Annotated in this window: 45 protein-coding genes and 2 pseudogenes (2 of these 47 only partly in view); 19 read left to right on the top strand and 28 right to left on the bottom strand. The window is 42.3% G+C overall.

What is annotated here, in order from left to right:
- From AC787_RS06110 to AC787_RS06100, 3 genes are all read right to left on the bottom strand, one after another.
- Window positions 1-426, bottom strand: the beginning of a protein-coding gene (locus tag AC787_RS06110; RefSeq protein ID WP_054023964.1) for an extracellular solute-binding protein. 2,547 nt of this gene lie to the left of the window's left edge; the window shows 426 of its 2,973 coding nt (coding positions 1-426); it begins with the start codon at window positions 424-426; its stop codon lies beyond the left edge, outside the window.
- An 81-nt stretch (window positions 427-507) separates the two neighbouring features.
- Window positions 508-1,926 (bottom strand): ABC transporter substrate-binding protein, encoded by a 1,419-nt coding sequence (locus tag AC787_RS06105; protein WP_054023963.1) that lies wholly within the window; start codon window positions 1,924-1,926, stop codon window positions 508-510.
- A gap of 186 nt (window positions 1,927-2,112) precedes the next feature.
- A complete protein-coding gene (locus AC787_RS06100) occupies window positions 2,113-3,267 on the bottom strand; it encodes a LacI family DNA-binding transcriptional regulator (RefSeq protein ID WP_321166103.1) in 1,155 nt (384 codons plus the stop codon).
- Between the two features lie 197 nt (window positions 3,268-3,464).
- Here AC787_RS06100 and AC787_RS06095 point away from each other — a divergent pair, with 197 nt between their 5' ends.
- On the top strand, window positions 3,465-4,091 hold the full coding sequence (locus tag AC787_RS06095) for a pyridoxamine 5'-phosphate oxidase family protein (RefSeq protein ID WP_414730972.1): 627 nt from the start codon (window positions 3,465-3,467) through the stop codon (window positions 4,089-4,091).
- A gap of 22 nt (window positions 4,092-4,113) precedes the next feature.
- Here AC787_RS06095 and AC787_RS06090 read toward each other — a convergent pair whose 3' ends face one another.
- The 6 genes from AC787_RS06090 to AC787_RS06065 form a co-directional block, all read right to left on the bottom strand.
- Window positions 4,114-4,956 carry a DNA alkylation repair protein gene (locus tag AC787_RS06090; protein ID WP_054023961.1) on the bottom strand — a complete coding sequence of 281 codons (843 nt, stop codon included), beginning with the start codon at window positions 4,954-4,956 and terminating at the stop codon, window positions 4,114-4,116.
- A 113-nt stretch (window positions 4,957-5,069) separates the two neighbouring features.
- Entirely contained in the window at window positions 5,070-5,744 is a 675-nt protein-coding gene (locus tag AC787_RS06085; RefSeq protein ID WP_054023960.1) for a Crp/Fnr family transcriptional regulator, read from the bottom strand.
- A 306-nt stretch (window positions 5,745-6,050) separates the two neighbouring features.
- Window positions 6,051-6,722 (bottom strand): hypothetical protein, encoded by a 672-nt coding sequence (locus tag AC787_RS06080; protein WP_054023959.1) that lies wholly within the window; start codon window positions 6,720-6,722, stop codon window positions 6,051-6,053.
- Window positions 6,715-7,416, bottom strand: a complete 702-nt coding sequence (locus AC787_RS06075) for a hypothetical protein (protein ID WP_054023958.1) — start codon at window positions 7,414-7,416, stop codon at window positions 6,715-6,717. The genes AC787_RS06080 and AC787_RS06075 overlap by 8 nt, the downstream gene beginning before the upstream one ends.
- Window positions 7,416-8,045: a YhbD family protein gene (locus tag AC787_RS06070; protein WP_054023957.1), complete on the bottom strand. Its 630-nt coding sequence runs from the start codon at window positions 8,043-8,045 to the stop codon at window positions 7,416-7,418. The genes AC787_RS06075 and AC787_RS06070 overlap by 1 nt, the downstream gene beginning before the upstream one ends.
- Window positions 8,046-8,183: 138 nt before the next feature.
- Complete coding sequence (locus AC787_RS06065; RefSeq protein WP_054023956.1) at window positions 8,184-8,696, bottom strand: ankyrin repeat domain-containing protein; 513 nt, start codon at window positions 8,694-8,696, stop codon at window positions 8,184-8,186.
- A 529-nt stretch (window positions 8,697-9,225) separates the two neighbouring features.
- Here AC787_RS06065 and AC787_RS06060 point away from each other — a divergent pair.
- Complete coding sequence (locus tag AC787_RS06060) at window positions 9,226-9,591, top strand: DUF3221 domain-containing protein (protein ID WP_054023955.1); 366 nt, start codon at window positions 9,226-9,228, stop codon at window positions 9,589-9,591.
- Window positions 9,592-9,915: 324 nt separating this feature from the next.
- Window positions 9,916-10,335: a GNAT family N-acetyltransferase gene (locus AC787_RS06055; protein WP_054023954.1), complete on the top strand. Its 420-nt coding sequence runs from the start codon at window positions 9,916-9,918 to the stop codon at window positions 10,333-10,335.
- Between the two features lie 106 nt (window positions 10,336-10,441).
- On the opposite strand, the gene AC787_RS06050 is transcribed toward AC787_RS06055, so the two are convergent.
- The 7 genes from AC787_RS06050 to AC787_RS06020 all read right to left on the bottom strand — a co-directional run bounded on the left by AC787_RS06050 (window position 10,442) and on the right by AC787_RS06020 (window position 24,270).
- Entirely contained in the window at window positions 10,442-12,904 is a 2,463-nt protein-coding gene (locus AC787_RS06050) for a glycoside hydrolase (protein ID WP_054023953.1), read from the bottom strand.
- Window positions 12,905-13,017: 113 nt separating this feature from the next.
- Window positions 13,018-14,724, bottom strand: a complete 1,707-nt coding sequence (locus AC787_RS06045) for a sensor histidine kinase (RefSeq protein WP_054023952.1) — start codon at window positions 14,722-14,724, stop codon at window positions 13,018-13,020.
- Between the two features lie 180 nt (window positions 14,725-14,904).
- Complete coding sequence (locus tag AC787_RS06040; protein ID WP_054023951.1) at window positions 14,905-15,783, bottom strand: carbohydrate ABC transporter permease; 879 nt, start codon at window positions 15,781-15,783, stop codon at window positions 14,905-14,907.
- A 17-nt stretch (window positions 15,784-15,800) separates the two neighbouring features.
- Window positions 15,801-16,691, bottom strand: a complete 891-nt coding sequence (locus AC787_RS06035) for an ABC transporter permease (RefSeq protein WP_054023950.1) — start codon at window positions 16,689-16,691, stop codon at window positions 15,801-15,803.
- A gap of 97 nt (window positions 16,692-16,788) precedes the next feature.
- Window positions 16,789-18,447, bottom strand: a complete 1,659-nt coding sequence (locus tag AC787_RS06030; RefSeq protein ID WP_054023949.1) for an extracellular solute-binding protein — start codon at window positions 18,445-18,447, stop codon at window positions 16,789-16,791.
- 151 nt (window positions 18,448-18,598) lie between these two features.
- Window positions 18,599-22,558 carry a glycosyl hydrolase-related protein gene (locus AC787_RS06025; RefSeq protein WP_054023948.1) on the bottom strand — a complete coding sequence of 1,320 codons (3,960 nt, stop codon included), beginning with the start codon at window positions 22,556-22,558 and terminating at the stop codon, window positions 18,599-18,601.
- Between the two features lie 170 nt (window positions 22,559-22,728).
- Window positions 22,729-24,270: a response regulator transcription factor gene (locus AC787_RS06020; protein WP_054023947.1), complete on the bottom strand. Its 1,542-nt coding sequence runs from the start codon at window positions 24,268-24,270 to the stop codon at window positions 22,729-22,731.
- Window positions 24,271-24,478: 208 nt separating this feature from the next.
- Between AC787_RS06020 and AC787_RS06015 the strand changes: the two genes are divergently transcribed.
- The 3 genes from AC787_RS06015 (at window position 24,479) to AC787_RS06005 (ending at window position 28,285) form a co-directional block, all read left to right on the top strand.
- Window positions 24,479-25,387 carry an AraC family transcriptional regulator gene (locus AC787_RS06015; RefSeq protein ID WP_054023946.1) on the top strand — a complete coding sequence of 303 codons (909 nt, stop codon included), beginning with the start codon at window positions 24,479-24,481 and terminating at the stop codon, window positions 25,385-25,387.
- Window positions 25,388-25,521: 134 nt separating this feature from the next.
- A complete protein-coding gene (locus AC787_RS06010) occupies window positions 25,522-27,354 on the top strand; it encodes a class I mannose-6-phosphate isomerase (protein ID WP_054023945.1) in 1,833 nt (610 codons plus the stop codon).
- Entirely contained in the window at window positions 27,344-28,285 is a 942-nt protein-coding gene (locus tag AC787_RS06005; protein ID WP_054023944.1) for an ROK family protein, read from the top strand. Before AC787_RS06010 ends, AC787_RS06005 begins: the two co-directional genes overlap by 11 nt.
- A 53-nt stretch (window positions 28,286-28,338) precedes the next feature.
- On the opposite strand, the gene AC787_RS06000 is transcribed toward AC787_RS06005, so the two are convergent.
- The 3 genes from AC787_RS06000 to AC787_RS05990 form a co-directional block, all read right to left on the bottom strand.
- The gene (locus AC787_RS06000; protein ID WP_054023943.1) at window positions 28,339-29,502 is read right to left on the bottom strand and encodes an MFS transporter; all 1,164 of its coding nucleotides are present in this window, start codon (window positions 29,500-29,502) and stop codon (window positions 28,339-28,341) included.
- Between the two features lie 179 nt (window positions 29,503-29,681).
- A complete protein-coding gene (gene uvrA, locus AC787_RS05995) occupies window positions 29,682-32,576 on the bottom strand; it encodes an excinuclease ABC subunit UvrA (RefSeq protein WP_054023942.1) in 2,895 nt (964 codons plus the stop codon).
- A gap of 6 nt (window positions 32,577-32,582) precedes the next feature.
- Window positions 32,583-33,539: a nucleotidyltransferase domain-containing protein gene (locus tag AC787_RS05990; RefSeq protein ID WP_054023941.1), complete on the bottom strand. Its 957-nt coding sequence runs from the start codon at window positions 33,537-33,539 to the stop codon at window positions 32,583-32,585.
- Window positions 33,540-33,777: 238 nt separating this feature from the next.
- Between AC787_RS05990 and AC787_RS05985 the strand changes: the two genes are divergently transcribed.
- A complete protein-coding gene (locus AC787_RS05985; RefSeq protein WP_054023940.1) occupies window positions 33,778-35,289 on the top strand; it encodes an S-layer homology domain-containing protein in 1,512 nt (503 codons plus the stop codon).
- 29 nt (window positions 35,290-35,318) lie between these two features.
- Complete coding sequence (locus tag AC787_RS05980; protein WP_082360644.1) at window positions 35,319-36,038, top strand: ankyrin repeat domain-containing protein; 720 nt, start codon at window positions 35,319-35,321, stop codon at window positions 36,036-36,038.
- 116 nt (window positions 36,039-36,154) lie between these two features.
- Here the strand turns inward: AC787_RS05980 and AC787_RS34350 are convergent, their stop codons facing one another.
- The 3 genes from AC787_RS34350 to AC787_RS05965 form a co-directional block, all read right to left on the bottom strand.
- Window positions 36,155-36,514 carry a hypothetical protein gene (locus AC787_RS34350; RefSeq protein WP_054023939.1) on the bottom strand — a complete coding sequence of 120 codons (360 nt, stop codon included), beginning with the start codon at window positions 36,512-36,514 and terminating at the stop codon, window positions 36,155-36,157.
- A gap of 245 nt (window positions 36,515-36,759) precedes the next feature.
- Window positions 36,760-37,800 carry an NAD(P)-dependent alcohol dehydrogenase gene (locus tag AC787_RS05970; RefSeq protein WP_054023938.1) on the bottom strand — a complete coding sequence of 347 codons (1,041 nt, stop codon included), beginning with the start codon at window positions 37,798-37,800 and terminating at the stop codon, window positions 36,760-36,762.
- A 379-nt stretch (window positions 37,801-38,179) separates the two neighbouring features.
- On the bottom strand, window positions 38,180-38,575 hold the full coding sequence (locus AC787_RS05965; protein WP_054026924.1) for a MerR family transcriptional regulator: 396 nt from the start codon (window positions 38,573-38,575) through the stop codon (window positions 38,180-38,182).
- A 562-nt stretch (window positions 38,576-39,137) separates the two neighbouring features.
- On the opposite strand from AC787_RS05965, the gene AC787_RS05960 reads away from it, so the two are divergent.
- Together AC787_RS05960 and AC787_RS05955 are read left to right on the top strand one after the other, a co-directional pair.
- On the top strand, window positions 39,138-39,482 hold the full coding sequence (locus AC787_RS05960; RefSeq protein WP_054023937.1) for an ArsR/SmtB family transcription factor: 345 nt from the start codon (window positions 39,138-39,140) through the stop codon (window positions 39,480-39,482).
- Window positions 39,483-39,512: 30 nt separating this feature from the next.
- Entirely contained in the window at window positions 39,513-40,028 is a 516-nt protein-coding gene (locus AC787_RS05955) for an SRPBCC domain-containing protein (RefSeq protein ID WP_054023936.1), read from the top strand.
- Between the two features lie 261 nt (window positions 40,029-40,289).
- Here AC787_RS05955 and AC787_RS05950 read toward each other — a convergent pair whose 3' ends face one another.
- Together AC787_RS05950 and AC787_RS05945 are read right to left on the bottom strand one after the other, a co-directional pair.
- Window positions 40,290-40,823 (bottom strand): histidine phosphatase family protein, encoded by a 534-nt coding sequence (locus tag AC787_RS05950; RefSeq protein WP_054023935.1) that lies wholly within the window; start codon window positions 40,821-40,823, stop codon window positions 40,290-40,292.
- 167 nt (window positions 40,824-40,990) lie between these two features.
- Window positions 40,991-41,339, bottom strand: a pseudogene (locus AC787_RS05945) (DinB family protein).
- Between the two features lie 179 nt (window positions 41,340-41,518).
- Between AC787_RS05945 and AC787_RS05940 the strand changes: the two are divergent.
- Window positions 41,519-42,361 (top strand): copper amine oxidase N-terminal domain-containing protein, encoded by an 843-nt coding sequence (locus AC787_RS05940; protein WP_054023934.1) that lies wholly within the window; start codon window positions 41,519-41,521, stop codon window positions 42,359-42,361.
- A gap of 157 nt (window positions 42,362-42,518) precedes the next feature.
- Here the strand turns inward: AC787_RS05940 and AC787_RS05935 are convergent, their stop codons facing one another.
- Window positions 42,519-43,340 (bottom strand): ankyrin repeat domain-containing protein, encoded by an 822-nt coding sequence (locus AC787_RS05935; protein ID WP_235560912.1) that lies wholly within the window; start codon window positions 43,338-43,340, stop codon window positions 42,519-42,521.
- A gap of 145 nt (window positions 43,341-43,485) precedes the next feature.
- Here AC787_RS05935 and AC787_RS05930 point away from each other — a divergent pair, with 145 nt between their 5' ends.
- Both AC787_RS05930 and AC787_RS05925 read left to right on the top strand, forming a co-directional pair.
- A complete protein-coding gene (locus tag AC787_RS05930; protein ID WP_054023932.1) occupies window positions 43,486-44,142 on the top strand; it encodes a hypothetical protein in 657 nt (218 codons plus the stop codon).
- A gap of 129 nt (window positions 44,143-44,271) precedes the next feature.
- Window positions 44,272-45,171, top strand: coding sequence for an SDR family oxidoreductase (locus AC787_RS05925; protein WP_054023931.1), 900 nt, complete (start codon window positions 44,272-44,274; stop codon window positions 45,169-45,171).
- Between the two features lie 102 nt (window positions 45,172-45,273).
- Here the strand turns inward: AC787_RS05925 and AC787_RS05920 are convergent, their stop codons facing one another.
- From AC787_RS05920 to AC787_RS05910, 3 genes are all read right to left on the bottom strand, one after another.
- On the bottom strand, window positions 45,274-46,968 hold the full coding sequence (locus AC787_RS05920) for a response regulator transcription factor (RefSeq protein WP_054023930.1): 1,695 nt from the start codon (window positions 46,966-46,968) through the stop codon (window positions 45,274-45,276).
- Between the two features lie 28 nt (window positions 46,969-46,996).
- Complete coding sequence (locus tag AC787_RS05915) at window positions 46,997-48,322, bottom strand: ABC transporter substrate-binding protein (RefSeq protein WP_054023929.1); 1,326 nt, start codon at window positions 48,320-48,322, stop codon at window positions 46,997-46,999.
- Window positions 48,323-48,439: 117 nt separating this feature from the next.
- Window positions 48,440-50,221 carry a sensor histidine kinase gene (locus tag AC787_RS05910; RefSeq protein ID WP_054023928.1) on the bottom strand — a complete coding sequence of 594 codons (1,782 nt, stop codon included), beginning with the start codon at window positions 50,219-50,221 and terminating at the stop codon, window positions 48,440-48,442.
- Window positions 50,222-50,484: 263 nt separating this feature from the next.
- Between AC787_RS05910 and AC787_RS05905 the strand changes: the two genes are divergently transcribed.
- The 6 genes and pseudogenes from AC787_RS05905 to AC787_RS34675 form a co-directional block, all read left to right on the top strand.
- Window positions 50,485-51,879, top strand: a complete 1,395-nt coding sequence (locus AC787_RS05905) for an ABC transporter substrate-binding protein (RefSeq protein ID WP_054023927.1) — start codon at window positions 50,485-50,487, stop codon at window positions 51,877-51,879.
- Between the two features lie 98 nt (window positions 51,880-51,977).
- Window positions 51,978-52,892 carry a carbohydrate ABC transporter permease gene (locus AC787_RS05900; RefSeq protein ID WP_054023926.1) on the top strand — a complete coding sequence of 305 codons (915 nt, stop codon included), beginning with the start codon at window positions 51,978-51,980 and terminating at the stop codon, window positions 52,890-52,892.
- A gap of 15 nt (window positions 52,893-52,907) precedes the next feature.
- Complete coding sequence (locus AC787_RS05895) at window positions 52,908-53,723, top strand: carbohydrate ABC transporter permease (protein WP_054023925.1); 816 nt, start codon at window positions 52,908-52,910, stop codon at window positions 53,721-53,723.
- Between the two features lie 17 nt (window positions 53,724-53,740).
- On the top strand, window positions 53,741-55,774 hold the full coding sequence (locus tag AC787_RS05890; protein WP_054023924.1) for a DUF5107 domain-containing protein: 2,034 nt from the start codon (window positions 53,741-53,743) through the stop codon (window positions 55,772-55,774).
- A gap of 429 nt (window positions 55,775-56,203) precedes the next feature.
- A pseudogene (locus AC787_RS34680) lies at window positions 56,204-57,445 on the top strand (glycosyl hydrolase family 8); the annotation flags it as partial.
- Window positions 57,422-57,671 carry the beginning of a discoidin domain-containing protein gene (locus AC787_RS34675; protein WP_414730971.1) on the top strand. 467 nt of this gene lie beyond the right edge of the window, so only the first 250 of its 717 coding nucleotides appear in the window; its start codon is at window positions 57,422-57,424; its stop codon lies off the right edge, out of view. The pseudogene AC787_RS34680 and the gene AC787_RS34675, both read left to right, overlap by 24 nt.

Genomic DNA, 57,671 nt, shown 5'->3' with positions numbered 1-57,671 from the left:
ATTGATTTGCAAATAGCCTTCCGTAGGCAATATGCTGTCATCCAGCATGTAATAATCAAACGCAAGCTGATATAATCCCGTTTTTTCAACATTAATGTCAAACGTAATCTTCGCGTCTTTATTCCAACGCAGCGTCTCTTCGTCGTAATCGAAGCTATCCTGCTGTGGAACAATTAGTCCTTCGTTTTCCTTATTCTTAGCAGGTGAAACGATCATGTTTGTGTTTGAAATGATAGGAACCTCAGACCACTCTAATAGTTTTTCTGAATAGGTCTTCTCTAATAGATTAAGCGCATCCGTTGAGGGTTCTGGCCTTTGCACCTCCGCTTGCTCCGATTCAGCTTGTACTTGCGGCCCCGGAAGTCCGCTAACAAGAAGAGCTGCAATCATCAAGCATATCAATAAGGTTTGATAAGTTTTTTTCATGGTCTCTTCCCTGCCTATGCTTCATTAATGCCGCAGATGCGAAAGATCATGAAGCTTCTTCCGCATCTACGGTCAATCGTATTATTGATTTAGTCTTTGCAGCGCTTGACCTACGAACTCGTTCGCTTTGTCTTCCATTTCTTGTGCTTTATCTGCAGGCTTCAATTCACCCGAAGTAAACTTCTCGTATATTTTCTGTTCATCCGTCGCCCAAGCACTGAACTCTCTCCAGCCCGGAAGTACTTTGTTATAATCTGGAACAGCATCGCCGAGCAGAGCAACCGCTGCTTTCGCTCCGTCTAGTTTCAGCTCACCCGTCAGCTTCTCCCAAACTTCTGGGAAGTCAGCAACCGGGAATTTATCGATATTTATATTCAATTCCTTATTCAGCTCTAGACGCTTCAGCCAACCATCTTTGCTCCATGACATAAACTTCATTAACTCATAAGCAGCTTCTGGATATTTAGTTGTAGAAGATACACCGATATAGTCAAGGACTACAGGCATCTTCTGGCCGGCATTACCAGCTGGATATGGATAGAAATCAACTGTGCCTGCACCCGATTTCTCCATTTCCGGCGGCAAGGAGTTCATATTCCAAGAACCGTCAATTCCGAGTGCAACATGACCTTTCTGCAATGGCCATGCTCCTTCTTCGCCAAATACTTTTGTCTTTTCTTCACCAGTCATTTTTTCTTCCACTTTCAACCTGCGAAGCTCCAGCTGTTGGTTGTACCCATCAATCCATTGTTGATTGGTGAAATGGAATTTCTCACCGTCAAATGTGTTGTATCCCAAGGCACCATCATTCGCCATTGGCCAGTGCTCATTGAAGGAAAGATTGCCCCAAGGACCGGAAATACCATAGATATGTTCCGATGGCTTGGAAACTTTCTTTGCGATGTCGATCATCTCCGTAATCGTCCAATCGTAACCTGGCAACGGAATGTTGTTTTTCTCTAGCAGCGTTTTATTCACATAGACACCCATAATGAACTGGAAGGTAGGCGATGCTAGGCGCTTGCCGCCATAAACTGCTTGCTTCGCAATATTGGGATAGATGGCCTGCGTTTCCTCATCTTGATCCCAATAAGGAGTCAGATCGAGCAGCCATTCGTTCTCTACGCCTACAGGAACATTTTCTAGCCAGAATACGTCAGGCAATTTGCTCGCGCTTGCGGCTGCAGTCAAAGCATCCGTCCACGGCCAGTTGATTGTTTCGTCTTTCTCTACCGTAATATTTGGATATTTCGCCATGAAGGCTTTCATCATTTCGCCTTCCATTTTTGGGTCTTCCCAGCTTGCAAACTTTAGTGTGAATTTCTCTGTTTGCCAGGAAGGCGTTTCTTCTACTTTGGACGTATCCTCTGTCGGCTTATTCGTAGCAGCCTTAGAATTTGATCCTTCATTCGTTTTGTTGTTTCCACCCGAACAGGCGGCTAATACGGATACGAATAACGACATCACCAGTAATAATGAAAATATTTTCCTACTGTTCATTTCACTATCCCCTTTTTTTCAAATGATATATGGATACACTTGCATGTACCTTTAGTTGGATATTGCTTTTGAAAACGATTTCATAAATGGTTGCTATCGCATACAAAAACGTATATGTCGTGTCTTATGTGCGAGTAAGCGTTTACATTTAAAATGGAATCGATTTCATTTTATGAAAAAGAGCTTTCATAATCCGAAATTATGAGGGTACTTTTTATAATTAGAAGAAGCACGAATGCACAACTGGGAATCAATAACGATCATACGCTCATCATCATCCGTCATTTCGCCCTTAATTTTTTTGATAAGCATTTCCGCAGCAGCATAGCCCATTTCAATCTTTAATTGATTAACCGTACTAAGCTGAGGCACCAAATATCTGGAAACCCGTTCATTATCTACTCCAAAAACAGCTAAATCCTGAGGGATTTGAACACTAGCTTCCCTGCAAGCGGCATAAATGCCTAAAGCCATCTCGTCATTTGCTGAAAACACAGCTGTGAACTCCTGTCCTGCTTCCCAAAGGCGCTTTAAAGCGGAATACCCACCTCTTTTGTTGAAATCGCCATTCTCCACAAGCTCTGGACGATATGGAATACCGTGTTTTTCCAACCCTTTGATGTAGCCTTCCAGACGATCCTGGCTGTCGATAGCATCGTTATAACCGCTTATAAATGCAATATCTTTGTGTCCCTGCTCAATGAGATGCAGAACGACCTGCATGGCAACCTCTGCGGTATTCGTTTGGACGTTATAAATTCTGGTATCCAAGATACTGCGTCCGATAGCTCCGATAACATAACCCCGTTCAACGAGATCCATAACGGTTTCTTTAGGCAATAAAGACTCAATTAGAATCATCCCGTCTACCGTTCTGTTCGTTAACATTTGAAGGTATCCGAGTTCGATTTCCCTGCTGTTTTGGGTATCACAAATAATGACTTTGAATTTCTCAGCGTGTGCTTTGTTTTGAATTCCCTTAACCAGATTGGAGTAATAAGAAACCATAATATCAGGCACTATGATTCCAATAGTAAATGTTTTTTGCTGACGTAGATTTTTAGCTGCAGCATTGGGAACGTAGTTCATTTGTTCAATAACCATGAGAACCTTTTCTCTCGTTTTACTCTTAACCAATGGATTATTGTTTAACACCCGTGAGACGGTAGTCGGTGACACCTTTGCAGCTTTAGCTACATCTACGATATTTACATCCATATGAATCGACCTTTGCAATAAATTTTGTACGATATAAACAAATAAAGCGTTATCAAGCTGATATTTAATAATATAGCAAATAATGAAATCGATTTCAATACTTAATTTGAGCAAATTTTCCATTGATTCCAGCTCATTCATAACTGCATATTCGTGCTATTCGGTAAAAAAGGAAAAGGCGATCCACCGCTTTATACGAATAAAATCACCTTGTACAACCTATCATCCAGATCCCTTATCAAAAATGTTGGATGGACGGCTTTCGATATGGGATAATAGGCACAATTCATCATTCATTGGGAGGAATGATTTTGACATTCATTAATAAAGAGGCGTTCATTTCAACAGAAGCGGAGCTAAGATCGCTTATTGGCTACCCTAGCGAGCTCGTTGAGCATAAGGATATTTCTTACTTGGATGAACATTGCAGAGATTTTATAGCGAAGTCGCCTTTCGTTTTTATTTCGACCTCTAACTCAAATGGAGAGTGTGACGGATCACCTAGAGGTGACTCAGCTGGTTTTGTCCATGTTGTCGATGATAAGCATCTCGTAATCCCAGAGCGGCCTGGAAATAAAAGAATAGATTCCTTGCGCAATATACTTTCAAATCCAGAAATCGGGCTGGTTTTCCTCATTCCCGGACTTGGTGAAACACTACGAATTAATGGGCGTGCCTTTATTACAAAAGATAACGAATTGTTAGAAACAATGGCTGCGAACGGAAAGATTCCTTTATTAGGTATTGTGGTCGCCGTAGACGAATGTTTCCTGCACTGTGCAAAAGCATTTAGAAGGTCAAAATTGTGGGAATCTGATTCTTGGCTGCATAAGAATGAATTGCCTTCCCCTTCAAAGATCATAGCATCTCATGTGAATCTTGAAGGAGTAACCTCGGAAATGGTTGCAGCTAGATTAGAAGAAGGTTACACCAAGCGACTGTATTAGTTCTTTTACATACCCGCCATTACTATATAGTTAAGCTTCTTTTAGCTTTTGTCACGATTCGTTTCGTTTCCTTTGTATTCGATTTCTCCAACCAGTCATCACAAATTGCTCTAACCCACTCAGGATTCGTTTTGCTAGCGTCATTCATCCAATTGCCTACAGAATCCTGAACATATTTGGCTTCATCGCTTTTCACTGCTTCTAAAAGGAAAAGAGCCATAGCCGGATTTTCTTTTAGCTCGGTAATATGTTTGGCCCATACGCCTCGCGGACGAGTGGATTCGATGGCAAATCTCCTAATATTCACATCTTTATCATGCACCCAATCATTCAATAAACCAAATGTCGTCTCTAACACCTTAGAGATCGATTCCCTTAAAGCCATCCAAGCAATCTCCCGTACGCCAAAATGGTGATCAGCTGCAAAAGGACGTATGAATCTGAGCTTCTCCTCTATACTTAATCGATCATCCATCCCAATGATATACGCAGCCCAGCAGCGAACACTGTCTGAAAGATGAGCAGCTAATGCATCATAAATTCGAGACTGCTCATTTTCTGATTTCTGAGCAAATAGACTAATCCATTCCCTTGCGATAGCGGGTATGATTTTCATAATCTTTTTCTCGTTCAAATGATTCAGCCTATCCAGAATGGGATCGGACTCTGGTTTCAAACCAAGCTCGTTAAGAACATTTTGCAGCAGTACGATATGATCGACAGCGAGCCATTCCGTCAGATTAGCCGACTCCAGTTTCCCCTTCTGAATCAGTTCTACCACTTCAATTGGAATGTCACTTAACTTACGTGCGGCTTTGCGCTGTAAAACGGAGTCGGAAATCACAATCGTATTTTCGTTATTCATAGCACTTTTCCCTCGCTTGTACGATAATTCATATTTAAATTGGGAGCATCCCTATCCTACTTCTTTTTTTATAAGCGAAGATGTAATCTAGTTTACAACTCTTCCTAAATAACTTAACTTTGCAAAAGCTTTTGTTTATGAATGTAGATTGTTTTAAAACCTGTCTTAATGAGTTTTTGTTCTGCAAGCTCATGTAAAGCTACCGTAACCGCTTCTCTGGTTGCTCCAACTAGATTTGCGATTTCTTGATGTGAGATGGGAAGATCAATTCTGGAATACTCATCCATACTCGTAAGTCCAAACTGATCAGAAAGCTTTATAAGAACATGCAAAATTTTATCGTGGAGACCCCCAAGAGCTAGATTTTGTGTTAAACGACTCATCGCGCTAATGCGATCACTCAATACTTGTAATAAATTCATCATGAAGCGAGGCCGTTGCATTAAAAAGTTCTCAAACCTACCTTTACTCATCAAACAAATATGACTTTCCTCAATCGTTTCAATATAATGATCTCGTGTACCAAATGAAATGATATCCATCTCACCAAATACATTGCCTTCACCCAATATGTCTGAAGTAAATTGCTTACCTTCGTCATTCAGTTTATACAAGCGAACCTTTCCTTTTTTCACAAAATAAAGCCCTTCTGAAAAAGATTCCGGTGTTTGAATAAACGTATTTTTCGGGATAACGGTTATAGAGGTCATTTCATCCATCTCTATCAAGTCTTCTAAGGATAGCGAATTAAGCAAATTGAATTGCGATAAATATTGAATGTTATCCATTTCTCCTCCTAAGCTAGCGATAGGCGTTCAATCAGTCATCGTTTATTATGAAACATACTCTACTATTTCTCGGGAAATGAATTTCCCAAAACTTCCTTATATCTATTCGGTTTATAGCCGTAGGTCTCCGACATCAATAAAGGTCCGCTTTAATTCTGCCCTTATGAACAATAACAGCGCGGTCAATAACATGTTCAATTTCTTCAATTTTTGCCCTAAAAATATCGATAACGAAAAAAAAGAACTGATCCTATGGTCGGTGTCCGTCCAGATTGCAGCCCTTCTCGTCATTCAGCATATCAAATATCATAGTTTTACTTGATTTTTCACGCTTGCACTCTTATGAATCTTTAGTACATCGCGGTACTCAACCGTCTGAATTTCACAATCTGGGCCAATGATCACACTCTCTCCTCTAACCATATCAGCTTTCGTATAATGGAGCTCAATGTTATCCCCTTCTATCAGTCCAGCTTTGAATATGACCCCCTCCTTCGATTTCATCAGCTTCAGAAGTGTTCCGACTTTGCTTCTTTTAATACTAATCTTGCTACCTCCAACCTCTTTCGCCCAGCTAGGTCCAAACATGCTTATGTTTAATCGGTCTGAGCTTAATAATCCATCAATACTTACTGCGCCAGTCATCTGCAGCTCATCCGCTTCACAATCACCAACTACGTCCAAATGTCCTGTTAAATTAATTTTATCTACTCTAAGCCCTCCACTTGTCCTCATCTCCCCTCGTCCTTGCAAGGAAAGTCCATTTAAGCTGCCATCAACGGCACAAACGCCCGTTATCTTCATATCTTTCGCTTTTAGATTTCCGGCGATTTTAACTTCTCCCGTCAATCTGAGCTTCTCACAATCCACATCCCCGTTAAATTTACATTCCCCTGTTATATTCACGTTTTGATAAAACCCGCCCGCTGACGTTGTTTCACCTAGAACTTTCAAATGATTCCGTAAAGGCTCAGTCATTAACCTTCTCCTCCTTCATAATTGTAGCACCGGGATGAACAGACAACTTTGAGCGATACTCTACACGCCCTATCGAACAGCCCTGACCGATGATTACAACATTTCCCCTAACGATATCCGCATTCGTATACTCTATATCAATATAATCGCCTTCAATTACTCCAACACGCAGCTCAGGTTTTAACTTCGGAATGATTCCGCTTAATAATTTATTCCACATCCCATTATCTGCTTGCCTAATGACAAGGCTTTCCACGCCGATCTCACTTGCTTTCCCCTGTCCCTGCAGGCAAAAGTCCAATTGACCCGCACTGAGCAATCCGCCAACCGTGAAGCCGCCCTTACCTGTAAAATGTTCGAGCTCACAATCACCCTTTATGCTCATCATTCCATTAAGTTCACAGCTTTCACCGCTAACTCCGCCCCCGATAGTAAGCAATCCGTCCGCCTTCATATTTCCAAACTTCATGTTGCCTTTTACATTCATCGTACCATTGCATTCGAGTTCGTCTGCAGTAATATCAGCCTTCAACCGTATATGTCCGTTACCATTAAAACGACGCGCGACAATTGTTCCGCTGACTTTGCCAACACCTTCTATTCTTACGTTTTCGTAGGTTCCACCAGCAGCTCCACTAACTCCGTTAATAACTAAATCTGACAACGGGTATTCTTCCATCATTTTTCCCTCCATTAAGAAAGCTTCCCTTTTAATTGTTCAATCAGATCCCCTAAACTTAGCTTGGCAACAAGTCGGACACCTTCGTCAAATACTAATTCAGTTGGCGAGTGCGCCAGTATAAAGGAAGTGACCCCCATTTTCCGTACGAAAAAAAGATCCCAGCTCTTCCCCTCAAACTTCTTCACCTTCTCATTTAAGGTTTGAAAAAGCAGCTCTGCCTCCTCCAAGCTCAGCTCCCCCCGACCAAGCAGGTAGTCAATTGCAAATAAATGCACAAGCTGATCAAACGAATATTGTCCGTCTTTAGCAAATAGCTCTCCGAACTTTTTTAAGGTCAATGATGAAACAATGTTACGCTCCCCAACTTCCTCAGCTGTCAATATCGTAAGGTTAATCGCGGACATATCGGATAACTTACCCGCCAGGTCATCTAAAGAAAGATCATCCTTCATATTTAGAATGTTATGGATGCGTGCAAGCATTGTTTGTTTTGGAAAAAAGGTTTCCTGCCCTGTAAACGTTGATTTCCGGATAAACCACTCCTCAGGAATAAGCTTTTTTCGCTTCCAACGGTACAATTGCCCATACGAAATACCGGTTAAATCCAGTAGCTCCTTCTTCGAAATTAAATCCTTATCCACTACAATCACCTCTTAAAACGATCGTAACATAACACTGTTACGTTGTAAATGCGAAAGAGTAAACCATTAAAAAAAGAAGAAAAAAAACGCTTGGAAGTCCAAGCGTTACATAGTTGTTTAAGTATGTAAAATTATTCCTTACTGAAGCTCTCGAAGAAGCTCCGCGACATTATGATTCCCTTGCTTAACTGCTATAGACAAAGCTGTTTCACCTTCTCTATTTACAGCGTTAATATCCGCTCCATGCTCGGTCAATAAGCGAATGATTTCAATATTATCATCATGAAAAGCTGCCGTATGTAAGCTAGTATGGCCATTACTATCGATTAGATTTGTATGGGCATTATGAGTCATAAACAGCTTGATGACATCCATATTTCTCTCCCCCGCAATGGCTGCATGCAAAGGCGTATTAGAAGGAATGAAAGAAATTTTGGAATGGGATAATGCGTTAATGTCAGCGCCATGATCCAACAATAGCTGTGCTGCTTCTTTATTTCCAAAATGTGCTGCGAAACCGAGTGGTGTTAGCCCGTCGTTATTTTCCGTATTTGCAAGGCTCGGTTGCGATTCTAAAATGTTGTTTAGGCTTGAAATATCCCCTGACTGGATCGCTTGAAACAAATCGCTGATTAATTGATTAATATCCATTCATTTCCTCTCCATTTCAACTGGTTTAATCATTTAACATTACCAAACTTTGTACAGTTGCGTCGACTTTTTCTACACTTTAGTTAAAAATTTGAACATTTAATACAACTATTCAAAACGCTTGAAAGAAGTGGTCTGCTTTGATATGCCTAGAAAAACTAACTGTAGATGAAGGTACAAAGCTAACCCATGTGTCATATGAAGGAGATCATACAGATGTCACGGATTCAGGTATATCACTAAAATAAAATTGGAATATTAATGTATATTTAAAACATTTCCCATTTCAATTGCGTTAGTTTAATATATCGAGATTGTATGCAGAATTTCGACTAAATTTAGTATCGCGTTTCGACTCTGTGCATAGCACGTGCCCCCACTCCTTTTATTTTGGCCACTCGTCTATAAACCGATCGTTTTTCAAATGACCATTAGCTTCATAAAGCTTACAGAACGTTTTACCTGTTCTATTGGTTAAAGTGAATTAAAGAATTCGGAGATCAAAATAATTTCACTGGGAGGTATTAAAATGAAAAACCTTTTTTTTCTGGTAATAATGTTGACATTTTTTTCAGGATGTTCTGTAAATAGTGTAAATGAGGATGATTCAAAAAAAAATTGGGACTATAAAGAAGGATTTGTAGTCTCAAAGGAGGATTCGAAAATATTAGTTGTTCAGAATTCAAATATTACTGAACTTAAACAGAAATCAATCGAAGAAATCTTAGACATAGTCCAGCCTAATGCAATTTGGGTTACAGCGGAAAAAGAAGCTGATTTAGATGTTATTGAAGTAGGTGATCAGGTTAGTATCAAAATTGATGGTGGGGTGGATCAATCATATCCTGCACAAACTTCAGCAAGAAAGATAACAAAGATTAATAAAGACAAATAGTAGCCGCTTTAATTATTGATAGGATAGCTACCTCTTTAATGAGTAGCTTTTTATTTGGACCAGTATCAGCGTAGCTGATATTGGTCCTTTTTGAGGAAGTTGCTAAGTAATTAAACACCATATATCTTGTATTTTTATTGGGATTAATGAGTTCCCAGACTATTCTTTAAGCACCTGCAGGGTAATTTCACCCCTCGCTATTTCGTCACGGATTCAGGATCTATTTTTTACTGCCCTTTTATCAGAAGGATATGGTAGATTAAAATCGTTGAGTGTCTTTTAAGTTTCGTGGTAACTGTAAGTTAATAGAAGGGTGAGAGACGTATGGAATTATATATATCAAATGAATTGAATAGCGAAGATAAAGCTTATATTAGCAACAATATGTTTGCCTTTAATTTAAAGCACTTCCCTGATGACTTAAAAGGCAGGTATCAGGAGGTTAATCTGTTTCTAAAAAACGCTGATGGTCAAATATTCGGCGGGATTCTTAGCGAAATATGCTGGAACTGGATGCAGGTCGAATACTTATTTGTTGCTGACGAAATTCGCAAATCAGGATATGGCAAGCAGCTTTTGGCCGAGGCAGAAAAAATAGCTAAAGCGAAAAACTGTGATTTCATAAAACTGGATACACTAAGCTTTCAAGCACTCGATTTTTATAAGAAGCAAGGTTTCGAGGTATTTGGAACGATTCAAAATGCTGGCGGATTTACGCACTATTATTTAAAAAAAGACATTTAACCTTCAAACCGACCAAAACAACCAGAGTTATGATCATTATACTGACCTTCCATGAAAACCCCTACTCAATGAGCGGGGGTTTCACTATAGATATGAAGGAAAATCACTACTCTTTTACACGTATACAAAGTATCCCTGCATTATTTGAATGGCTGAGCTGTACCGCTTGTTCAGCAGAACTAATCTCTTTCCCCCACTGAACCCTATACCTAAACTCATAGTACCCGCCAAGCGTCGCTTTAAAATTCGTTTCCCAGTAATTCGTTAACACCCATGCGTATAATTGATCATATTCACCTTCAAGCTGCTGACCGTTTACTTTTCTTTGCCCATAAGCAAGCGGCCCGACTTGAACTAGCGGCGTATCTGGAGTAGCAATGGACAACCCTGCATCATCAGCGATGTAGGCAAGCCCTTCTTGGATGCTGTAATAATCAATCAGGGTGCCTGGAATTTGATCGATCCCTGGACGAATAAGCGCACCGGATTTTTCCATCCAAAGCTGTTCTTTGTCTGCACCTGTTCGAAGCGGCAAGGCGATGTACACATTTTCTGGTTCCCATACGCTGTCTTTATGCATACGCACAGAGACATCGACGCGCGGGCTGTCTATATATACTTTTAAGAATAATGAAAAATAGCTCATACCCTTTATTTCATAAATAAGCTCAACTACACCGTACAATTTGCCGTTCGTTATTTCTTTGATGCCAGACAACCGACCACTTGAACGTTTGACATCGATGCCTTTACGGTTGCGCCCCATTTTGCGGCGTACTTCCGCCATCTGACTTACTCCGGAAACCGGGGTAACTTCATATACAGGTGTAAATGCACCATGTTTACTGCCTTCACTAATCATTTCTCGATTCATCTGCTTGTCGTACCAGGAAATGATCCCTTTGCCTTCTTTCCACGCGATCCGAACAAATGGCGATTCGATATAGTTCTCCGTGATAAGCAAGCCCTGCTTCTGCTCTGGTACGAGATCAATCAAATCCTCCATATCGTATACGCCGTCATTCCCTTTCAATCGGTTACTTCTTGTTGTAGCGCCTTCTTTATGTTCCGCATGGCGGAGAATGAAAACCTTCTCCTCCTTCGGCGCAAGATTAATCGGCAATGCAATTTGAAATCCTCGGCTTACCCAATCCTCTTGGTGCGCGTACACTTCTGATGTCTGTTCATCAACAACCTCAATGCCGCTCTTAAACATCGGCGGCTCCCAGCCGTCTAGATACATATACGCCAAGTCTTCTACCGCATGATCGAATGAATTGATTACCTTAAAGCGAAATGGACGTCCCGGCGAGAGCAGCATTTCCCCTTGTTCGTGTAATACTTGATCAAGCGCCGTGAATACGAGTCGACTTGCTACAGCAGCGTATGATTCTTTGCGTACCGCCAGTGACTGCACCATTGGATGCCAAGGCTCATAGACCGAGGAATGATAGCCCCATGTGTGTTCCGCATACATCGTCAACTGATGCTCTGCTTCATCGATAACGTCTTGTTTGACAATGTTGCTGTTTGGATCAAGCTGTTTGACTAGACGAAGTGTTCTTTGGGCGTCACGGAAAATTTGAGTATGCATCGCGGTCGAAGCAACGCCGTCCGTCCACCAATCCGGCCAATCGCCTTTATATACTGGAATCGAATGTTCTTGTTGTTTAACTTGTTCGAAGAAATGGCTCAATGTTGTCATTTCTATTTCTACGAATTCACCAAACTTCTCATTCCATTCATTCATGAAATCCATTATAGAGCCGTTCGGAGCAGCATTATCGCGCAATAGCCCCATCACGTTCACCAAGGCAAAATCGTAAGGATACTCTTCCTTCTCTAATTGACGGAAATAGCGCATGATCCGATTTTCTGCCATTTCCCAATGGTTTTCCGCTAAAGCACTTCCATTAAACTCATCCCGAATCGTATAGGATAAAACAGCTCCAGGGGACAAGCCGAGGTCGTTTCCAAGCATATAATGCTCCCCGTTCCATACGAGCAAACGATCGCCTTTTGGTGTTTCCCAATAAAACGGATATTGTTTGCGACCAGCTGCATACATGCCATGATGCGTATGAATACACGAAAGCAAATGTTCGACGCCGGCATCAATAAGCGACTGTGCATAACCCCAGCTATAACCGTTAATATCCGCAGTCATTGCCGAGTTCATGATGACGCCATGCTCTTTCGCAAACGTTGAAGCTTTCAAATGATTTTTACTCAAAATATCGAAATCTAATAATTCCGTCATGTTTAAGTACGTGCCGGAAAGCTCAATGTCCCCTCGCTTCAAAGCAGCAATGAATTTCCCCTTTAGTTCATCCGTTGCACGTGCCCAGAACTGTTCAACTGCCCAAAACGTTTCGCACGTCCATTTAAAACCTTGCCAAGGTTCTTTTTCCCCTGCATCTATGGCATTTACCGTTTCAATCGCTTGACGGATAAAATCAACATGAAATTGCTCGATCTTTTCCTGTCTTTCCGTATATCCAATGTCAGTATGAGAATGATGAATCACATACATCTTCCACTTCTTCGCTGGTCTTGCTACTTTATTCATTTCGTTCTCCCTTTCTATAAATGAAATATGTACTCAATCGTAGGCATACTTTCATTGTAGAGGATCGGAGAAATGGGAGAAATGATAAACTTTTTAGATTCATATCGTATTTTTTATTTTAGATACTTGGGTATTCGCACTTCTACTATCGTTCCTTTACCCATTTCACTTTGAATCGTTATCCCGTATTCTTCTCCGAAATAAATTCTGATTCGCTCTTGGGCATTGAACAAGCCATATGATTTCGACTGCTTGCCAAGCACCGTGTGAATGACAGCTTCGGATACCCCAGGACCATTGTCTTCAACCATAAATACGATAACATCATCGATTAGATCAGCCTTTATTCGCAGCATTCCGCGTCCTTCGCGTTTGTTGTCAATACCATGTTCAATCGCGTTCTCGACGATTGGCTGCAAAATCAATTTAATCATATCGAACTGCAGCACATTCTGATCCACTTCATAGATGAAATCAAAGTTATTGTCGTGCATAATAAGCTGCAGCTCCACATAAGATTTCGTATTTTCCAGTTCGTCATATACGCTAATCACATCTTGCCCTCTATTCAACGTTGTTCGGTAAAACTTGGATAATGTCGTTGTGATTCGGCTGATATCATAGGCTTCAATATTAATAGCTTTCCAATTGATTAAGGACAATGAATTATATAAAAAGTGGGGATTAATTTGTGCTTGCAGCGCTTTAAGCTCCGCATCTTTCTGAACAACCTTACTGCGGTACACTTCATTAATGAGCTCATTAATGCTCTGGAGCATGTCTTTAAACTTTCCTGTCAATTCACCGATTTCATCATTTGAATCTACAACGATCTCAACATTTAAATCCCCACGCGTGACCTGCTTCATCTTCTGATTCAAACGGTAAATCCGTTTAACGAATGTGGCTGATAATATCCATATCGTCAGCAATAAAACGACTAAACATATGCTGACAGTTAATATAGTGGCTTGCACAATTTTTTTTGCATCAATGCCTACCGCATTTTTGGGTACATAAAAAATCATCGTCCATCCGGTGACGGCGATTTCATTTCGAATCACAATGAAATCGCTATCATTAAACGTTAAACGATAGTCTACCTTTTTGTTGTCACCTGCTGAATAAATCGATTCTGAAGGCTGCAATCCGGATTGATGAGTAAAAATAGCATTTCCATCCTGATCATATATTACAATTCCGTAATCACCAGAAGATGCATTAACCAAACCATCAAATATTTTTTGACTATCGAGTTCAAAATAAACCATATTTTTGAGACTCGACATTTGATCTCCTATGATGCTGCGAACCCCAAACAATGTATCTCCTTCTTTTAGCCAATTCGTTTGTCCATTCGTCATCACCTCGTTAAACCAAGGCTTATCCACTACATGTTTTATGGATAGAATCGTATTTCTTCGTTCGGTCATGTCGTTCTCTGTGTATACCGTCAGCTGTTTAATTTCATCATTCAAGAAAAGAATCGTATTAAATAACGGATCGGCAATCGTATGCAAATCGTTATACATATAATAATAGTTAGAATAATCGTTGTTGAAAATTGCCTTTATGCTCGGGTTAAACGTTATGGATTCAATAGAGGCGTTATACTTTTTAAATTTATAGTCCAAATTGTCCGTTAGTTCCGCTACATTATCCGTTAAGGCTAGTTGTGCCTGTTGAACCAATAGGCTTTTGGATTGAACATAGGAATACCAACCAAGTACAGTGAGCGGTATAATAATGACAAACAAATAGGAAATAAACAATTTATGCTTAAATCTTAAATTTCTAAAAACCCGAGCCAATTTCCCCATCCTTGATCCACAATCCTTCCTTATGCAACCCCTACTCCCATCCAATCTAAAAGTACCATTGGCATTCTCTAATGACAACCTCAAATGCATATTGCTCGCTTTGCCAATAAAAAAGCCCGAGATTTCCGACTAGCGGAAATTCGAGCTTACAACCTTACCGCGAACATGCGGTTTGTACACTTATTCCTTGACCGCACCCAGTACAATGCCACTGACAAAATACCGTTGCAGAAACGGGTAAATAAGTAGAATAGGAATCATAGATACGATAACCTTTGAAGCATTCAATGTACGATTGGAGATAGCCGATAAACGCCGCAGCTCATCCGGATCGGTCGTGTTCATGATCGAGTTCAAAGAGACGACAAGCTGTTGGATGTACGTTTGCAAAGGCCAATTTTCTTTGTGATTCATTAATATCATTCCATCAAAAAATGAATTCCAATGTCCGACAATCGAGAACAGCGTTACTGTAGCAAGAGATGGCAGAGCTGCCGGCATATAAACGGAAAACAAAGTTCTCCACGGGCCTGCTCCGTCCATATTTGCCGCTTCATCCAGCTCCTTAGGAACGGCGCGAAAGAAATTCATTAATAAGATAACATTAAAGACCGGTACTGCAGAAGGCAATACGAGTGCCCAAATCGAATCGAGCATACCATAGTTGTTGATTGTCATATACCATGGAATGAGCCCGCCGCTAAACAGCATCGTAAATACAATGAACCACATATAGACGTTTCTACCAGGGAACACGGAACTCGTTTTCGATAAAGGATAAGCCATTACCATGGTCAAAATAAAATTGATAGCTCCGCCAAGGATTACTCTCTTGATCGAGATTCCAAAAGAATTAAAGAAAGCTTGGTCCTCCAAAACCTTCTGGTACGAAGCCAAATTAAAATCTACAGGCCAGAAAAACACTTCCCCCGCATTCGCAGCTGAACTGCCGCTGAATGAAATCGCAATCGTGTTAATGATCGGAACAAGACATGCGAAGGCCGTCAAGGCAAGAATACAATATATTATAACGTCGGAAATATGCGTTTTTCTTACCATATGGATTCACTCTCACTTTAGAAGATTCGGTAATTCGCGTACTTGTACGCTAGTTTATAAGAGAACACGATTAAGACGAAGCTGATTACCGACTTTAACAAGCCTACGGCCGTCGCTAAACCATATTGCATTTCTTGTAAACCGATTCGGTACACATAAGTATCGATAATATCTGACGATGAATAAACCATAGGGTTATACATGTTCAATATTTGCTCGAATCCAGCATTCAGGACATTACCCAAACTTAAGGTAGTCAGTAATATAACAATCGGCGTCATGCTTGGAATCGTAATATGCATTAGTTGCTTAAATCGATTCGCTCCGTCAATCGCAGCTGCTTCATACAATGTCGTGCTGATCGACGTTATCGCTGCCAAATAAACGATCGTGCTGAAACCGAATTCTTTCCAAACGTCACTTACAACTAATATCGGTCGAAACCAAAAATTGCTAGTTAAAAACATAATCGGATCGATACCAAACCATTGTAATAACCCATTAATAAAACCGTTCAAAGTAAAGAAATTAAGAAAAATACCGGACAATATGACCCAGGACAGGAAATGTGGTAAATAGACAATCGTCTGTATGCTGCGTTTAAACAGTATATGTCTGACCTCATTTAACAATAAGGAGAATATAAAAGGTACGATTAACCCAAGCAAAATTTTACTGATGGCGATCACAATCGTATTTTTCAAAATCTGCATACTGTCAGGCAATAAAAACATATACTTGAAGTTATCAAAGCCAACCCAAGGTGAATGCCAAACGCCTTTGGTCGGAATAAAGTTCTGAAACGCAATGACAATGCCGAACATCGGAACGATACTGAACATAATCAACAGAATAATTCCCGGAATGAGCATGAGGTGATAATTAATAATGAATCTTGTGTTTTTCAATTGCTCCACCCACCTAAGAAATATTGAATAAGGTATTCCAAGATCCGGAAAACTTGCAATACCTTATTCGACTTGCCTCGTTTAATCGATCATCTGATTAGTTGCCAACTTCAGCTGTAACTTCCTTCGTAATGTCGTCTCCGCCAAGTTGTTTCCAGCTTTTAACAAATTTATCGAAGCTGTCCACGGACTCCACGCCCGTAATAATTTTCAAGAACATTTCGCTCTCCATTTTCGTTAAGTTGGTACCTTTCGTAAACATAGAAGGCGTCTGTCCGTAGAACACGGATTCGATTTTTTGTAATTTGTCCGTTCCCACTTCATGCGCGCCGGTAAAGAACGCCAGTTTATTCGCATAATTAGCAATATCCTGTTTTGGAGCTTTCTCATCGATAATAAGCGAATCGTATTTCGGCATTTGATCCGGTGATAGATTGGATGAGTCATGCTTAGCCAATGCATCGCTCAATGCTTCAGCATCTCGATATACGGCATCTTCATAGTTCAATTGAAGGTTAAACGGCCAGTTGAGCCAGCTGACACCCAAGCCTTCGTAAAGCGATTTTGCAGATTCATCCTTCAAACGAAGCCCTTCATATTGAACACTTAGTGCCTTAACCATAGCTTCTGGATGCTCAAAACCTTTATGCACGACCAAATATTGACCCGATGGTTTGGACAAAAGCAAGTTTCGTTTTCCGTTTTCACCCAGCGGTGCTGATAACGGGATCCATTCCGCATTTTTATCGTTTTTCACAGAATCGGATAACATCCAGCCCGCAAACCAAGGAGCAAATACCATGCCCGCCTTGCCGCTAGCGACCAAAGCCGCGTTGTCGTTCCATTTCCGCGTAACAAATTCCTTGTCGATCAAACCGTCAGCATACATTTCACGAAGCTTTTCAAGTGCTTTTTTTGTCTCTGGCATAATTGAACCGTTTGTAATGTTGCCCGAAGCGTCTTTAACCCATTGCTGAGGAAACGATCCATATGCTGCAAAAATAGGATCAAAAGTAAAGAACGCACCATCTGTATACATAATCGGATCACCGGTCAATCCAATCGTTCCATCTCCGCCAGTTTTTTGATCAACGAAAGCTTTGGATACAGCTGTAACTTCATCCATCGTAGAAGGCGGCTGCATGCCGACTTTGTCCAGCCAATCTTTGCGAACCCACAGCAATTGATGGTTGCCAGCCAAATTCGTATCCGGAAGCGCCAGAAGCTTTCCATCTATTGTTACCGAATCTAATACTCGACCCTTAAACGAATCATAGTATTCTTTAATTAAAGGCGAGGCGCTTTTGTCATAAGCCTCTTTCAAATCCGCTAGCATACCGGCTTCTGCTAATTTTTTGAATTGCGTTTCGTCTACAATCATCACATCTGGGACATTCGTGCTCGTAATGGCTAGATTCACCTTTTGTTTATACGCTTCTCCATCATCAACAGAAAACTCATAATTGATTTTCACGTTCAACTTATCTTCCACATACTTCAAGAACTGATTATTTTCCAGTGTATCTCCCTTAGGCAAATTATTGCCTGAAACTCCTTGCCTACCGATTGTCATCGTCACCTTATCTTTGTACGGTGTAAAAGTGTCCCAATTCGTATCTGCTCCAGCTGTCTCTGAATCAGGAGAATTGGCCGCACCCGATGGCTCAACCTCGTTAGCTTGGTTGCTGCTGCAGGCTGATAAAATACTCGACAACATAAATACGAACATCAATACCATTAAAAAATTGCGTTTCATACGTGACCTCCTAGATGATTTTTATATAAAATCGCTTACAGTTAAATTGTAAAAAATAGACGGTTTCTTCGAAATAATAAATTCTTTTGAATCACATGAATTTTTTTGGAGAGTGTATGAGTTATGTGAATATCCTACTTTTTCAAACAAATCAACGCGTATCTATGGGCAAGCTAGGCGCCTCAAATACTTGAAATTCAGATAAGCCAACATTCGCCCCTGCACCTTTTGTTACTTCAAATTTCACCCATTTCACTTTTTTTCGATCGAATGCCACTATTTTATCCATCCCGTCATTTGGAATGTCGCTCACACCTATGAATGTGCCATCACTGAATAGAAGCTTTCCTTCCATCGCATGATCTGCTAGATTCACCCGGTCATAAAGAACAATCTTATTGATTTCCACTTCACTCGGCCATTCTAATTGAATCCACGGATTTAGCTCACCACTCGATGCCCATTCTCCGCTGCCGTGTATGCCATACACATCATCAATTACTTTTGCAGCGCCATATTCATCATTAAACTGCGATGAAGCTGAAACCGCGGCCATACTTGCAATATTTCCATTAAAGGCTTGCGGCGGCGGTGTTGTTACGGCAAACTCGTTGTTTGATCGCGATAGATTGCCTGCGAAGTCATAAGCTTTTACCGTGTATGCATAATGCTCGCCACCCTTGGCTTCCGTATCCAAATAACTATTGTAAGAAGCCGATACATCACGAATTTCGTCGCCATTTCGATAAATCTTGTATCCCTTCACATCAACATTGTCTATCGATTTATTCCAAGCAAGCGAGATACGCGTATCGCTCTGTACATAGCCGCTAACATTTTTCGGCTCGCTTGGCGCAGTTTTATCCGTAATTTGTGCTTTCTCTGTTAATGCTGAAATGCTGAAATCCCCCTTCAAGCCGCCCTTTACTGCCCTAACCTTGTAATAGTACGGCTGTTTGCGATCCGATTTCACTTGCTGGTCATAGAAATGACTCGAACTCATTGCAGTTAAATAGCTTCCCGCACCCGGCTCAAAATCAGCAGTTGTTCCGCGAAATAGCTCATAATGTAATCCGTTGTCATCTTTATCAGCCTTCCAGTCGACTAGAGTTCCAGCAGTGTCCGTTTTAGCAGACAAACTTTTTACTTGATTCGGTTTTTTCCCTTTTAGCTCCACACGAATCGTTTTCCAGCCGTGTCCCTCTATCCGGAACGTAACTTTACCGCGTGTAAGTTTAAGAGGTTGCTTATCGTTTTCCACCAGGTCTGTCTCCGCTACTAACCTCGGATTAAACATGGACAAATCGACGGTAACGTCTGTGTCCATGCCAAGTGTCTCATTAAACCGCAAAATGATGCCTTCTCCATTCGATTCAGCAGACTTCGCCGCAGTTAGCACGACATGATCCTGATCGATGGATAGAAACTGGCCTTTATTTGCTTGTAAGCTTCGATTTTTCTGTTTCTCGGAAATAACCGATGCCCTGAGCGCATTATTGACCTCCATTCCAAACTGATCCGCCCTTCCTTGCTTCCAATCGCTTCCCTCATGAGAAGTGAGTGAATATTTAAACGTTACTGGCCCCGGTTGCGTTTTTTGAAAATTAACATGCCATTTGTTGTTGAACACATAATTATATATCCATGGCTTAGCCGTATTGTAATCCCACGGTCCAATTGCCGATCTTCGCTCGCCATACTGCACAATCGGATTAGAAAGAAGTGACATTGTAATACCATAATCGGTCTGATTCGATGCATCAATCCAGCGGTTCACTGTATAATAGGCTGTGGAAGATGAGTAAAACTGCTCATTATCAGGATTATTAATATCCGCATTCACATACGGTCTCACATCTCCGCTTGGCATTTCATGCCTGAGCATAAATTGCGGTACGTTCAATGGAAAGACAAAGAACGCTTCCTCATCCTGCGTCTGATAAGACGGTGCATCAGACTTCTCTACTTGATTAACGATGTCAATACGTGGAATTTCGTCGTATAACACCACGTTTCTTTTCATGTCATTCACTCCAACAGCCTTACCTAAAGCCGTCATCGTACCTGAAACGGGTCCAATCGCTTTCGTCAATTCAGATGACTCTACTTCATGTGTAGTTAGCACATCATGACTCATTTTTTTCGTCGTAAAATAAACGTAATCGTTCATCTGATAGGGTGCTTGCTGATCTACCATTTCTTTGTTCCCATGCGATTTGTCCAAAATACTTTGAATCGCTCCCGTTTCGTTGAACGTCACTTTAAAGTAATCGTTTTCAATTGTGTTGGACGTTGTTTTTATGTTGGAGTGAAATAGGGGATCATCCTTCCGCTGCACAATGCTGAACATTTTGTATCCAAGTCCCTTTATGTTCGAAGCAACAAAAGCAACCGTTCCATTCTCTCGTTTCTCATATTTTACGGGTTTCCCTGTTTCTTTATCGACAATATCAAAATGCTTTGGCAGCTTTCCCGCATCCACCTCAACAACGTCAGAACGCACCCAGGAAAGTGCATTATAGACAGCTATCTCCGGCCCATTTGTTGATATCTCCTTACTTAACGCCGTTAGTGAATTTTCCATCACTTGATCTGATAGTTGATTGGCTGTTATGGCATTATTTCTCTTCCAGCGCCATTGATCATCTGGTTTTGGAAATTCGCTGCCCCATGAATGCTCGTCGTAAATAATCATATTTTTATACGCAGTTGCAATATCTTCATACGGGTATGGTGAATGATCTGTGAAGAGGTTCGCCATCGTCGCATATAACTCCGCTGCTGGCAGCTTATCATGATTTTCCTTGTTGATAGCCGTCTCAGCTGATGTAGAAGATACGCCGTAATTCCACCAATCTTCCATATTTCCTTTGAATGCCGGGACTTCATCCTTATAGTTGTCTTCGATGTAGCTGAAATAATCACTGACTGTCGAGCTGATGAATTGCGGGTATACATAATCGCGGCCTTGACTGTCTTTTTTCGCATTTAATGATTTGATGTTGTCTTTCACTGCTGCTGTAATTCCTTGATTATCATAAGGCGTCGTAAAATTAGTGACAATGGCGTCATAAGGATACGATTCATTATGGTAGTCCATAATGCTCTTGGTTGCCTTTTCAAAAGTCATATTGCTGTCGCTATTACGGAAATCCAACTCATCCGTACTGTAATGACCGTAATTATAGGTTAATAACTGATGATTAGCGACTTTTCCTTGATAATAAAATAGTTTTGGATAAGGAATAAGCGGGTCCGGATTTTGCCGAAGCATGGCATATTTCACGCCCGACTCCACCATGGCATCGACCGCTGCCCATGAGAATCCAGGACTGTCCGTCATATGAAGAACCTCATTGGGGCTTACACCTAGTTGATCTTTTAGATGACGGGCTGAATAGTAATTAATACGCGCCAATTGCTCTGTGCCGAGTCCTCCATATACGATATTGACGTAGCTGTTAGGGTAACTCATCGATCCATTTTTCAAATTATTCTTTAATGTCTCGAACCAATCTGCATCCTTCGCATTTCTGGCAGCGTCATATAACATATAGGATGACTCGATCGGATACTTGAAACGATCATGATCTTCCCACGTATCGGTCTCCTGAATATTCCGAAATGCATCATCCAAATAACCAGGAAAGATACTGTTGTTTAATTGCTCCTGATCGTTCGTGTAACCAATGTCTAGGTGCATGTCATGCGCAACGTATACTTTCCAGTGACGAATTTTCTTTTGTGGTTTTGATAAAGCTGCAACAGCCTTCCCGTCCCCTGCTTCGTTATTGTAAATCTCAAATGAAACAGAGTCACCGTCGTTTTGCAGCTCTGCCACATCGACAATAACCTCACTGCGTTCCTTGCCTACCACGCCAATCGCTTGCATATAAGGCTCCATACCCTCAATGGATATTTTCACCCATCCGTCAAACGATTCCCCATCATTTTCTACAACCAGCTCGGTCTCGGATTTCAATTGCCCGCCATCATTAATCATCCATGGCCTCTGTACGATCTCGGTAATCTCGCATGCTGCCAAATCCGATGCTGATAACGAAGAGCCGCCGAATGTATTCCATACCGTACAAAATACTAAAGCATACATTAACCTTTTCCTCATAAATTCATCCAACCTTTCAACAAAGTATAGATTGCAAAATCATCGTATACCCCCCATAAATGTGGGTAAATGTTAAATATTTTTGATTCATATGAAATAATTTAGATCACAAAAAAAGCCGTCGTTATCTCGACAGCTTCAGCTAATCTTATCTATTATTCAATCATTTCTCGGTATTTCTGCGGGCTGACTCCATAGTGTTTTTTGAACGTCAAACAAAAATACGAAGAATTCCAATATCCTACATTCTCGCATATATCGATAATTTTCATATTTGTTTTGTGAAGCATTTCCTTCGCCTGTTCCAATCGGTACATCGTAATATACTTAATTAAGCTTTGCCCTGTTTCCTTTTTGAACAAATGGCTTAAATAGCTTGGATTTAAAGATACATGTTTAGCAATGACCTCCAAGCTGACATCATTCATAAATTCCTTTTCAATCATTCTTACGACTTGCATCACGATATGGCTTTTCGTATCATCGTTTCGGACGTTGCTTCCATGAATTTCAGTTAAAGCGTTTAGAACAACTTCTTTTACTTGAACAATCGTGTCGCTCTTGAAGATTTGCTCAACTGTTCGTTTAAAATCAATTTCTTGTTTTTTCTCTGACTTTTCATATGCTTTCTTGATCATTTCCGAACATAAATATTTAACATAGATGGCTGAAGAACTGCCTTTCTGGCTCAAATGATTAAATAACAATTCAATGCTTTTAGCGGCATCTATGTAATCATTGTAATCGATATATTGGTGGATATTAGCCAGAATGGTATCGATACTATCAATGGTTGGGACACACTCTGAAAAATCATCCCCAGAATATAAAATAACGTTGTTTTCAAAAAAGAATTTATAATCCGCAGTCTGCTCAATTTGCGTAAACGACTCGGCCGCTGACCTCAAATTTTCTAGCACAGGACCATAAACAATGCAACAATAACGGTGAAATTGTTCAGTAATACGATTTGCCAGCACTTCGCTGAACGCTTTTACCTGCAGTTCCCCTAGCTTGTCCGAACAATGGATAAATATAACGCATTGAAATTCATTGAGATTCAACAATTCATAATCACTGCTGACCACTTCTTTTACGAGATCAAGGAAATTTTCATTATGCCTGTCGAAAAACCGTTCGGTAAAATCGATAAGTAGTAAAGCAAACTTCTTGTCCGCCAACGGCATATTCATTTCAGATATTTTTGTTTCAATATCGAGTGTTGTCCCATTAAGAAGTTCCATCAGCAATTTATCTTTTTCGTACTCCATTCCTTTCTGATAACCTTCCAGCAATTTCGCTGTTTGAATTTTGTCTGCCTCTTTCATTTTGCATTTCTCAACCACACGTGACATAACGTCAGTGAACTCATTCACCTCCATTGGCTTAAGTAAATAACTTGATACATTTGAATGCAGCGCTCGCCGAGCATAATCAAATTCACCAAAAGCACTGTATATAATAATTTCAATCGAAGGCATCGTGCGGCTTACTTCTTCTGCTAATTCTAAGCCGCCCATAAATGGCATCTTTATATCCGTAAGCAATATATCGATTGGGTATGCATGAATGTATTCTAAAGCCTTCTCGCCATTCTCAGCTTCTATTACATGTAAATCATATTTGAATTTCTCGATCAATAACTTGATCCCGTCTCTCTCGATCTTCTCATCATCTACAATCAATATCGTAGCCATAGAGGCCCCTCCTGACTCTTTTGAATTGTTTTTCATGATACCGACAATCTTTTATTGCTTAATATTACATACTTCGATCATCATCGTCTAGTTACTTATCTTCACATATTATTGCCGCACTTTAGCTTTATAGAAATATTTTTGATAGAATCAAAGTGCGTTACGGGCTATTCATTTCTATTTAAATGTAATGTGAAGGGGTTTATTTATGCATTATCAAACCTATAGAAGAGCGAATGCGCTTCTCAATCAACATATCCCGGAAATCGTAAATGATCAGGTTTCATTTCGTATACATTACTGGGGATTCATGCCGCAGCATTATAATACTTCACTCCATAGACATTCCTTTTTTGAAGTATGTTATGTGCTGCAAGGTGATGGAAACTACGAAGATAACGGAAGCATCTACCCTTTGCATGATGGGACTTTGTTCTGCTCAAGACCCGGCATATGGCATCAAATTCGCAGCGATGAAGGTCTTGTATTGTTTTTTGTCGCATTTGAAGTCGATGAGTCCAGAACATCCGATGCGTATTGCCGCAATTTCCGAAGTCTGATCCATCGTGGCAAAATTGTTGCCGATCCCCCGGACGCCAACATATCTGCTCAGATTTGGCAGACTATCTTTGGCTTGGTCGAAAGTCCAAAGCCTGTTTCCAAAGATATGCTCAAACATCTTAGCTTATCCTTGCTTCTTTCTTTCCTGCAAGGGCTTTCTCCAGATCTGGATCAGGAGCTTGAATCCTTGGGGGAGGATAGCGAAGAGCATCGCCAACTAACGCGAGCCAAACTATATATTGAGGACAATTTGTCTGCATCCTTGAGTGTCGAGCACATCGCTCAAGAACTAAGCATTTCCGTGCGGCATTTATCGAGGCTCTTTCATTCTCAGTTAGGTCAAACTCTCGTGCATTACATTCAAGAACGAAGAGTGCAAAAAGCAAAAGAATGGCTGCTGCACAGTGATATCGCAATTAAAGAAATTGCGAAGAACACTGGGTTCGAGTCCGTTCATTATTTCACCCGTGTTTTCACTAAAAAATTAGGTGTAGCTCCAGCTAGGTTTCGCAAATCCCAGTTTGCGGACGGTAGACAAAATGGACAAAAACCTTGAACATATTGCATTATCTTTTTATGAATCTTTAGTTTAATGTCCGATTTGTACAAAAAATAGTGCTTTGTTTCTAAATCATTAATAATTAAAACTCCTTACAATGAGATTATTCATAATATAGGAGAGTGAAATACATGTTCGAGAAAAGACCTGTCAATCCCATTCGCTTTCAACATCATATCCAGCCAGGTGCGGATGCGCCTTTTGCTCAAGAAAGCTTGCAACAAGGTTTTGAGGCCATTATTGCTCCGCTTATTCGTTTAGCTGAAGAGGAACAGCATACGATCATCCGTGTTGCCTTTGATGGAACACACGGCGCTCATTTTCAATCTGTTCTCCAAAGAACACTGGATACACTTGAAAAACAAGGTTATCCGGTGGTTATCATAGGTACCAATAGTTTTGTAAAAACGAGCGAACAACTACGTAAACAATTCGATCATAATATTACAGACAACCGCGCTTTCGGGTATTTTACAGAAGGAACGATCGAAGATTATTTTAAAGCGGATGCAAAGCCACTGGCTTCTAAATATATCGATGATGCTATTGCTGCGAACCCTTTATCCAGCATGCCGACATTCGTCATTACCTTTGGTCCTGGGGCCTATTGGCTTGGCGGTGGACAATACGATATTACGTATTTCCTGGATGTCTCCCGCGAATATCAACAAGTCGAACACAAAAAGCATCTACTTAATTTCGGTTTTAATTGGAATCGAGATGATGTGGAGAAATATAAAATATCCCTGTTTGTGGAATGGCCAATTCTCGAAACGTATCGTAAGCAGACTTTAGAGCTTGTTCATTATTACATCGATATGAACGAGCCAAAATCGCCAATGCTGACAACTACCTTCGCCTTGCGTCAAATGATTGCCGAGATTGCAAAATCGCCAATGCGCGTAAAACCATTTTTTGCGCCTGGTGTTTGGGGAGGACAATTCCTTAAACAATTCGCGGATTTGCCGAAGGATTGGGTCAATTGTGCATGGGGGTTTGAGCCTATTGCGCCTGAAAACTCCATTTTAATACAATATGCGGACAACCAGATCGAGCTGCCTTTTCTCACGGTGATGCATTATGAACACCCGAATATTTTAGGAGATCGACTCGTCAAGCTATTCGGAGATTATTTTCCAATTCGATTCGATTATCTCGATACGATTGATGGCGATAACCTGTCATGTCAGGTACATCCAAAACAAGAATATATTCGAGAGCATTTCAACGAGTTTATGGCGCAACAGGAATCCTATTATATTATGGAAAAACAAGGCGATTCCAAAGTCTATTTGGGCTTGACTGATGATTGCACGAAAGAAGGGTTTTATGATGCCGTACAAGCCGCTCAAGAAACGGGCGTTCCACTTGAATTAACGGATTACGTGAATTCGTTTGATGCGAACAAAGGCGACTTGTTCCTCATTCCTACGGGCACCGTGCATACATCTGGGAAAGATAATTTAGTGCTCGAAATCTCATCTACAACGTGGTGGTTTACCTTTAAAATTTATGATTTCCTTCGTAAAGGCTTAGATGGCAAACCGCGCCCAATTAACATCGACCATGCTTTTGACAATATTGATTTCCATAAAAAAACGAATTGGGTACAAGAAAATCTCATCCCTGCCCCTGCACTTCTTCAAGCACAAGGGGAAAATGAGGAGTATTTGTTAGGTCAGCGCGATGATTTGCTGTTCTATGTACATCGAGTTCATTTGCATGACACGTGGAAAGACAACACAAATGGCGAGATGGTCATGTACAACTTGGTTGAAGGTGAGAAAGTACGAATCGTCTCCTGCGCAGATGAAACGGTTTATGTAGAATTTAGATATGCAGAATCCTATATTCTACCTGCAATATTCGGAGAATACAAAATCGTTAACCTTGGCGAAAAACCATGTAAGTTAATTAAAGCAGGCGTATCCAAGGCTTGGGATGTGAGTCTCCTTGAAATCTAAAACTGTCTTAGCACTCGACGTAGGCGGTACTTTTATAAAAACGTGCATTGTAGAGAATGGCGTTCTCCTAGCAGAGAGCCGTAAACAATTCCCTGCTCTGGCAGACCAGGATGCTAACACGATTATCGATCAATTTATGACTATTTTCAAATTGCAATACGAGTTTTATTACTCAAGTTTGACCAACAATGAAGTGGATAACGAGTGGCATATCGGAATCGCATTTCCAGGCCCATTCGATTATTCGCAAGGCATTAGTTATGTCCAAGGTTTGAGCAAATTCGAAGCTATTTACGGAATGAATGTGAAGAAGCTTTTCCAAGAACGTTTCCAAAAATCGAACGAGCAATGGGCAAAAGATTTGCTTCATGCCGATATTCTTTTTGCGAATGATGCTGGACTGTTCGCGTTAGGCGTAAGTATACAGTTTCCGCAAGATCGGTTTATTTCATTAACTTTGGGCACCGGTCTCGGCTCTGCTTTTATCGACCATTCACGAATGATCGAACAGGGTCCGGGAGTCCCCCCGAATGGTTGGTTATACAACGAACAATATCGAGACGGGGTTGTAGATGATGCGTTTTCCCGCAGAGGCATCCTACAGCTTGCTAAGGATTTTGACGCATTGGGTCCAGGAATGGACGTGAAGGAAATTGCTGAATCAGCAAGACTTGGAAATGGCCGCTGCAGAGAAGTTTTTCTCGAATTCGGCAAACGTCTCGCAGAAATGCTCACTCCGTATATAACGGCTTACAAACCGAACAGCATTATTTTAGGCGGACAAATTTCGAAAAGTTATGATTTGTTCGGTCCAACCCTTCAACTTCATTTAAGTTCAAATCATGTTCAAATTCACACTTCGGAAAACTTGCTTGAAAATACATTTTTAGGAATTTCGCGAATGTTCGAACAAAGAGAAGCTCAGGGTTAACCCCGAGCTTCCCTTTTTGATTTTTGAGACATTGAACATCTGACCTCATTCACTTATACAGCTTCATCCGTTACAGAGAGCCTTTTCCCATAAACCCTATAAAGAATAAGACCGAACAGCATTCCCAAAAAAGATATGGCTGAAATAGACAAATAAAGAGCCTTGCCGCCAAAGCTTCCATACACAGCCCCTCCTACATAGGAGGCTAAAATCCCTGAAATACCGAAGAATAGCAGCGCGAGCACCGTCTGGCCTGTGGCACGCCATTCCGTAGGAACAATGCGATAAAGATATTGAATGGCTGCCGAATAGAACACCGGGAAGGTCAACAGCTGTAAAATTTGCAAATACGCGAGCAGGTGTGGATCGGTAATCCAAGCTGACAGAAAAAAACGAAGGAAATAGAACACGGCTGAAAAAGAAATAATAAGCAGCTCTTTGCCTTTACGCATCCACCAAAAGCTTAGAGCGAACACTACAATTTCACTTCCTGCTGCCAAGAAAAAAGCTTGTCCTACCAATTCGGTACTCCCGCCAAGCTCACGAATGTATACGCCAAGGAAGGTATCGTTCATTCGTGCTGGGACGGAACAGATAAACACTAAGAGCAGAAACATAAGTGTCTCTTTGTTGCTAATAAAATGCTTGAGACTGGTTAAAGTAACGGGCTTGCCTGTAACAGGCGCATCTGGCATTACCCAGCCTATAATGAAACTGATTAAACCGATTCCGCCAAAAAGCAATGCCAAGCTGTGTTCGCCGAAATATGAAATAACGTAACCTGTGAGCAGCGCTGCTAAAGCATAGCCCAATGCGCCATAAGTACGGATGGAGCCATAGCTGGTTCCTGAAGATTCGGCAATCGTAAAATTTAAACTTTCCGTCAGCGGATCGATTGACATCAGGAAGAAGTAAAGCAGCATTGCGTACAGTATAAGCTGCGGATAACTGCTGGAATCATAAAGCAAGTAACCGATTATGGTTGAGAACATTAGCAGTACAAGCAATACTTTACGAATTGATTTGGTTCTATCGCTTATCATCCCCCATAAAGGTTGTGCGATTAGCGTTACAAATCCGCCTGTCCCAATGATGAAGCCAATTTGCGAAGGACTTAGTCCTTGTACATCTAAATAGACCGGAAGGAATGAAATAAACATAGCCAGCAGTGCAAAATACAAAAAGTTAAAGCCTCGTAATAAGTTTGATGCCTTCATAAAAGTTTAGTTCCTCCACATGTTTCTTGAAAAATAACAATCTCAATCTTTTATTCTACCATGAAATGAATTTTTATATGTGGAATAAAACTAAAAACGGCATCTCTGCCGTTTTTGGTTTCCACGTTTTATGGGACTAAATCGATTTCGACAGCCATTTACATCATTTCTAGAGCATATTACAGATTAATCTGTTCAGTAGGAACAAGCATCTCACACAAAAACTTACCGGTTAGCGAGCCTTCCGTCCGCGCCACCTCCTCCGGCGTTCCGAACGCGACGACCATCCCACCATTCTTGCCGCCTTCCGGCCCCATATCTATGATGTAATCAGCTACTTTGATCATATCCAGATGATGTTCAATAACGATGACAGAATGACCGGCGTCTACGAGCTGATGAAGACAATCGATCAGCTTCTGAATATCCTGCAAATGCAAGCCTGTCGTCGGCTCATCGAGAATATAAAGATTGTGGGAACCCCTTGATAATTTGCTTAGCTCCGTGGCGAGCTTAATCCGCTGAGCTTCTCCGCCCGACAACGTTGTTGACGATTGCCCAAGACGTAAATATCCAAGTCCTAACTCGTTTAAAACGTTCAATTTGTGCAAAATATAAGATTGGTCGGCGAAAAACAATGCAGCTTCCTCTATGCTCATCTCCAAAACCTGAGCTATATTCATCTCACGAATACGGACTTCAAGAACTTCTTCGTTAAACCTAGCCCCCTGACACACCGGACAAACTGATTCTACATCCGGCATAAATTGAAGCTGGGTCGTTACCATTCCTTCGCCTTGGCAATTTTCGCATCGTCCGCCTTTCTGATTGAAGCTAAAATCGTTTTTAGTCAACGTACGTCCGCCCTCGCTAGCTGCCTTCGCATACAAATCGCGAATTTTATCAAAGAAACCTACATAAGTAGCCGGGTTAGACCTTGTGCTTCGTCCGATCGGAGACTGATCAATATTGATGGTTCCGGTCAAATGCTCGTGACCCGTCAGTGAATCATGTTCCCCAGGAACAATGCGTGCATCACGGATGACAGCATGAAGCTGCTTGCCAATGACCTCGTGGATGAGCGTGCTTTTGCCTGAACCAGAGACGCCTGTAATACAGACCATCACGCCAAGCGGTATGTCGATATTTACATTGCGCAAATTGTTCGCCCTCGCACCTCGCAGCGATAAAACCTGACCACTCGGCTGCCTGCGTGTGGACGGCACCTCAATGTTCCGTTTGCGTGCCAAAAAAGATCCCGTGATGGAGTCTGGATTCGCCCGCAGCTGTTCTGAGGTTCCCTCAGCAACCACATAACCCCCATGCAATCCCGGTCCAGGCCCGATTTCGATAATGTGATCGGCACTGCAAATCGTATCCATGTCATGCTCCACGACAATAATCGTATTGCCGATATCACGCAGCTTTCTCAAGGTGTCGATGATACGAATGCTATCTCTAGCATGTAGACCGATACTCGGCTCGTCCAGCACGTATAACATGCCCATCAGCCCCGAGCTGATTTGAGTAGAGAGACGAATTCGCTGCGCCTCCCCGCCAGAGATCGTATCCGAACGACGTCCGAGACTTAAATAATCAAGTCCGATATCCAGCAGCAGGTTTAATCGTGTCTGAATTTCGGAAGTAACCTGCTGACCTACATTTGCATGCTGCTTTGCATACTTAATGGATGACAGAAATGTATTCAACTCGACAAGCGAATAGCTGCTCAGCTCATGAATGTCGGCGCCTCCGACTTTCACACGGAATCGCTGCGGTCGCAGCTTTTTTCCTTCACAATCGGGACACGTATGTTCGACCATAACCCGCTTATAAAACTCATCCTCGTTTGAGGATTGTGTTTTGCGTTTCAGGTAGAGCTTGTACCACCAATTGATGATATGAACTAAACCACCAAAGCTCATTAGCTTGCCAGCGTGCCGCAATTGTGATTTGGAGGCTTCTTCCCCGGGAATGAAAGGAAATTTCTCCCCTTTTGTACCGTACATCAAGATTTTCTTGATTTCCTCCGGCAAATCCGTATACGGCGTATCGAGACTAAACCCGTAATGGCTCGCGAGACTCCGAACGCTTGTCCAATGCCAAGTGCCGGTGCTCGGACCAAGCAGCTTCGCGTCAATCGCTCCTTTATTGATGCTCTTTTCCGCGCTCTTGATCAGGAATCTGGCTTCGGTACGCATAAATGTTCCGATGCCGCCGCAAGTTCGGCAAGCGCTGTTCGGATCGTTAAATGAAAAGTAATTCGCTCGAAGCTCTCCCATCGTGAGTTGATGCTCTGGACATGCAAAGCCCTGATAGAATCGATCACGGTCGTGCTTCGCATCGGCTGGTGTATTGACGATTTCGAATCGAATAAAGCCTTCCCCTACTAGCTTCAAACTGTTCTCAATTGTTTTCGTAAGCGCTTTGAACGAATCCGGCTGAACAATAACCTTATCGACAATGACCTCAATTCGGTAATCCGCCTCTTCATCCAGCTCTAACGTGTCACTGAGGCTGAGCTTTTTCCCGTCAATTCGAATCATTCGAAACCCCTTGGAACGAATTTCATCGAAGGTCGTTTCATAATTTTCACCGTAAATCTTATAGACCGGCGCAAGCACCTCTAACTCTGTGCCAATCGGCAATTGTCGGATATGATCGATCATTTGTCCTGCTGATCTGATCGGTACGGGATGCTCACAGAAAGGGCAGCATGCTTCTCCAACCGATGCAAAGAGCAGCCTCATAAAGTCATAAATATCCGTCATCGTGCCGACCGTTGAACGCGGGTTAACGATTCCTTTTTTTTGCTCAATGGCAATGACTGGAGAAAGTCCAAACACAAAATCAACGTCCGCTTTCTTAAGTTGATTCATCCGACTCTTAGCAAACGTTGAAAGCGATTCCAGAAATCTGCGTTGTCCTTCTCCGTAAATCACCTCAAACGCAAGCGATGACTTGCCTGATCCGCTGACTCCAGTAATGACCGTCAGCTTGTCCCGCGGAATATTAACGTCAATATTTCTTAAATTGTTTTGTCTAGCGCCCCTAACTTCTATAAACTGTCTCATTATTCTTCACATCTCCCACATTGGCTCTTCGAATTGTTCGTACAAATAGGCGGGCTCGAGCAGCATGATTCGGCTTTTCGGCGTCGCCTTTCTTTCCGATTCCAACTTCATTAGAAACCCTCTCTCAGCCAGCCAATCGCAAGCTGTTGTTATGGAGCCTGCATCAATATCAATAATTGTGCTGAACTTCATGACGATATCCGTCACGGTGCGAATGTCTCCTTCTTCTTTCAAGTAAGCGAGCACCGGATTGAACAAAAGCTCCGCTCTTTCATTCAAATAATAGTTAACAAGCTCTATAGCTGCCCGAACCTTTGGTTCGGTAACCTGTTCACATACAAGCTCCGTGTAAACCTTACGAAAGAAATCCGGATTATACGAAAGTGCCTGCTGAACAGCCTCACGCGATGGAACTTCTGCATGCAGCAGCACTTCGATCTGAGCCAGCACATCAACCATTTTGATCAACCAGAAAGCGCTATAAGCAGCATCTTGCTTCACGTATAGCCATTTCTCCGATTTAGCAAGCAAACTGAGCACATGACAGCCAAGACGTTGCAGTTGAATCTGCCTGTCGCGTTCACCGATATAACGAATCTCTTCAAAATATTCAGTTATAGAGGCATCCTTCGTGAACAGCAGTGTGCTGCGCACAAGCATCGACTGCTGAAATGAGCCGCTGACGGAACGCTCCATCCACCTCTTAAACTCATTGCGCGTCTGAATGCTGGCATTAATGGGGACATCATTTTCTACAAAACAAACATAACTGTTCTTTAGCTTCTGATCGTGAACGATCAGCTTGAGGTCAATATCCGATTTCTCCCACACTTGATCATAGGATAGGCTTCCAAAAAGCACTGCCGCAATTATTTGTTCGTCCTGCCGAATTTTTTCGACAAATTGACTTAGTGACTCTCTAAATAGTGTCGTTTTATCCTCGTTGGCTTTTTGTAATCCCATGAGCCACTCCCTTTCCCATCTATCAACTACCTTATATTAATATATACCAGAAAAAGGATGGATCTATCAATTCTATTATGTTTGTTCCATTTATTTTTCGTGAGTCACAGGATACAATTTCGAGAATGTTAATCTGGATTTTATAATTTATTAATAACTGGTTTCTTGGGTGTTTAACTCTCTCCTCTATTATAGAAATATGCAATGACAGCCGAAATGAACTGAGGAGGATTTACCTATGAGAACCTATTCGAAAAAAGTAGCAGCCCTACTGGTTGCAGCAGCACTAGGATCATCTACCATTCCATTTGCCGTAATGAATGTATCCGCAGCACCCGCAGTTAACGCAAAAGTGGTTGCAGCAACCTCACAATTGTCCAATCAAGAAATAGAAGCAGCTGTTAAAGAGCTCGCAAAGCTTGGAGTAATGCAAGGTTATCCAGATCAATCCATGGGCACTTTGAACCGCATTAATCGCGCTGAACTTGCCAAAATGATCGTAAAAACTTTCCTTCTCGAAGACACAACTCCAAATCCAGTGACACTAACGGATGTGAGTCCGAATGCTTGGTATGAGGATTATGCAGCAATCGTTGTAGGGCTTGGCATCATGCAAGCTGAGAACGGTCAATTTCAACCCCGTACTACGGTAACAGCTGAAGAGCTTGTTCAAGCGGTATCCAAAGCATTAAAGCGTGATCTTAAGTCGGTGAACGCATGGGCTAGCACATTCAACTCTGCGAATAACATCCTAACTCGCGGCGAAACCGCATATTTATTACAAACTGCACGGAAAGCCATTCCTTCGGACCAAGCTAAGATTACAAACGTCAAATCGCTAAATGCCATTACACTCATCGTCACTTTCGATAAGCCGCTTACGTCAACGGACGAAGTGTTCGCAAAGGCGAAAGCAGATTTTGTATTTAATGATGGTCTTACTCTAACGAATATGCCACGTCTAAAAACAGGCTCCATCGCAACTTATATCGTTCCAACTTCGGTTCAACAAGAAGGAATAACTTATAATCTCGCTTATAAAGGCCAACAAGCAGCTACATTTGCTGGAAATGCAACGAAAGTAAATATGACAACAGCAAGCCAAGTTACGAATGATACTCTCGAGGTTGAATCGCTTCAAGCGAACGGAGTAGTTGATTATGGTTATATAATCTCAGCATACAGCGGCGGCCGAGGCGCGAATGCATTCATTCTCGATGAGAACAACCAAGCAGGCGGCAAGACATTCCAAATCATCCCGTCGATGCAAGCACGCCAAGTGACCATTACTCCTGAAGGCGGACAACCGATTATTGCGAAATATGTACCGTTTACACAATCAACAGATGGCAAGCAAGAGCCTAAATTCCGTCTTCCTGAAGGGCAAGTATTGACGCCCGGCGTGACCTATATGGTAACATCAGATTGGGCGAATATTGCGAACGCTACTTTTGTAGCAAAAGAAATCCCAACTTTGCAGTTAACTGGTGCTGAAGCCGCTAATGACACTTCCATTCTTGTATCACTAGCAGAAGATCCAGGAGATGAGCTATTCTCTGGCCGCAGCGTCGAATTAACGGCTCCGAATGGAGAGAAGATCGTTGCTTCCTATAAATATTCCAGCCGCAAGGGAGCAGTTGGCGTATTCGATCTGACGAACGACGCGAAATTAACGACGGGAACAACGTACACGGTAAAACCGATCGGTGCTTGGGCAACATCATCAAATGTATCATTGACCTTGAAATAAGTTAATTTTCGAGAAAGGATGGGTGTGCTATGTTGCGATTGATCATCATCATGTTAGCTCTCGTCATATCGGGCTGCCAGGAAAATAATGATCATCCGTTAACCAGTGATGAGCAGCATGCAACCCAATCGGTGAACAGTGAAATGGACAAGTTGAATAAAGCCTTGTTAGCTGCAGCGGAGCAAGGAGATAGGGCATCAATAACGAAGCTGCTAGCCGAAGGTGCTGACATCAATGCAACAGACAATCAAGGAAGAACTTCTGCGATGATTGCAGTGCATACGAACCAGCTCGATGTATTTAACCTCTTCATAGAAAAAGGCGCAAACATAAATATTCAAGATAATCGCTCCGATAACCCGCTCCTTTATGCAGGTGCGGAGGGTATGATGGACTTTGTCCGAGCATCGGTAGCTGCCGGCGCAGATACGACCATCACAAATCGATTTGGCGGTACGGCACTGATCCCAGCTGCAGATCGTGGTCATGTTGAGATTGTGAAAGAGCTGTTAAGCACATCCGATGTCAATATCAATCATGTGAATCAGCTAGGCTGGACAGCACTACTCGAGGCTATTATTCTCGGGGATGGCGGGGTCGATCATCAGGCGATTGTGAATATATTAATTGAGCACGGCGCTGATGTAACTCTTGCGGATTCAGAGGGCGTAACTCCCTTGCAACATGCTCAGAGTCGAGGTTATAAGAAAATGATAGAAGCACTGCAGCAAGCTGGTGCTCAGAAATAGCGGAACACCCTAGCCGCTTAGAACCCATCATCGTTAAAGCAAGAATAAAGACCCGTAAGATGGCCGCATCATTCTCGAAGCGGCCGTTTTTACGGGTCTTTGTTTTCATTTAGGGACTATTTTTTTGAACGTTTCTTGGAAGATGTTTTAACATGCTTCCTGCGTTTCACGCTCGATACCATAACATTTTTCTCCGTATTCGTGTAATACTTCTGATAAACCGGGCAACAATGATGCTGCTTAATCGTTTCAATATTTTGAATGACATTCACAAGTTGTGGATGGTAGATGTCCTCGTATTGCGTAATTGGAGGATCATACACCGTCTTCGTTGGACAATCGGGACAAAATTCAGCTGTATTCATGGGGGCACTCATAGGGGCACTCATGGGAGCATTCATGGGAGCATTCATGGGAGCATTCATGGTAGCATTCATGCTGCCTACATTGCCCATGTTATTATAATTACGGTTCACAGTAATTATCTCCTTCCTGTTTTGGAATACACCTTATTATATTCGCAGAAAGGCCATGTGACCTGTACACTTGACCTGCAAGGCGATAGCCGCCAATGTTTCTACGGGATGGAGAGCGAGATAATTACCGTGTACCTGTTACACCTTGTTCAGGCTGCTATATCGATTCGATCGATTGGGCGCATTACCCTACTTTGAATTTTTATTTTTGATTGTACAAAGACATTCTTCATAAAGATTGTTTATTAATTCAACGTTTCAATATCAATAACGAATCGGTAACGCACATCCCCTTGTTTAACCCGATCCCAAGCTTGATCCACCTCATCTGCACGAATCCGTTCAATCTGGGGAACGATCCCATGTTCAGCACAGAAATCCAACATCTCCTGAGTCTCTCTAATCCCGCCTATACTTGAACCGGTAAGGTTTTTTCTTGGCAGGATCGAAAACGTATTGTATGATACTGGCTCTGCAGGCAAGCCGACGTAAACGAGTGAGCCGCCAACACCTAATAGCGATAAATAAGCATTGATGTCGAGATTCACTGAAACGGTGTTTAAAATTAGATCGAACGTCCCGGCAAGCTCGGTGAATGTAGTCTGATTACAAGTTGCATAATAGTGATCGGCACCAAAACGAAAAGCTTCATTTTGCTTGTTCTCGCCCTGACTTAACAACGTGACGTTCGCACCCATCTCGTGAGCGATTTGGACGCCGAGATGTCCGAGCCCTCCCATCCCAACGATGGCAACCTTCATGCCAGAACCAGCATTCCAATGCTTGAGCGGAGAGTACATTGTGATACCTGCACACAATAACGGGGCAGCAACGTCAAGTCCAAGAGTATCGGGGATACGAACCACGTATTCCTCGTCCACAACGATTTGCTCACTGTAACCGCCGTAAGTGGGGTTACCCTCATAATCTAGAGCATTGTATGTATATACAGCTCCTCTTTTGCAATATTGCTCTTCACCGGACAAACAATATTCGCACATGCGGCAGGAGTCTACTAAGCTTCCTACACCAACACGATCGCCGATCGAGTATTCTGACACGTGTGAGCCCACGGCAGTCACGATACCGACGATTTCGTGACCGGGTACCATCGGGAAGATACCTTCTCCCCAGTCCCCTTCACCCTGATGAATATCGGAGTGACAAATTCCCGAGAATTTGATATCGATGAGTACGTCATGCGCTCGAAGATCACGAAGTTCAATCGTTGTATACTCAAACGGAGAACCGGCACTTGCTATGCTGAGGGCATGTGTTTTGATCATATATGTTTTCTCCTTTCTCTGATTATAAAATGGCTATTTTGTGAGACTGGGTTTGCTTATATCGGCTTCAGTGAGAAGAGTGCCGGAATTGACAGGTCTCAGCCGATTGTCTTTCAACAAACGTTTCACAAAGAAAGTGAACATCAATAAGGAGACCGTAACCGACACGGCGCTGACTGTGAACAAAACCTGATAGCTCGTGTACTGGGAGATCCAGCCTAGCATAATCGCACCAAGCCCGTGTACATACCTCCCTGGGTGTAAGATATAAAACTTCGGTGCGGTTATAAAAAACGGGTCGAGGAACGCTTCCCCAACCCGGATTTGCTTGTTTCTAAATATTTCTCAACCTGATACCCTCAATCTTTTGCTATAATTCTCAAAATGAATCCGCCGTTCTTGTTAGTGATTTTTCTTTTTTCATGATGGTCTCTTCATATCTAGCAATTTTATTATCCAGACGTTCCAACGTTTTCTTCATATCTTCGATTCTAGTATTGAGCTGCTTACGCTGCTCGACTAAGAGCTCTTTTCTTGACTCATTGGTTTCATCACCCTGTTGAAACAGCCCGACATACTCAATCAGCATTTCAACCGGAAGGCCTGCACCTTGTCGCATACATTTGATAAAATCGACCCACTTACAGTCTTCCTCCGTATACTTCCTGATTCCGCTTTTGTTGCGGTTCACAGGAGGAATCAGTCCGATGCGTTCATAATAGCGGAGTGTATCCTGTGTTAGATCAAATTTTTCACTTACTTCAGAAATCGTCATAAACATGTCGTTCACCTCCTATTTTCCGATAGAATTGCACTTAGAGTTCACTTCAAATCATGAGTAAGAGACAAACTTGGTCCAATCCCATAACTCATACAACCAATTCAAATTTGTGAAACATCCAAACCGGTTCTGCCAAGTTTTACATCGTCTTCCGTCGAAACACTCCTCTGTTTTTTGGATAAAGCTATATAAAAGAGTTTACAGCCTGGAGTTAACTCCAAGTCAATAGAAAATAGGTTTAAATTGCTTTTTTATTATAGTAAAAAATAAGGAGTAGCTGCGTTTTTTTTGTAATAGCTCACATTCTGGATCTCCACATTGGCTCATGGAGGTCAACCCTCCCATGTCTCGCACAGTTTTCGTCTGCCCTTTGTGTTTACCGGTGTATTTTCTTTTAATTTCAGCCCGGCGAGTTGTATGATCTACTTCGGATGCCGGTATTGATATACTGAAGACGTGCCATTTCGTTTTCGCAATATTCCTTGACAGGAATATTCTCTATAATGTATATTTAAAATAACATACCGAGATACCATCATTTAACGAGGTGAGCGACATGTCAGGGAAGAATCCGGGTATGGACATGACGACGCTGAGCGCTTTGGCCGAACCGAATCGTATGAATATCGTCGAACTCTTGCGTGACGGTCCCCTGACCGTGGGGGAAATCGCTGACCGGCTAGGGCTTCGTCAGCCCCAAGCCTCGAAGCATTTGAAGGTGCTTAGCGACAATGGAATTTTGGAAGTGACGGCCGATGCCAACCGTCGGATCTACAAGCTCCGACCCGAGCCCTTCCAAGCACTGGATTGTTGGGTGAAGTCCTTCCAGCGCATCATGGAAGACAGATTTGACAATCTGGAAGAGTACTTGAGGGAATTGCAAAACAAAGAAAAACCATAAGATCATTCAAATGGATGAGGAGGAATTACAATGTCTAACAAAGCAATGGTTTCGAGGGTAGAGAACGATCGGGTGCTGGTGTTGGAGCGCATTTTCGACGCACCGCGCGATCTCGTGTTCAAGATGTTTAAAGAGGCTGAGCATCTCAAGCGTTGGTGGGGACCGAGAGGCTGGGAGATTCCGGTTTGCAACGTCGATTTCAAGCCGGGAGGCGTTTGGCACTACTGCATGAAGTGTGTCGATCGGAACCAAGGTGATTTTTTCGGCATGGAATCTTGGGGCAAAGCCGTATATAAGGAAATTGTCGAGCCGGAGATGATCATCTACACCGATTACTTCTCGGATGCCGAAGGCAATGCGAACGAGACCATGCCCTCGACCGAGGTCACGATGGAATTCATCGATCTTGGCGGCAAGACGAAGCTGGTCAGCCGTGGTGTATATGTGTCCGCTGAGGCCCTCAAGACCGTCATGGATATGGGCATGCTGCAGGGTATCACCGAAACTTGGGACCGTCTGGAAGAGCGTCTGAACGAGTTCAAGTAAGGAAATATGTGGAGAGCCGCCTGGCTTTGAGAGTTGGCGGCTGTTTTGATTTTGGTTTTTTTTGAAACCCTTGATTAACCCATTACTGACCACTCTTTGCCACCCAATATGATTAACCCAAAACCCATCGATTTCAACTTCATGAGGAAATAACTCCCCAACCCAATCCTAACCTCATATTATTTTATCATCCGTAGTAGTCATATAAAGGGATACAGACCATGGGGAGTAGTCCTTCGCTATTGAACTATCGTTTATCCGCTAGCTTAATTTTTTATATTCAGTTATTGAGGCATGAGGGATTTCTCCTATCTCACCGACCAAAGTACGAAAGGCCATTCCATGACCAGTGACAATTACCTTTGAACAGTCCAAATATCTGTCAATTACTTTCTCTACGCGTTGCTTCAAAAGTTCCTTAGATTCCCATGTTTTGGTCTCGCCTGAAGGATAGATTCCGTTATTTTTATCAAAATCATCCCCAAGTTCCTTAAGTCTCTCCATAGTGTCATATTGGAATGAGAGATCTGGTTGCCATTCCCTTAAATCGAATTCAATGATAATTTCTAACTGCAGTTCTTTGGACAGAATAGCTGCTGTTTGGAGTGCTCTAGGATAAGGTGAAGAGATGATAAAATCTGCTTCTTTTAGCCGTTTATCTTTCGCTGTATCGTATACTTGTCTTATACCGTTTGAGGTTAGAGGCGCTAGATCACGACCGTGTCCCTTTAATTTATACTTTTCGTTTATTTCCCATTGTGGCTCTCCGTGGCGAATTAGTAAGAATAACGTCATTCGTCTTTCTCCTTTTATCCTTTTCCTGTTATATTCTCTTTGCCAAGGTAGTTTCCTTTATTAAACAAAACTGCCCGTTATCTTAATAAAAAGAGCAGTCTACCGTTGAGCCTGCTCAACAATATATGAGATTCAGCTATCGTTATCCGTTATTTTAAAAACATATATTAATCCCAAATTTGGGGGCGATCGATACCAGCCATTCGCATATAATCCAGCAGTTGACCGGTGTGAACGGATTCGTGGTATGCGATCCTCATTAACATATCTCCTAGAGTTCGAACATACCCTACATCACTTCGATTAATTTAAAGGAGAATCGTATGAATGCAAACTTCCTCTGTTATGTATTGCAAGATGATAATAATGCTCGCCGTCCAATACATGCCGGATCATTTCTTTAATATTTAGGGCTTGTGCATCTGGCCTCCAATCCAACATATTTAGAGGAATAACGCTCCATACTTTTATACTTCTACGTCGGACTTCTTCCAAGTTCAATATTAGTAGATCTATCCCGTTAACTTAATGTGAAAAGGCTCGATCGTTTCGATGAGCTTGTCGTGGTTGAAATCTTGGACAATATCGCGGACTTTCCGCGGAGCATCTTACCCAAAAGGTGCAAATATTATTCTCCACAAATTGCCTTTGCGAAAAATATGCAAATCCATCATAATCGTGTACGGAGGTGCATCATGTCAGTCATGAAGAAAATTATGTTTGTCCTACTACTTATCAGTATCGTATCGGTCCCACTACAGGTATCTGCTGCTCAGCCCATCAAGGTTTTTGTCCAGGATGAGCAGGTGCAATACGATCAAGCGCCTGTGATGCAAAAAGGACGAGTGCTGGTTCCTTTCCGCAACACAGCCGAAGACATGGGTATAGCCGTAAACTGGAATCAAAAGAAACAGCAAATTACTGCAACGTATGCAGACAAAATTGTCATTTTGACGATCAAAAGCGAGGTCGCCCTAGTCAACAAAACGAAAGTTAGGCTCGATGTACCGGCTCAAGTCATTCACAACCGTACACTTATCCCGCTTCGTTTCCTCTCTGAAGCTTTTGGCGCCAAGGTCAAATGGGATAAAATTACACAAACCGTATCCATAGCCATTTGGGAGCCTGTTCGACATCACTTTGCGAAAGTCGATGCAGAAGGCGCCATTCTTACGACTTACAAGGATCAGGCGACATTTGAAATGGCGATGGAGTATATTAACCCAGACGAAGAGTACATGGAGACCACGGTGTGGGTAAACCTCATGGACAAAACAGCGCAAGGCATCACCTCGGATCATCAAGCGGTACGAAAGGTTAATGAAAAAGACGCACTACTTTTTATGCACACCGACAGTGAAGCTTACAATGGAGAAACAGTCGCTAACGGTGATGGATTTGTGCAGGTGTACGACGAAGCGGGAACTATGCAACAAGAGTTTGAAGTAACCGTAAAGAACGTCGATTTCACCGAGAACTTCAAATATACAACTGCAATAGCATTACAAGATGCAGCAGCAGTGTCTGCGTCGAAATAGAATAACAGGGGCTGCCAACAACTTCAGTTGTTGGCAGCTTTTTAATATGAGGCGATACAATTTCCTTCTACGGCTTCCAATTTTTATTACACCTGACTGCCCGATAGATTAATCCTCAAGAGCTCTAGTTTGAGACCCTGCAGCGCAAATTGATCATTCAAAGTTCGCTGGCGGATTTGGCGCCTAGACTACGCAGCCACTGAACCATATCAACAGCGGAGCTACGTTGCGCTGCATCCAGTGGGGTCAATCCATCCCAAACCGAAATCCAGTTCAGTTCCGCACCTCGGTCGAGAAGATACTTTGCAGATTGCCACTGTCCACCGTGGCAAGCGCACCAGAAGGCGACGGTAGTCTTGTTCAGAGGTGTAGAACCCCTTGCTCCCCATGGGTATCGCTCCGAAAGTGTGGCACCGGCGAAGTATCCCTCCATTGCATCTATCAGTCCTAACGCAGCCGCATGCCAGAGTGCGAACTGAGCTCCTCGTTTAACCAACCTATGCGCTGCCCGCCACTGTGCGAACGCCACTGCGTCGTCTAGTGGTGTGCCACCGGCGATCACTGCGCCTGGCGCTTCGATGTCGGCGCCAGCATCAAGAAGCGCATCAAGCACTTCAATGTCATCGCAGCTTGAAGCAAAGTGAAGCGGTGTCTCAGTGTGCGGCCCAGTGAACCGAGCATTCACCTCCGCACCGAACTCGACTAACGTACCCACAGTAGCCGCACCGTTAGGAAAGTGACCGGGCCAGTCGGTTAATACATGCAACAGTGTTCGAGACATTCCGCAACTCTTGCCTTCGTTGTTATTGTCTCTTCCGATAATTCTTGCCGTAGCTAAGCCTGGATTCTCTTCAAGAAGCCGCTTCAACGATGGGATATCGCCAGTCTGGATCGCTTTAACAACGGTTACTGTCAGTGCCTCATTTTCGTAAATAAAGTCCATGAATAGATCTCCTCTCACACCTATGATCGATTCCATATCTGCCCTCTCTATCTCCTACAACATCAAAAGCATTTTCATACACTCAAGGGTCTACAGTAGATACTATTTTCATATAAATAGACAAGCTGGATGTCTGTACTTGTTGGACGAATCTTATCAGAAAGGATGCGATTGTCGGTATATGGAGCATCTGTTGCCTTTAATAGTAGAGTATCTTCTGATGTTTGGGATAGCTTTATTTTGGACGATCGTCTATATTCTCGTTATTTACAAAGGATTTAAAGATCAAGCCTGCGGAATGCCGCTCGCATCTATATGTGCGAATATTACTTGGGAATTTCTGTTCACCTTTATTATGCCGTTTCATCCGCTTCAGCAAATCGCTACCTTAGTGTGGTTCCTGCTTGACTGCATTATTTTGCTCCAATTCCTCTATTATTCCAAAGGTTCATATCCAAAACGCACTATTCATGCTTCTATTTTCGCCTTGCTTGTTATCGCTTTTCTGCTGCATTATGGGATGGCGGTTGAATTCCATGATAAGATGGGCATTTATTCGGCCTTTGGCATCAATCTGCTCATGTCGATTCTCTTCATTCGAATGCTGATGATCAAAGATCTGGAAGGACAATCCCTGTCTATCGCTTACTTCAAAATGGTAGGCACCTTATTTGCCTCCATCCTCTGCTTTTCGCTATATCCGCAATCACATTTATTGTTGATCATGTATGTTCTTATCTTAGTACTGGACATTGTTTATATTGTTCTAGTCTATAACAAATCAATCAAAACGGTTTATAAGCAGGCGATCAACAAAAAGCCACAAATCAACATTTGAAACCCGCTAGCGGCTGCATTAAGAATGATTTCTTTGCTTCCTTCATACTGCAAGACTGCAAGTCGAGAGTTCCGTTTCATTCATTGGGTGAATATCCTATTGCATTGAACTCAAATGGAGGAAACTTCGATGATTCCGCACTATCCTTATTACGGACAGGAAACAAAGTGTAAGCAAGAACCCATTACATTTCCGCCCCAGCATCAAGAAAGGCAGCCTGGCCTCGAATACAAAATGTTCCCGCTTCCGATATCTGACAACCCCGCATATAAAGGAAGTGGGAAGCTGTCCGGTAAAATAGCTATCATTACAGGAGGAGACAGCGGTATTGGCCGTGCCGTCGCCATTGGCTTCGCCAAAGAAGGTGCTGATGTGGCAATCGCTTATTTATACGAACGCCAAGATGCGATTGACACTCAGCAAATGGTGGAGCAATACGGACGTCGTTGTCTGTTGATCGAAGGTGATCTTCGTAGGCCGGAGTTCTCCTCTGAAATCGTCCGAAGAACACTGGATCATTATGGAAAAATCAATTGTTTGGTGCTTAACCAAGGTGTCCAGTTTCCTCAGACGAACATCATGGACATCACTAATGAACAGCTGGAAGATACTTATCGGACCAATATTTTTCCTCATTTCTATTTGACTAAAGCCGCGCTTCCTTATCTTTGTCACGGCAGCACCATCATTAGCACAGCATCCGTTACCGCCTATGCAGGAGCCCCGCTTCTGGTCGATTATTCATCAACCAAAGGAGCGGTCGTTTCCTTTACCCGTTCCTTATCGCTGCAATTAGTAGATTGTGGAATACGCGTTAACGCTGTGGCACCGGGTCCGATATGGACACCTCTGACCGTCTCCAGCTATCCAGCTGAATATGTAAAAACATTTGGCTCAAATACGCCAATGAAACGAGCAGGTCAACCGTTCGAACTCGCTCCAACCTACATTTATTTAGCTTCTGAAGATTCGTCATACGTTACAGGTCAGGTATTGCATGTCAATGGAGGAATCATGACAGAGACTTAATGCTTAAGAGCCTACTCCATTCCTCATGCGACTTACTTTCTAGCAAAATAAGGGGTTGTTCCTCAAGTAGATAAACCTACTTGAAGAACAACCCCTTGGCATTTAAGAATGATTTAAATAGTAGGAAGCCGTCATGGGCCGTTTTTCACATTTTTTACGATAACTTACAGGACTAAGCCCCGTTACCTTCTTGAAAATTCGGCTGAAATGCTCGGGATTGACGTACCCAACGCTCTCAGCTACATCATAAATTTTCAACCCGTTCTCCAAACCTTCTTTCGCTTTTTCGATTCTTAAATTGGTCAAATAGTTGATGAAATTAATACCAATTTCTTTCGCAAATTGCTTGCTAAGATAACTGTCACTTACCCCAACCATTGTGCAAATGGTTGATAAATGCAAATCCTCATTAAAGTGATTATCCAAGATCGCTTTGGCTTTAGCTACAACAGGGCTGAGCCAAGTTGCTGTCTTTTCGGATTTTGGATGCAGCTTTTCATGCAAAGCATCTAGAAATAAATGCATCCATTCCGTTGTCTCATCCCACGTCTCCATGTTCCGGACATGCTCAACGGGTTGAGGAAATCTTTCGTGGAGCTTATCCCACGACATTCCTCTCTCATGCATCAGCGTTCCAGCTTCCCAGATCAAGTCGCTGAGTGCTTTTTTGATAGACTCAGGCGATGACGGAAAGTATTCAAGCAGCAGCTTAAATCCGTGCTGTATCGATTGTTTCCATCTCATTTGGTCCGCATCTTTTAACGCTTGCAGCAACTCCGACTTGAATGGCGTCCATGCTTCTTTCCAATTGTCCTTCTCTGCGCCAACTGATCGTTCGGCTTCAGGATATATCAAGTGATCATAACCTTGATAGTAACTAAGAAGGGAAAGCCGTTCTGCCTGACGGAACAATCGGTTCCACTGCATAACTCCATTGGCAGAGTCACTGATACCGATAGATAAATTTAGATTTAAAAACTGTCGCAGCCTTATTTTCACATCCGTTAGGACGGTTTGGGTCAAACTTCGAATAGCCATCGCACTGCACTGCTCGGGAAAGGTGAAATACAAAATATAGTTCCGTTCATCATGACGACAAACTCGGCATATCCCTTCATTTCTATCCGTATTCGTTACTGTTCTTATGGTTTGCATAATGATTTGCTTAGTATGTTCGAAGTGAATCACATGAGATAGTCTAATTAGAGCTACCTTCTGGTTTTTCTCGCCTAGATGTTTCCTTACAATATCCAAGCCCATTTTCAACTCTTCATTTTGATCAGAGTGGGAAAGATTCAATCCATCTGACACAGAAAGCTGATGCAGCATGGAACAGACGATTTCATCTTCATCCTTGGCGGCTGAGCCGGAATAAACGGAATCTGCAGCTTTGCTGCGCCTTCGCTTATTCAACTCCTCCACCGTCTTATTCAGAACTGGTGCAATATATTGTTCATCCAACTTCGCCTTTAGCATGTAATCAAATGCCCCGAGTACAAACGAGTCTCTCACATAGCCGTAATCGCCATATGCGCTAAGCATAACGATAAGCGGCGGACTCTCGAACGAAACGTCTCTTAATGCTGCAAGAAGCTCCACACCATTCATGCGCGGCATTTTTATATCTGCAAAAATGATGTCGATATCCTGTCGTTCCCTCAAAAGGTTTAATGCTTCTTCTCCATCGCCAGCTTCTCCCGCAATTTCGATATCTGTTGAAGTTAATGCGATATATTCCCGAAGCGCTAATCTGGCTAAAGGCTCGTCATCCACGATAAAGGCTTGGTATTTCGGCATCTTACTCCCCCTTACACACTAATAGGCCTTATTTATTTTGAACATATTGCACCGCTCTACTCCAGTTCTCATTCATTTTATTCTGTATACTGGCTACTGACTCACCTGCATAGATTTCTTGCGCCAGCTTTTTCTCGTCATATTGCGCTGCATTTTTCACTTGTACAAATTTCTCATCTAATGCGTAATACATAAAAGGTTCAAATGGATGTTCTTTGTTTGCTTCATTAAAGAAAGGCAATACAGAATTAACATCCGTCAACGTCGATGAGCTTTGTGAATTATTAATAAAAGACTGATAAACCTCAGGGCTGAACACCCATTCAAGAAAAGCTATCGCTTCTTCTTTGTTTTTGGAGTTTTTACTGATCGCCATATACTGATCCGGCATCGTCACAGACAGCAGCGGTTCTTTGGTCGTCTCCCTCCAAGGCAAAGCAAATGCGCCTATATCCTCATCGTTGCTCACCTTTTCCACATGGTCAGAATAATACCATTGTCCGAGTGCAATCATTGCCGCTTCTCCGGACTGAAACAATTGCTTCGCCTGATCAAATCCGATTTCGAGCGCGTTAGGACCGGCTAATTTATTTTCCGCGATCGTCTCGAGCATGTTCGCAGCTTTACCAAAGGCTGAGCCTTCGCCGAATGGCGTCATTTCATTCGAAATGTTCGCTAAATATTTCTCGTCTTTTGCTAGAATTGGCGGACCAAATTCAATAAATGGATAAAAAGTCCAATCATCTTTGCCGCCGATAGCAAGCGGAATATATTTGCCGTGTAATTTGATTTTATTCAGCACATCCATAAACTCGCCTAAAGTTTGCGGGACACTAACGCCGACCTCTTCAAAAATACTCGGACGATAATACACGTATTCTGAGAAGGATATAAGCGGTAAGCCGAGTGTTTCACCTTCTATTTCAGCAGGATACTTATTTCTGCTCGTTGCTTGCAATTGATTAAGAGAAAGCAATGAATTTTTGTAAATGGGCAAATGACCCGGTTTTAAATAAAACAAATCAGGCAAATCATTTGCCGTTAGACGCACCTTCAAATATTGACCGCTATTATCCGGAATCGTCTCTACTTCCACCGTTACATTAGGTTTGAGAACCGAATATTGTTTCACCTTCTCCGTCCAAAATTCGATATCTGTCTTCGATTCCCATATCCCGAATTTCATTTTTACTGGTTGATTATGATTGGAGGTTTGTTTCTTCGGCGTATTGGCAACTAAAGAATAAATCGTATGATGGGTTTCAGCCTTAAACATACCGATCCATCCCGCAAGCAAACCAACGGATATCAAAGTAACGACTATGACAGAAACGATGCTTTTGTTAAATTTCATTTACACTTCTCCCAGCAGAACCCGAAGCCGTAAATGTTTACGCTTTCAAGTATATGAAATTTATTATACAGAGTTTATGGTTAGAAAAGATGACATTTTTAGTTCAAACATGATCATTTATGCTGAAAAATTAGCCAGTTCCTCATCCGGCTCATTAATCAACGGCAATCGAATGCTCACCTTTGTTCCTTTCGGCAAATTAGACTCATATTGCAAGCCATACTGCAAGCCATAATGCAATTGTATCCGTCTATGTACATTTCGATTACCCATTCCGCTAAACGTATAGGAAGCCGTTTTGTCTTCAAGCTGATCGATTACATCTGACGGCATTCCCATCCCATTGTCTGCAATTGTAATGAGCAAATTTTTATCATCCTTTACGATTGAGATTCTGATGATTCCGGGGTAATCAATATCCTTTAAACCATGAATGACACTATTTTCCAAAATAGGCTGAAGCAGCAGCTTTAACAAATAATGTCCCGTAATCTCTTGATCGATGTTCCATTCCATTTGAATTGGCCTGCCGAAGCGAATCTCCATAATATATAAATAATGCTTCAAATGGTCGACCTCATCCGCTATCGTAGTTAGAAGCCCGCCGCGATTAAAAGAAGATGCTAATAGTTGTGTGAGCGAATGAGTCATGTTGCGGATATTGTCCGCTTTACTTATTAATGCCATAAACTTAATTGCGTTTAAAGTGTTAATTAGAAAATGAGGATTGATTTGGGATTGCAGCGCCGCAAATTCAGCTTTGCGCTTCTCCACCTCCTGTTTCTCATGCTGACTAATTAACTCACGAACTTGTTCGGTCATGAGATTAAAGGAATGGCCCAGCCTCACCATTTCCAAGCTGCCAGAGCCTGTAAATCTCGCATTTAAATCCCCACCCGTTACACGGACCATTTGGTGGAGCAGTACGCGGATAGGCTTCGTCACATTGGAAACAAAATAAAAGGAAACGAGCACAAACGCTAAAATGATCAAAATCGCGAGAAACCACACAAATGAATTTACATTTCGGTAATTTGCGAGCAAATCTGCAAACGGTATAATTTGAACAATATACCAGTCTGTATTGTCTACTTTTGCATACGTTATTAATTTCTTGTTGTCCTCAGAATCATCCACGAAGGAACCTTCTACCCCGCGGCTTATTTCACTCGACCAACTGTTAACGATCGAACTACCTCTATCAATAACCGTATTCGAAGCGATAATTTGACCTTTATTGCTTACAATGTGCAGTACAGATTCCGAATTATCGCGTGATTGCAAAATATGATCAAAAGTACCGCTTTCAAAAGTAAACAGGATCAACTCCATTTTTGACATCCGATTAGTCGTGCTTGGAGAGAGTGCAGCAGCCATCATATAAGGATTGTAATTACCATAAAGAGCATTGGGAAGCATCCCTTGAAACCGTATGACGTCAGGCTTGCTAATGGTGTCACGGTACCATTCTTGCTCGCGGACAACGGAATCCTCCATCATCATGTTTTTCAAATAGGAATAAGATTTTCCGTTATCAAAAAAAAAGTTAACAGAAAGTACACGCCCTGAGACGGATGCGGTGTACTTCTCGATCATAATTTTCAGCTTATTGGTAGCTTTTTGCTTCTCGATACCGCTCGAATGGTTAATATCAAATATGGTAAAAATGACATCCTGATCTACACCAATCGAAGCAAACAGACCTGACATCCGGTTGATTTCCTGACTGACTGAATATGAAAGCGCTTTCGATATTTGTAGCGAGCGCCCTGTGTTTTGTTCGAGAATATCCCGTTCATAAATGTTCAAAATAACGGAGCATATCAATAAGACCGGTACGATGACAACGGATATAAAAAATAGTTTTAATATAGTAGACATGCGCATGTTTTTTTGCATAGTAGCTCCTTGAATAGATGTTAACCTTACTCCTCGTATATAACCACCTTAAGCTCATCGCTGTCAATATTCATTTTGTCAATTGACACTTCCCTTCTATTAATAAAGTCATTCACCCTCTCAGTGATTTCTGTAACCGTTTTCCCACTCATCCTCGTCAAACGTAAAATGAGTACAAAATATGACGGATTCAGTTCAAAAATGGTCATGTACCCGGCTGCATTCGCAGCGGTATACTTACCAAAAAAAAGGAGGAGTCAACAATGAAAAGGAACAAAATATTGACCATTTTATTAACAGGAATGATGATCTTATTAGCCATCGGGTGCTCGAACTCGAAGAGCAACAACCCGGAGGTAACTGAATCTCCCGCTCCTGCATCAACAACTGAGCCAACTTCAGCTGCGGAGCCAAGTCCTGATGCTGCGAGCCTTGAGGGCAAGGTCGTCTTTTGGTCTATGTGGAGCGACACAGAACCTCAAGCGAAAGTTATTAAAGCAACGGTTGATGAATTTAAAGCTGCTAATCCGAAAGTAACCGTCGATCTCAAATTTACTGGACGGGATATTAGAAAGCTGATTAAACCAGCACTCGACGGCGGTGAACAAATCGATATATTCGAGGATGATCCCTCCGTTACGATGGCGATAGTGAAGGATCATCTGCTGAAGATTGACGAATATTTGGGTACACCGGCTGTAGGTATGGAAGGAAAAACATTACAAGATTCACTTATGCCAAGCTTGATGGATTGGACAAAGTCATTGTCTGTAAAAGCTGGACTTGAAGAAGGCCACTATGCGATTCCGCAGCAGCCGTTCGCTGTACTGTTTTTCTATAACAAAGAAGTGTTTGAGAAAGCGGGAATCACTACTCCTCCTAGCTCTTGGGAGCAGTTTATGGAATATTGCGAGTTGATTAAGAAATCCGGCGTTGCTCCAATTACATTCGACGATGCTTACCGTGATTTGTTCATCGGTGGATACCTCAGCAGCGCAATGGGCAACGAATGGGTAGACACGCTCGTGAATGACAAGACAGGTGAGATGTGGAAAGATCCTATCATACTTCAATTCGCCAAAGATATGGTCACGATGAAAGAGAAGGGTTACTTCTCTGCTAAACTTGCGGGCAGTAAATATCCAGCAGCTCAACAGGATCTCGTTTTCGGCCAATCCGCAGCTTATCTGAATGGTACTTGGCTTCCGAATGAAGTCTCTGCAACAGCAGGACCAGATTTCAAATGGGGCTCCTTCCAATTCCCTACCGTGCCTAACGGCAACGGCAAAGGCCAGAATGAGCTGACATTTGGCGCACAAGCTCTAATGCTCAATAAGAACAGCAGCAATAAAGAAGCGGCAATCGAATTGGTTAAGTATCTAGTAAGCCAAAAAACACAAGCTGAAATGGTGAAACAAGCGCAAGCTATTCCTGTTTCTATAAATACAGAATGGCCTGCTGCACTCGCTGAAGCTGAAACGGCGATTAACAACGCTAAGGTCAATGCGCCTTGGGGCTACGGAATTAACAATTCCGCCGACTTCTCCAAAGGTGTAATCGTACCTGTATTTATGGAGCTTGCCGCAGGTAAATTAACAGCTGATGATTATGTCAACAAAATGAGTGCAGAAGCTAAAAAGTTTTATGGCACGAAATAACGATAATTAAATACTTCGATCATTGTGCAGCGATCCTTCGGATTGCTGCACAATGACGTTATAACGGATTATTAATCGTATCCGGGAGGGAAATTTACATGCAAATTAAAAAACCGATTATTGCCCTTTTCCTTTTGCCGGCGGTACTCATCTATCTCGCTGTCTTTCTATATCCAACGCTAAGAGCTTTGCTGATGAGTTTCTATTCATTGCCGTCCATATCGAGCAAAATGTCGGAGTGGTCTTTTATCGGATTCGAAAATTATACAGAGCTGTTTCGCAACAGTTATTTTATGGACTCCGCATGGAATGTTTTGAAGATATGGCTGTTTGGCGGCATCATTACGATCTGTTCCGCCTTCCTATTTGCTGCTATTCTGTCATCTGGTGTCCGCGGTAAAACGTTCTGGCGATCACTCGTTTATTTGCCTAATACCGTTTCCGCTGTCGTACTATCCGTCATCTGGATTCATTATATTTTTAATTCAAGCTATGGCTTCTTAACGAAGCTGTTCCGTTTCCTCGGACTGGATATGCTTGCCGATATTCAGTGGACGAGCGACAGCTATTTGTTCCTCTCGATGCTGCTCGCGTACTGCTTTGGTTCCATCGGCTACTTCATGCTTATTCTGAATGCCGGAATGGACCGGATTCCACGAGATTATTACGAAGCCGCCTTACTCGAAGGAGCTAATCCTTTGCATAAGTTTTTCAAAATCACACTGCCGCTCCTTCAGGACATATTCCGTATGACACTCGTTTTATGGACCGTAACGGCCGTTAACTTCTTCGTCTGGTCCGCTACCTTCGGCGGTGCGAGTGAAAGCGTCGCTACGATGACGCCGGGCTACTTCATGTATCTCAAAGTGTTTGGTGACGGCACTTCGGTTTATACGCAGGATGCCTTTAATGTAGGAGCAGGCGCGGCAGTAGGCGTTAGTATTACGATATCAATTCTAATCCTATCCGCCATCATCAATCAGTTCTTCCGTAAAGAACGTCTTGAATATTAAAGATGAGGTGTTAGCATGGTCAATAAAATTCGCTACGTTCCGCTCTATTTGTGGCTGTTGTTCACAATTGTATTGTTCGGTTTCGCCATACTAGCTTCACTGAGCACAACGAGAGGTATTTTTACAAATTCATTATTTGAAAGTGGTATCCATTTTTCGAATTATATCGATCTATTCAAAACCCAGAAGATGGGACGATACTTTCTGAACAGTGTCATTTATACCGTATCAGCTTGCGTTGGCGTTCTAGTCTTCGCTGCTCCTGCCGCTTATATTTTGGGCAGAGTAACATTCATCGGCAAAAAAGTGGTCAATATGATGTTTTTATCCGCTATCTCCATCCCAGGCTTGCTCATATCTATCCCGCTTTTTTCGTTGTTCGTTGAGCTGAAGCTTACGGGGTCGATTATCACGCTCGTATTGATTTACATTTTCACCAATATTCCTTTTAGCGTGTTCCTGCTTACCGGGTTTTTCGCATCTATTCCTAAGGAGTTGGAGGAATCGGCGGCTGTTGACGGCTGTGGTCCTATCCAAACGTTTATCAAAATTATTTTGCCCGTTGCGCAGCCTGGCCTGATTACTGTTTCTATTTTCAACTTTATGTCGATATGGAATGAATATTTGTATGCACTTATATTCGCTGGGGATCCGAAATACCATACGCTCGCGCTTGCTCTACAATCCATCGTACTTGGCTTTACCAACACAGGAAACTATTCCGGTATATTTGCAGCATCCATAATCGTATTTTTGCCTACCTTCATTTTGTATCTGTTTATTTCCAAACGGATTGTTGCCGGCATAACGGTCGGGTCAGTAAAAGGATAGAAAGGAGATCTTTCGCAATGCGTGTGTATCAATCAACTTTACGGATCGAAGGCTCAAGCATAGGTGGTCAAAATCCGCTGCCTATGTTCCGAAATCGCCAAAAGCATAGAGAAGTCAGCGATAACGGCACTCTCCCAAGTCAACTGCGAACGAAGCTTGGTTATGAAACGGGAGAACGTTATTTGCCCTACCGAATGCAGGATCGTTACACGAGGGATCGAAAAAATCTATTGTTAGAAACCATCGTGTTGGAAAATGAGCACTTGCAAGCCGTTTTTTTACCTGCATATGGTGGAAGATTGTATTCTCTAACTGAGAAAAAAACGAATCGCAACCTACTTTATACAAATCCGGTATTGCAGCCTGCTAATCTAGCAATATTGAACGCTTGGTTCTCTGGAGGAATAGAGTGGAATATCGGTCAGCTCGGACATACTTTTACATCTTGTTCACCCGTTCATGCAGCCATTCTAAAAGATGAAAAAGGAAATGATTTTTTTCGAATATATGATTACGAGCGCTGTAAAAACGTTTTTTGGCAAATTGATTTTCATCTACCGGCAGATTCAGATAAGCTCCTTCTTTATGTGCGGATCATTAATGACAATGACGAATCGGTTCCAATGTATTGGTGGACGAACATCGCTGTCGAGGAGACTCCACAAGCCCGCCTTTTTTCGTCTACAGAAGAAGTCATTTATATTGACCATAATGTTAAAGGATTTGGCCTTGGCAAGCTGCCGCATCTACCAACTGTACCAGGCAAAGACGTCTCCTATCCGCTGAGCTTTCCTTTCTCGAATGAATATTTCTTTCAAACGCCTGCAAGCTGTGAAGCACCTTGGGAAGCGGTCGCCTATGAGGATGGAAGACTATTTTATGAACGCTCAACCTCTCTGCTCCGCTATCGCAAAATGTTTTGCTGGGGAAACCATGCAGGAGGAAGACGATGGTGTGATTATCTAGCTAACCCTGGAGAAGGAAATTACATTGAAATACAAAGCGGTTTAGCGCCTACCCAGCTGCATGGCCTCGATATGCCTGCGCAATCGGAGTGGGATTTCACACAGGTGATCGGGATGACCGATATTAGCATCGACAAAGCCCATCAACAGGATTGGAATCAGGCGAATCAATACATTCAAGATTGTGTCGATCATCATATCGATGCAAAGGAAATGGAGAAACTGCATAAATCCATCCGAGCACTCGCACGCAAAGTACCTGAGCAAGTACTTTATACCGGCTCCCCTTGGGGGGCACTAGAGCAGCTGCGCAGAGAAATGAAGGAAAAACGAACGATTCCTGATGGTTTTTATTTCTCTAAGCTTGGCACTGCTCCTGAAGACGAGCATATGGATTGGCTCATCCTGCTTGAATCAGGAAGTCTTCCAGACCATGACGTGCATGAAGTGCCAAAAGCATGGATGGTTCAGGATGAGTGGCTTTCCCTGCTAAGAGCAAGCCTTGAGCACAAAGAGAACCAATCTTGGAACGCTTATATGTATTTGGGCGTTATGCTTTACGAGAATGGACTGGAACAAGAAGCAATCGAAGCATGGGAGAAATCGATAGAAATTCAACCATCCGTATGGGTGTATCGGAATCTAGCAGAAGCAATGAAGTATTTTGGACGAATGGATTTGGCGCTTGCCTATTGGAAGGAAGCCTATCTCATTTCCAACTCATTCCCTGACCGTGCCTTGGCTGAGGAATATTTGAATTTGCTCATTACGAACAAACAGTACGAAGAGGCATGGCATATGTACAATGAATTGCCAGAAGCCTATTCGAGCAGTGACCGCATTCAAATTATTGTAGGCGTAGCTGCACTCGAGCTTGATCAAGATGAGTTCGTCAAGCGCTTGTTCCATAAAGAATTTGCAGTCATTCGCGAAGGAGAAATATTGATAATAGAGCTTTGGTACAAATACAATGCCAAGAAGCTTGCTGAGTCAAGGAATGAAGCAATAACCGAAATACACCCCGAAGAAGCAAAAAGTAAATTCCCTCCGCCAACCAATATTGACTTCAGAATCATTGGCGAATAACAAGAAGACGGTGCGTAGTAACGTACCGTTTTTCTGTGCTTCGCGAACGTATCCTTCGTCCTACTCTATTCCTTTTCAGGCATAATAATAAAATTTAAATTGGCTGTAGACATATACAAATTTTGTATGTTAAATTGATTAACATAGAAGCAAGAACGAACAAACTCTTACCCAAGAATGGATGGCTAGAAGTAACTTGGTTGACTCTACAGTGTGTCATGCACCTTTAGTCTCATCTGAATTACTTTTTTTATAGGCCTAAAATTAAAGCGCTTAAACGTTTTATTTTTTTTATCGTAAAATTAAAGCGCTTTAATTTTTATTGGAGCTTGATTAATCGTAAAGGAGGCTGCGATACTGTCGACGGTTAAACGACTATAATTAAAGGAGGAGTTTTAATTGCACACTTTAAACTCAAACAAAAGGTTGATGAAATGGATGGGCCATGTTCTACTCTGTTCAGCAATGCTTATAACCTTATTGGGTGCACCTGCTCCATTTCAAACGAAGGTTCATGCTGCTGGTGAGCTTAGACCGTTTCCGCAACAACTGAGCTATCCTGGCATTATAAAACCTAACCATGTCACTCAGGCAGCTATGAATACAGCAGTTTCGAGTTATTATACTTACTGGAAATCAACCTATTTAAAAAACAACCTATCCTCCTTGCCTGGCGGTTATTATGTCAAAGGGGATATTACCGGCAGCGCTGAAGGTTATGATCCGCTTGGCACTTCAGAAGGGCAAGGATATGGAATGGTCATCACAGCCTTAATGGCAGGCTTCGATTCGAATGCCAAAACCATTTATGACGGTCTGTTCAAAACCGCAAGAGCTTATAAAAGCTCAACTAACACAAATCTTATGGGCTGGGTTGTTGCAGACGCTGCGGGTGCACAAGGGCATTTCAGCTCGGCTACCGATGGTGATCTGGACATCGCTTATTCCTTAATTTTGGCAGATCGTCAATGGGGATCAGCTGGTACAATTAACTATTTGGCAGAAGCCAAAAAAATGATCACGAACGGAATCAAAGTAAGCAATGTCACTACGAATAACCGGCTGAACCTAGGTGATTGGGATTCAAAGAGTGCATTGAACACTCGTCCTTCTGATTGGATGCTCTCCCATTTAAGAGCGTTTCATGAAGTGACAGGAGATCAAATATGGTTGGATGTCATAAACAACTTGTACTCCGTGTATAGCCAATTCTCAACCGCTTACTCTAACAGCACAGGGCTAATCTCTGATTTTGTTGTCGACAATCCTCCAAAACCCGCTCCACCAAACTATTTGGATGAGTTTCCAGAAACGAATGAATACAATTATAATGCAAGCCGTGTCCCTTTAAGAATAGTAATGGACTATGCTTTTTACGGCGACACTAGAGGCCGAGATATTGCTAACAAATTGGCGGTATGGATTAAAGGCGCTACGAGCGGCAATCCGAACAACATTAAAGACGGATATAAATTAAATGGTGGAGTGAGCGGATCATACGCGACAGCCGTTTTCGTATCTCCGTTTATATCAGCTGCTACAACGAGCAGCACTCACCAAACATGGGTAAATGCTGGCTGGGATTGGATGAAGAACAAGAAAGAATCCTATTTCAGCGATTCCTTCAACTTGCTTAATATGCTCTTCATTTCAGGAAACTGGTGGATCCCAACTGCTGGCGGATCCACAGATACACAAGCGCCGACAGCACCTGCTAACTTAACTACCTCCGCTCTATCAAGCAGTCAAATTAATTTGAGCTGGTCTGCTTCTACCGATAATGTTGGCGTTTCTGGGTACCAAGTTTTCCGCGGCGGCACATTAGTTGGCTCACCTTCGGGTACGTCCTTTAATGATACAGGTTTGAATGCCTCCACGTCTTATAGTTATACAGTGA

It is taken from the genome of Bacillus sp. FJAT-28004 (assembly GCF_001280845.1).
In the GTDB taxonomy this organism is placed as follows: Bacteria; Bacillota; Bacilli; order Paenibacillales; family Paenibacillaceae; genus Pristimantibacillus.
This window is presented reverse-complemented; position numbering and strand designations above follow the sequence as displayed.

Bases quoted from the DNA above. Each gene is read 5' to 3' on its own strand.
- AC787_RS06030 (WP_054023949.1), bottom strand. From the start codon at position 18,447: ATGAAACGCAATTTTTTAATGGTATTGATGTTCGTATTTATGTTGTCG.
- AC787_RS06065 (WP_054023956.1), bottom strand. From the start codon at position 8,696: ATGGATATTAATCAATTAATCAGCGATTTGTTTCAAGCGATCCAGTCA.
- AC787_RS06040 (WP_054023951.1), bottom strand. From the start codon at position 15,783: ATGGTAAGAAAAACGCATATTTCCGACGTTATAATATATTGTATTCTT.
- AC787_RS05980 (WP_082360644.1), top strand. From the start codon at position 35,319: ATGTTGCGATTGATCATCATCATGTTAGCTCTCGTCATATCGGGCTGC.
- AC787_RS05925 (WP_054023931.1), top strand. From the start codon at position 44,272: ATGATTCCGCACTATCCTTATTACGGACAGGAAACAAAGTGTAAGCAA.
- AC787_RS06060 (WP_054023955.1), top strand. From the start codon at position 9,226: ATGAAAAACCTTTTTTTTCTGGTAATAATGTTGACATTTTTTTCAGGA.
- AC787_RS05970 (WP_054023938.1), bottom strand. From the start codon at position 37,800: ATGATCAAAACACATGCCCTCAGCATAGCAAGTGCCGGTTCTCCGTTT.
- AC787_RS06045 (WP_054023952.1), bottom strand. From the start codon at position 14,724: ATGGGGAAATTGGCTCGGGTTTTTAGAAATTTAAGATTTAAGCATAAA.
- AC787_RS06075 (WP_054023958.1), bottom strand. From the start codon at position 7,416: ATGGAGGGAAAAATGATGGAAGAATACCCGTTGTCAGATTTAGTTATT.
- AC787_RS05985 (WP_054023940.1), top strand. From the start codon at position 33,778: ATGAGAACCTATTCGAAAAAAGTAGCAGCCCTACTGGTTGCAGCAGCA.
- uvrA (WP_054023942.1), bottom strand. From the start codon at position 32,576: ATGAGACAGTTTATAGAAGTTAGGGGCGCTAGACAAAACAATTTAAGA.
- AC787_RS05930 (WP_054023932.1), top strand. From the start codon at position 43,486: ATGGAGCATCTGTTGCCTTTAATAGTAGAGTATCTTCTGATGTTTGGG.
- AC787_RS05920 (WP_054023930.1), bottom strand. From the start codon at position 46,968: ATGCCGAAATACCAAGCCTTTATCGTGGATGACGAGCCTTTAGCCAGA.
- AC787_RS05990 (WP_054023941.1), bottom strand. From the start codon at position 33,539: ATGGGATTACAAAAAGCCAACGAGGATAAAACGACACTATTTAGAGAG.
- AC787_RS05950 (WP_054023935.1), bottom strand. From the start codon at position 40,823: ATGACGTTATTCTTACTAATTCGCCACGGAGAGCCACAATGGGAAATA.
- AC787_RS05955 (WP_054023936.1), top strand. From the start codon at position 39,513: ATGTCTAACAAAGCAATGGTTTCGAGGGTAGAGAACGATCGGGTGCTG.
- AC787_RS05960 (WP_054023937.1), top strand. From the start codon at position 39,138: ATGTCAGGGAAGAATCCGGGTATGGACATGACGACGCTGAGCGCTTTG.
- AC787_RS06090 (WP_054023961.1), bottom strand. From the start codon at position 4,956: ATGAATAACGAAAATACGATTGTGATTTCCGACTCCGTTTTACAGCGC.
- AC787_RS05905 (WP_054023927.1), top strand. From the start codon at position 50,485: ATGAAAAGGAACAAAATATTGACCATTTTATTAACAGGAATGATGATC.
- AC787_RS06080 (WP_054023959.1), bottom strand. From the start codon at position 6,722: ATGACTGAGCCTTTACGGAATCATTTGAAAGTTCTAGGTGAAACAACG.
- AC787_RS05895 (WP_054023925.1), top strand. From the start codon at position 52,908: ATGGTCAATAAAATTCGCTACGTTCCGCTCTATTTGTGGCTGTTGTTC.
- AC787_RS06010 (WP_054023945.1), top strand. From the start codon at position 25,522: ATGTTCGAGAAAAGACCTGTCAATCCCATTCGCTTTCAACATCATATC.
- AC787_RS06000 (WP_054023943.1), bottom strand. From the start codon at position 29,502: ATGAAGGCATCAAACTTATTACGAGGCTTTAACTTTTTGTATTTTGCA.
- AC787_RS05910 (WP_054023928.1), bottom strand. From the start codon at position 50,221: ATGCAAAAAAACATGCGCATGTCTACTATATTAAAACTATTTTTTATA.
- AC787_RS05940 (WP_054023934.1), top strand. From the start codon at position 41,519: ATGTCAGTCATGAAGAAAATTATGTTTGTCCTACTACTTATCAGTATC.
- AC787_RS06055 (WP_054023954.1), top strand. From the start codon at position 9,916: ATGGAATTATATATATCAAATGAATTGAATAGCGAAGATAAAGCTTAT.
- AC787_RS06105 (WP_054023963.1), bottom strand. From the start codon at position 1,926: ATGAACAGTAGGAAAATATTTTCATTATTACTGGTGATGTCGTTATTC.
- AC787_RS06050 (WP_054023953.1), bottom strand. From the start codon at position 12,904: ATGAATAAAGTAGCAAGACCAGCGAAGAAGTGGAAGATGTATGTGATT.
- AC787_RS06085 (WP_054023960.1), bottom strand. From the start codon at position 5,744: ATGGATAACATTCAATATTTATCGCAATTCAATTTGCTTAATTCGCTA.
- AC787_RS06020 (WP_054023947.1), bottom strand. From the start codon at position 24,270: ATGGCTACGATATTGATTGTAGATGATGAGAAGATCGAGAGAGACGGG.
- AC787_RS05900 (WP_054023926.1), top strand. From the start codon at position 51,978: ATGCAAATTAAAAAACCGATTATTGCCCTTTTCCTTTTGCCGGCGGTA.
- AC787_RS05915 (WP_054023929.1), bottom strand. From the start codon at position 48,322: ATGAAATTTAACAAAAGCATCGTTTCTGTCATAGTCGTTACTTTGATA.
- AC787_RS05935 (WP_235560912.1), bottom strand. From the start codon at position 43,340: ATGGAATCGATCATAGGTGTGAGAGGAGATCTATTCATGGACTTTATT.
- AC787_RS05965 (WP_054026924.1), bottom strand. From the start codon at position 38,575: ATGACGATTTCTGAAGTAAGTGAAAAATTTGATCTAACACAGGATACA.
- AC787_RS05890 (WP_054023924.1), top strand. From the start codon at position 53,741: ATGCGTGTGTATCAATCAACTTTACGGATCGAAGGCTCAAGCATAGGT.
- AC787_RS06100 (WP_321166103.1), bottom strand. From the start codon at position 3,267: ATGGAAAATTTGCTCAAATTAAGTATTGAAATCGATTTCATTATTTGC.
- AC787_RS06025 (WP_054023948.1), bottom strand. From the start codon at position 22,558: ATGTATGCTTTAGTATTTTGTACGGTATGGAATACATTCGGCGGCTCT.
- AC787_RS06015 (WP_054023946.1), top strand. From the start codon at position 24,479: ATGCATTATCAAACCTATAGAAGAGCGAATGCGCTTCTCAATCAACAT.